This is a genomic window from Streptomyces sp. R33 (assembly GCF_041200175.1).
Lineage (GTDB): Bacteria > Actinomycetota > Actinomycetes > Streptomycetales > Streptomycetaceae > Streptomyces > Streptomyces katrae_B.
This window is the reverse complement of the sequence record NZ_CP165727.1, coordinates 1,006,920-1,064,590: the sequence shown is the minus strand read 5'-3', so window position 1 is coordinate 1,064,590 and position 57,671 is coordinate 1,006,920. Positions and strand designations below refer to the sequence as shown.

The window sequence follows — 57,671 nt, the reverse complement described above, 5'->3', positions numbered from 1 at the left end:
GTCGCTGGTGGGCGAACACCGCCGCGGCCATGGAGGGCTCTACGCCGGTGTGGCCCATGGCCGGGTCGACACCAGTCGGCTGCGGCTCGCGCTGGCGGCGGTTCCGCTGCCACGGGCAGCCGACGGCCAGCTGGTCCTGGCCATCGACATCACCTGCTGGCTGCGGCCTGACGCCCACACCTCGCCGGAGCGGATCCTGTGCCACACCTACGGTCGGGGCAAGGACCAGCACATCCCCGTTCCCGGCTGGCCGTACTCGATCATCTGCGCGCTGGAGCCCGGCCGCAGCTCATGGACCGCACCCCTGGACGCGCTCCGCCTGGCGCCCGGGGACGACACCGCCACCGTCACTGCCGGGCAGCTCCGCGAACTGGTTGAGCGGCTCATCACGGCGGGGCAGTGGCAGACCGGCGACCTGGACATCCTCGTCGTCGCGGATGCCGGATACGACGCACCCCGCCTGGCCCACCTGCTACGGGATCTGCCGGTCCAGGTCCTGGCACGGATGCGCTCGGACCGCGTCCTGCGCAGGGCCGCCCCGTCCCGGCAGCCACACACGATGGGGCGGCCGCCCCGGCACGGAGGAGAGTTCGTCTTCGGCCAGCCCGACACCTGGGGCACCCCGGACACCGAGACCGTCACCGACACACGCCTTTACGGCACCGCCACCGCCCGCTCCTGGGACCGGCTCCACCCCAAACTCACCCACCGCTCCTCCTGGGCCGCGGCGGACGGCACCCTCCCGATCATTGACGGGACTGTGGTCCGCCTGGACATCGACCGTCTGCCCAGCGGAGCAACCCCCAAGCCGGTCTGGTTGTGGTGGTCCGGCACCGACGCAAACCCCGCGGATGTCGACCGCCTCTGGCAGTCATATCTGCGGCGCTTCGACATCGAACACACCTTCCGCCTGTTCAAACAGAGCCTCGGCTGGACCTCCCCGAAGGTCCGCACTCCCGAGGCGGCGGATCGGTGGACCTGGCTGATCCTCGCCGCCTACACCCAACTCCGCCTCGCCCGCCCACTGGCAGCCGACCTCCGCCGGCCATGGGAGAAACCCGCATCGGCCGACCGCCTCACACCCGCCCGCGTCCGCCGCGACTTCCGGCACATCCGCACCAAGACCACCTGCCCGGCCAGAGCACCGAAACCCTCCCGTCCCGGCCCCGGCAGGCCACCCGGCCGCAAGAACAGCCAGCCCACACCCCGCCACGACGTGCACACAGTCCGCAAAACAGACGCCGCGAATCCGAAAACGAAGAAGTCCACGACTCCTCGCCCACGCCGCAAGGGTTAAAGATCAAGCTAGGGGGTGTCGTCAAAGTAGCGTCGTCCGCCCGTGAGGGCGGGGCCGGCGGGGTCTGGTGCGTGTGATCGCAAGGCGGAGGTGGGGGTCCCCCCGCCGAAGGCAGGGGGAGGAGGCGACGCTCGCGTCGTCGACCGACGACAACGCCGCGAGCGCGCGTGCCAGACCCCGCCGGCCTGGGGGCACCTCCCAGCGGTAGCTGGGGGAGGGGCTTTGACGACACCCCCTAGTCTTCTGAGTCTTGAGTTCTGTTCAGATGTGTAGGCTTGGCCTATGGCGCGGATGGGGCGGCCGAAGGCCGAGTTGACGCTGTCGGACGAGGAACGGGCCGCACTGGAGGGGTGGGTGCGGCGTCGTTCCACGCCGCAGGCGTGGGCTTTGAGGTGCCGGATCATCCTGGCCTGCGCCGAGGGCGTCTCGAACAAGGATGTGGCCGTCCGTCTCGGATCGACGCCTCATGCGGTCGGCCGTTGGCGGGCCCGTTTCGTGCAGTACCGGATCGCGGGCCTGGGAGACATGCCGCGTTCCGGCGGCCCCAGGTCGGTGACGGATGAGCAGGTGGCCGCAGTGGTCACCAGGACGTTGGAGTCCACGCCGACTAGTCTTCTGAGTCTTGAGTTCTGTTCAGATGTGTAGGCTTGGCCTATGGCGCGGATGGGGCGGCCGAAGGCCGAGTTGACGCTGTCGGACGAGGAACGGGCCGCACTGGAGGGGTGGGTGCGGCGTCGTTCCACGCCGCAGGCGTGGGCTTTGAGGTGCCGGATCATCCTGGCCTGCGCCGAGGGCGTCTCGAACAAGGATGTGGCCGTCCGTCTCGGATCGACGCCTCATGCGGTCGGCCGTTGGCGGGCCCGTTTCGTGCAGTACCGGATCGCGGGCCTGGGAGACATGCCGCGTTCCGGCGGCCCCAGGTCGGTGACGGATGAGCAGGTGGCCGCAGTGGTCACCAGGACGTTGGAGTCCACGCCGAAGAACGCAACGCACTGGTCGACGCGGTCGATGGCGAAGGAAATGGGCCTGTCCCAGTCCTCGGTCTCACGGATCTGGCGGGCGTTCGGCCTGCAGCCGCACCGGTCGGAGACGTTCAAGCTGTCGACCGATCCCTACTTCGTCGACAAGGTCCACGATGTCGTCGGCCTCTACCTGGACCCTCCCGAGCGGGCGCTGGTGTTCTGCGTGGATGAGAAATCGCAGATCCAGGCCCTGGACCGGTCCCAGCCAGTGCTGCCGATGATGCCAGGAGTCCCGGAGCGGTCAACGCACGACTACGTCCGCGCCGGCACGACCACCCTGTTCGCCGCACTCAACGTGGCCACCGGCAAGGTGATCGGCTCCCTGCACCGCCGGCATCGCGCCGAGGAGTTCAAGAAGTTCCTGGTCAAGCTCGACAAGGAAGTGCCTGCCGGTCTGGACGTCCACCTGATCTGCGACAACTACGCCACCCACAAGACGCCGGACATCAAGAAGTGGCTGCTCGGCCACCCCCGGTTCCACCTGCACTTCACGCCGACCGGGTCGTCCTGGCTGAACCTGGTGGAGCGATGGTTCGCCGAACTCACCAACAAGCAGATACGGCGAGGCGTCCACAAGTCCGTCCAGGCCCTCGAGAAGGACATCCGTGACTGGATCGCCGCTTGGAACACCGACCCCAAGCCCTACGTCTGGACCAAGACCGCAGACGAGATCCTCGAACGCCTCGCCAGCTATCTGAACAGAATTCCCGACTCAGAAGACTAGCGGGCGGTGCCGAAGTCCTGCGTCCAGTAGGAGTTCGGCTGCGCGAGGGCGACGCCGATCTCCTTGAAGGCACAGTTGAGGATGTTCTCCCGGTGCCCGGGGCTGTTCATCCAGCCGGTCATGACCTGCTCGGGCGTGTTGTAGCCGTAGGCGACGTTCTCGCCGTAGGTCGTCCACGTGTAGCCGGCGCGGGTGATGCGCTGGCCCGGGTCGGAACCGTCGGAGCCGGTGTGCGACATGTTGGCGTGCGCGGCCATGTCCTGGCTGTGCTTCAGCGCGGCATCCGTCAGCTTCGCATTGACGGTCAGCGCGGAGCACCCGACCTTGGCGCGCTCCTTGTTCACGAGGGCCACCACCTCGGCGGCCGGGCCGGAGGGCGCAGCGGTCGGGGTCGCCGGCTTCTGTGGTGTCACCGGCGCCGTCGGACGGGCCGGGGCCGGCTGCGCGGGCTTCGGCGCAGCGGGGGCGGTCGACGGCTCCGTGGGCTCCGTCGTCTGCGGAGCCTGCTCGGTCTGCTCGACCGGTACGGCCGGTGCCGTCTCGAGCGGGGCGTCCGCCGGACCCGCCTGGATCTGGAGCGACTCGCCGGGGGAGGGGGCGCGGTGGGAGGGGCGCATGCCGTGGTGCCGGCCGGCGGCCCTCGACGAGCCCGCCTCCTGGGTGTCCAGGCACGCCATGGCGGCCGTGGGGATGCCGACGATGCCGAGCGTGACGGCGGCGATGGCTATTTTCTTGTAGTGCGTCCGCTTTTTACGGTGCTTGTGCATGCGTGACCTCGCTTGGTTTCTGCGATGCGTCCTGCGCCTGAGCTGCTGGAGCGCCGGGGCCGGGCCGCCATTCTTAGAAGCCCCTGAACGGGCTGGCAAGTCTCTCCGCCGGCCCGCGCGGGACCTCCGTACAGCGGGCTTGAAATGGGCGGACAGTCGTGCTGGCCGTCCGGTCGGCCGACTGCGTGAGACGAAGACCGACCCTCAGACACGCCTGTGGCGTGGCGAGTTACCCCAGAACGCGCCGATCCGCAGAATGCCTATTTCGCCGAAGAGGGGAATGTCGATTCCAGTGGGACAAATATCGACATGTCGGGGAAGAGTGAGCGGACGTAATGCTTCCGTGATCCCTTGACGCGTAGTGATGCATGTCACTGTTTCGCGAGGAACCAGCGCCGGTGAACAGGCGTCCGCGGGGGTCCTGTGACGGCGCCGCCGGACGGCTCGCGGGGCCGTGGGGTGCCGGTCGATCCGTCGGCCGCGGCGCTCCGCATCCCCGGTCTGGGTCAACTCGTCCTGAAGTCAGCCCTGTTGTACAGCCGATCAAGGCTGAACCGTCCGTGTCGGGACCCTTGCTGTGCCGGCGAGGTTCGCGAATGATGCTCGCTGTGCGCCGGCCCCTCGGCCGGGATCCGCCCCGCCCCGAACCGACCGGCCCCGGAGGCCTGCTTTGCGGACGAGCCAGCACATCCGGAGATCATCCCTCGTCGTCGGCGCCGCCCTCGCGCTGGTCGTCGCCGCCGCCCAGACGGCCTTCGCGGCTCCGCCCCCGGCGCTTCCCGCCCAGGCCGAAGCCATCGAGCTGGCCTTCCAGCCGGCGTACGACTACGACACGGACGGCTGCTACCCGACGCCCGCCATAGGCCCGACCGGAGTCCTGAACGGCGGCCTCAGCCCCACCGGCGCCCTCAACGGCAGCTGCCGCGACGCCTCGGACCTCGCCAACACCAACGGTTACTCCCGCGCAGCCTGCAACAACGGCTGGTGCGCCGTCGTGTACGCGCTGTACTTCGAGAAGGACCAGGCCGTCCCCGGCATCAGCCTCGGCGGCCACCGCCACGACTGGGAACACGTGGTCGTGTGGATCCAGGGCGGCGAGGCGAAGTACGTCGCCACCTCCGCCCACGGCGACTTCGAGATCCACGCGCGCGACCGGATCCGCTGGGACGGCACGCACCCCAAGATCGTCTACCACAAGGACGGCATCGGCACGCACTGCTTCCGCGCGGCGAACACGAACGACGAACCGCCGGAGAACCACCGCGGCACCTGGCAGTTCCCCGCGCTCGTCGGCTGGTCGGGCTACCCGCCCACGCTCCGCGAGAAGCTCAGCCAGGCCGACTTCGGCAGTGCCCACTTCGGCCTGAAGGACGGCGCCTTCTCCTCCCACCTCGCGGAGGCCAAGCCGGCGGGCATCCCCTTCGACCCGTACCAATAGGCGGCGCACGCACCTGCGGAGTCGCGCCCCGTGCCGCCCCGGGCGTCAGCGGTAGCGGATCACCCGGACCCCCGACTCGTGGAACGCGTCCAGGCTCCGCAGTTCTTCGGCGGAGGCGTCGATGATGCCGACGTGGCCCGCCTCCGTGTGCAGCCCCGTCAAGAGCAGGCCGACGCTTTCGCGTCCTCGGGCGTCCCGCCGCCGGACCCACAGCAGGGCGCGCCCGCCGGGCGGCAGCGCGGCAACGGCCTGCACGGCATCGACGACGGTCGTGTGCTCGGAGACCTCCGTCACCGCACCCAGTTCCGCCATGGTGGAGGCCAGCCATTCGGCCTTCCCCGCAGGAGGCGTGGGACCGGTCGGCTCGCCCCGGTCCCAGGCGGCAAGGAATCCCCAGGGGTCGGAATTCGGCAGCAGGAACGGCTCCTGCGGCCCCTTGGGCACCACCACGGCGGAGTCGAGCATCGCCTGCCTCCAGTCCCCGCTCCGCAGCGCGGCCGAGGTCTGGCACGCGAACAGCCAGCCGCGGGCCGTCTCGTCCCCGGCGTCCGGCGACACCAGCTCGACGGGCTGGGTGTAGGTGCGGCGCAGCCACTCCTCGGCCTTGTGCCGGGCGGCCTCGAAGTCGTCGGCCCGCTCCGGGCCGCCGGGCCGTACCCGGGCGAAGACCAGTTCCAGCAGGCCGGCCGTGTCCAGGCGGGCCAGTCCGCCGGTCATCCCGTCGAGGAACACCACGGAACCGCCGTTGTTGTGCGCGTACAGCAGGTGGCCGCTCACCTCCGTCCCGCCGAGGGTACGGCGCACCCAGACCACGCCCTGGGTGTCCGGACCGGTCTGCTGCGCCCGCTCGATGACCTCGTCCCAGCTCGTGCACCGCAGTTGTTCGGCGCCGGGGAAGTAGCGCCGCAGCAGCAGTTCCCACCATCCCGGAGCCTCGTGCGCCGGCTGCCACGGCAACGGGCACGAGGGCGCCCCGGCGATCGCCGCCGCCATGGTGACCACGCATCCGCGGGAGTTCAGGCGTCGCGTCTGGGCCTCGGGGTCACGCTCCACGGGGTTCTGCGTGTAGGCCGCGGCGTCCCGCCACGGATCGTCGGCCGCCGGGTGGAACGGCGTGCCGAGGTCCTTGGGCACGACCAGCGAAGCGGCCAGCATCGGCGTGCGCGGGTATCCCGGCTGCGCGGTGGTCCGGCAGGCGAACAGCCAGGTCCCGGCGTCCTCGGCCACGGGCTCGATCGCGGCCAGCTCCACCAGGCCGTGATAGGTGGTGAGGAGCCACTCCAGGGCCATCTGCCACGGCTCAGCCTTCACCGTCCTGGCCAGGGCGGCGGTCGCCCAGCCGCCGTGCCGCACGTACGCGAAGTACTCGTCCAGGGGCAGGTGCGACGGCGGGAACCGCACGGCGGAGCCGTCCTTGGGCACGAGCACCACGCTCGTCAGCGGAGCGGCCGGCGACCCCGCCGCCCCGGCGGTCGGCCGGGCTTCGTACCGGATGATCCAGGTGAGCGGGTCCTCCCCGGACAGCTCCCGCTGCAGGACGATCGTCCGGGGTTCGTGGGAGTACGCCCGCTCGAGATGCGTCCGCGCCGCTTCCAGGGCTTCGTTCAACGTGAGCATTGCTGTTTCCTGACAGGGTTAGCGGTAGGGGACATGGGCGATCTCGCTGATGTTGGACGTCTCCAGTCTGGCGAGCGTTCCGGTCTGACCGTCCAAGAAGACCACTCCGTGCGGGGTGTTCACGGCACTGAAGACATGGCCCACCCCGCCGTGGCGGGAAATGGCGACCACGCTGCGCGAATCCGGACCCCGTTGTTCCAGGTCCTTGATGATGTCGTCGTAACTGTTGACGACCTTCTTCGCGTCCGGAGTCACCCCGAGCTCCTTGTAGGGGATGTCCCCGGGTCCGGTCTTGGGGGCGGCCGACACCTCGATCCCGTCCAGCCGTTTGTCGAGGGTGGCCACGTTGTGCGTGCAGTTGTACTCATAGCCCGGCATGCCCGTGTTGTTCATGTCCTTGAGCCACGGGTACTGGTCGTCGAGGAACTTCTGGGCCTGCTTCGCACCGACGGAGTCGGCGTGGATGGCCCCGCGTTCCGTGATGCCCTTCGCCGGTTGCGCCAGGTGCGACCACGCCGACGGCTTCGCGGCCACCGTCTCCGCGACCCGTACGCCCGCCCGCGCCCCTCCCAGGCCCTTGGTTCCGAGGAGCTCGGGCACCAGCCGGCCGAGGCCCTCGGACGGGTCGTCCTTGAAACTGTCGATCAGAGCCCCCGGAATCCGTTCCGGATGGGCGGCCGTCGACACGAGGCCGGCCAGCGTCATGTTGAGGTGCTGCGCGTACTCGGCGGGATGGGTCAGGTTGTACGGATCCATCGGGTTCAGGCCGCGGGCGAAGTTCAGCAGCCCCGCCGTTCCCTTGACCACCCCTCCGACGAAGTGGTTGAGCTCCACGGCCTCTGCGCCGTAGTAGTCGCCGATCCCCGCCAGCGCCCGCTCGGACGGGGGCGGCTCGGCCGGAGCGTGCGCCAGCGCTGCCGCCAGCGCCTTCTGCGCGTCGGCGGCCGCGTCGTTGCGCTGCCTGCGGGCCTCCTTCAGGATCTCGTGGGCCCGCGTGCCGTCGGCCTTCCCGGCGTCGACGGGCTCCACCGGCTTCTCGCCGGGGTCCTTGCCCGCATCCGCCGCCGCGGTGTAGGCCTTGACCTTGGACGTGTAGTCCTCGTGCGCTTCCCTGGCCTGTTTGACGGCCGCCTTGTAGAGGTCGATGGCCTGCTGTGCCTGCTGCTGCGCCCACTCCACCGTCCCGGCGTACCGGTTCATGGCGCCGGCCGCTGCCTCGCAGGCGTCGGCGGCGCGCAACCAGTCCGTCGGGTGCATCGCGAACTTCTCGCGGAACGTTTCGGCCGCCTGACCCTTCCAGTGCTCGGAGTCCAGCGCCTTCATCCCCTCGCCGACCCGGTCGAAGGCGGCCTTGAAGTCGGTGAGGTGCTTGGTCGATTCCCGGATCGCCGACGCCTTGCCGTGGATGAGCTCGTTCGCCTGCTCGGTCTGCCCGAGCTGCTGCTCGCTGATCGAGGCACCGAGGTCGGAGCCGACGTCGTCGCCCCAGTCCTCGACCTTGTCCGCCCAGTCGTGCGCCCCGACATAGTCCAGGGCGGCGCCTATGCCGTCGGTGGTCTTGTCGACACCCTCCCCGACGGCCTTCTTGGTCGCGTCCCAGCCGTCCTCGAGCTTTCCCAGACCCTTGTCGAGGAGACCACCCCAGTCCGTCATCGGCGCTCACCCTGAGGCTGCGGAGCCGGTCCGACCATGCGGTCGACCGCGCCGTCCACCTCGTCGCGCAACCCGGCTGCATCGACCAGCTGGTTCGACAACAGCACGTCGGAGGTGTTCACGTCCCGCACCGCGGTCTTCCAGGCCTCCTTGCTGTTCTGGGCGGCCCGGTCGAACGACTCCTGGCTGTAGTCGGCGTCCCGGATCTGCGTGTACGCGTTGTCGGAGAGCACCTCGCCCCAGTCCTTGTCGATGACGTCCTTCTCGGAGGCGTAGGGATTGCCCATCGCCGAGTTGGTGAGGACCTTGAAGCTGCCCTGGAGGTACTGGTCCTGCTCGTGCAGCACACCGGCGGAAAGGCCCACCTTCGCCGCGAAGGAGTTGCCCTGCTGCACCAGTGAGCGCACCCCCCACTCCCAGCGCTCGCAGAAGGTCTTGAAGGTCGACGTCAAGCCGTCGTGCCCGGTCTCCATACCCGACAGGGCGATGTCGGAGAAGCCCCGCCCCATGCTGGCGGAGCCGATCATTCCCAGTTCCTTCAGCTCGCCCAGAGTGTCCGTGATGCCCCGGGCGATCTGGCCCAGTGCCTGCTGCGAGACGTCGAGATCCGCCCCGTCCCCGCTCATCGCGCCACCTCACCGTCGAGTGCCGCCCTTTCGGGCACGAACCCGCTCAACGGCGGGAAGACCATGCCGTCGGGCCCCGCCACGTCCCACGCCACCCCGCAGGGAAAGTCCAGCGCGGGCACGACCTCGTCCAGGATCCGCGCCCCGACCACCCGCCGGTACGGCCATTCCTTCCCCTGCTCGCCGCGGGCCTGCGCGAACCGGGCCAACTGCTCGTCCCCGGAGAACGCGTAGATCCAGTCGAGCCCGCCGAACCGGCCTGTCCACAGCCCGTCACGCTCGTCCAGGGGCACGAGCAGTACCCGGCTGCGGAAGTCCGCCAGCCGCTCCAGCACCGCCTCCCGCGCCATCTCCAGGGTGTCGGCCGCCGTCTCGGGCGCGGAAGCGGGGGTGGGCACGGGGGCGACCGGCGGCTCCGGCTCCGGCCGTGACGGTGGCTGCGGTTTCGTCGCGGCGCGTTCGGCGGCTGTGCGCAGCCCGGCCCACTCCTCGTCGAAATCCACCTCAGAACTCCCCTCGCCGGGCAGCCCGAGCCGAAGCGGGCCCGGTCCTTCCCGCCTTGTCATGCGCAATACGTGATCAAGCCGAGAATACCCAGGGCGTGGCGGTATCCGGTCCTCACCCCTCCCTGCGGCGCCGCCGGACGGCGAAGACGATCGCGGCGATGACGAGCAGGACGATGAGCACGGTGCCGACGAGAGCGACGGTGCCCAACTTCTTGAAGAAGCTCTTCTTCTTGCCCTTCTTGCCCTTGTCCTTCTTCTTGTCGCCCTTCTTGTCGCCGTTGACGAGGCCGGCGGAGTGCACTGCCGAGTGCTGGACCTGTCCGGATGCCGCCCGGGCCGGTGCACCCTGGGAGGGAAGCTGCGCCTGCGCGGCGGCGACCGCGGCCGGACGGGCCGTCACCGGCGCGGCCTGAGCCTGCGCCTGGGGGCTCAGCAGCAGTCCGGCCAGCGCGAGTGCGGGTATGGTACGGGCGATCCTGCGACTGATCACTTGCTTCATCTCCTTGGCCCCATTGTTGTGTCCACGATCATCGCAGGCCGGTCGGCCGCCTCTTAAGGGACCCTTATACCCGGCGGGCGTCGGTCAGATGCAAGGGCTGGGGGTATGGGGTGGGCATGAAGATCAATCGTCCGGGGCAGCCGGAGGACCTTCCGGACGCAGGCGTGCTGTGGGCGCGCTGGGCCGCGTTCGCCGCGGCGACCTGGAATGCCGAGGAGGAGAAGGAGCGCTTCCGGAGCGGATATTGGCTCGGCGGCACCCACGGCGACAGCGGGTTGCACTACGACGACGGCGCTTGCAGCCGGTGGACGTTGGTCCGGGCCGATGGCGACCGTGCTGTTCTCTCCGGTCAGGACGATTCCAGCAAGGTCGGGCGGTACGAGCCGCCGATCGATCTCCTCGCGGGGGCGCCCGGGTGGGTGCACCGGGAACTCCGGCACGACCTTCTGGAGCAAGGGAGGATCGAGTGCGTCTACTGGTTCGAGGACGGTTCCTGGCAGCGCGCGCCGTACCCCGACGACCTTCACGACGACGGGCTCGACTGCGGGATCGGTCATCTGACGTCGCGTGACCACGCCGTCGAAGAGATCTGTGCACTGTTCGAGTTCGACGGCGACTGCGAAGGCGCCGTGGAGGCCTGCGAGCAGTTCCTCGAACACGCGGAGCGGGGCACGGTCACCGCCGAGGTCGTGCGCTCCTTCGCCGATGAGGTCTTCCGGATCCAGACGGAGTACGAACTGCTCTGGCCCGCTGCCCCGATCGTCCGGTCGGAGTCGGACCTCGCCGCGATGACGGCCCTGGTGCGCCGGAGCTGACCCGTGGCCGTTGTCGTCGGCCCGGGACGGGGCCGGCCGGAATCGAACCGGCGTCCTCGCGGTTTTGGAGACCGCGCGCGACGACCTCTGCGCTACGGCCCCGTCCGCGCCACATCGTACGAGGTCCGCCGGAGGCCCGGTCAGCCGCGCCAGATCTTCTCGTACGCCTCCTGGTACCCCTGGGGGTTCCAGGAGGTGGCCCCGCTGCTGTTCGCCGCCGTGGCGATGTGGACGGGAGCCACGTAGCCGCTGGCGGGCTGCCCGGCGAAGGCGCGGTTGAACTCGTCGACGATCTGCCAGCCCTGCTGCGAGAGCGGCTCCGGGACGGTGGCGGACTGGAACTGCTTGCTGTTGATGCGCCGGAACGCGGAGGGGTCGCCGTCGCCGGCGCCGATGTTGAAGGGCGGCCCGGCGCCGGGCCTGCCGGCGGCGCGGAAGGCCGGGGCGGCGTCGTCGAAGTACAGGTCGTTGATGGCGACGGAGTACGTCCAGTCCTTCGGGAAGCGGGACAGGAGCGAGGAGACCTCCTGGGGGGTGCGCCGGCCCGCGTCCGGGATCGGGATGTTCGCGTGCGCCAGGAGCTTCACGCCGGGGCACGCGGCGAGCCGCCGTTCGATCAGCCGGGACTTGGTACCGGCGAACGGGATCGAGTCGTCGGTGAAGACGACGACCCCGGCGTTGCCGTCGGACTGGGCGATGACCCAGTCCGCACTGGCCTTCGCCACCTCCTCCACCTTCGTGGTGACGTTGGTGAACAGCCTGGGACTCGTGCTGGGGCCGGGGGAGCTGACCGCGTGCCAGCCGATGAGCGGGATCCCCGCCTCCCCGGCCTGCGCCACCTGCTGTGAGGTCAGGCGGGGGTCGAAGCCGCCGATGACGATGCCCGAGGGCTTGAGGGTGACGGCCTGGCTGAGTGCCGCCTGGATGCCGGCCGGGGTGCCCTCCCCGTCGATCACCCGGACGTCCCAGCCGATGGCCTGCGCAGCCTCCTTGACGCCCTTCGCGACTCCGGCGACCCCGGGGTTGGTCATGGTCTGCGCGACGTACACGAGGGACTTGCCGGCGACCGCCCGGGGCCCGGTGGTCGGGCCGTTCCACGAGGTGTCCTTGCTCTCGGCCCGCTGGACGGCCGCCTTCGCCCCTTGGAGGACGGCCGGACAACCCGCGCCCGAGGAAGGGCCGGTGGCGTTCGGCATGCCGCTCTCGCAGCCGGCGACGGCGGTGGCTGCTGCTGCCAGCAGGGCTGCGGCCGCGAGGGCGGTCTTGCGGTTCGGGTACACGGTGCTCCTGACGCTGGTCTGCGCTGCGGTGTTCTCCGGGAGGATCAGGGGGCGCCCCCGCCGTCTTCCGCCGCCGCGGTCCGGCGTTGCGCGGGCGGCCCGCCGGTGGCCGTGGCGTCGGTACGCAGCCTGCGACGGGCCGAATAGCCGGCCAGCCCGACCGCGATGAGCAGAGTGCCGCCGTTGAACAGCGGGGTGGCCCAGAAATCGGCGCCGAGCTGGCCGATCCCGGCGAGGCCGACGGCGAGTACGGTCACGGCCACCAGCGTGCCCAGGGCGTTGGCGCGACCCGGCTTGATCGCGGTGGAGCCGAGCAGGACGCCGACGAACGCGGGCAGCAGGTAGTCCAGGCCGACACTCGGGTTGCCGATCTGCTGCTGCGCGGCGAGCAGGACACCGGCGAAGCCGACGACGGTGCCCGATCCGGCGAACGCGTAGACGCAGTACCGGTGCGTGGGGATGCCGATGATCTCGGCGGCGCGGGGGTTGGAGCCGATGACGTACAGGTACCGGCCGAACGGCAGCCGCTCCAGCACCACCCAGAGCACGACGACGAGGCCGAGTACGTAGAAGGCGGGCACCGGCAGCCCGAGGAACCGCGCGTCGTAGAGCCCGGTGAAGGCGGCCGGAAGGCCGTCGGGGCCGGGGACGATCCGGCTCCCGTCGGTGATCCAGCCGGTGACGGCGTACATCATGCTGCCGGTGCCGAGCGTGGCGATGAACGAGTCGATGCGGGCGAACTCGACGAGGACACCGTTCACGGCGCCGGCCAGGGTCCCCCCGAGGACGACCACGAGGCAGGCGAGCGGCCAGGGCCAGCCCCCGTCGATGATGAGGTACAGCACCAGGACGTGCGCCAGGCCCAGGCCGTAACCGATGGACAGGTCGAACTTGCCGCTCGCGATGGGGATCGTCGCACCGAGCGCGAGGACGGCCGGGATCGACTGGTTGGAGAGGATCGAGGAGACGTTGTCCCGCGTGGGGAAGGTAGCGGGCAGGACGAGGGAGAAGACGAGGAAGAGCAGGACGGTGAGGGCCAGGAGGCCGTAGGTGCCGATGAAGTGTCCGTGCAGGCGGCCGGCCCGGAATCGGCGCGGGGACGGGGAGGGCGCGGGGCTCACCGGCTCCCCGCGCTTCCGGTGATCGCGGGCAGGGCCGAGGCGGTGCGGGTGAGTTCGGTGACGCTCAGGGTCTCGCCCGCCAGCTCGGCCACCACGCTCCCGCGCCCGAACACGAGCGCGCGGTGGCACACGTCGGCGACCTCCTCGAAATCGGTGGAGATGAGCAGCACCGCCAGGCCGGCGGCCAGCGCCTCGTCGAGGAGCCGGTGGATCGAGGCCTTGGCGCCGACGTCCACGCCGGCCGTCGGCTCCTCGAGGATCAGCAGGCGCAGCTTCCCGCGGAGCCGGCGGCCGACCATCACCTTCTGCTGGTTGCCGCCGGACAGGGTGGCGATCGGCACCTCGCTGTCGCGGGGACGCACTTGGAACCGCTCGATCAGAGCGGCGGCCTCGGCGCGCTCGCGCCGCGGGGCGACCCAGTGCCAGGCCGGCACCCCGGTTGCCCGGGGATTGGCCAGGAAGTTCTCCCGTACCGTCAGTTCCGCGGCGCAGCCCTCCTCCTGCCGGTTGGCGGCCACGAAACCGACGCCGGCGCCGAGCGCGGCGGCGATCGTGCGCGGGCGGTACGGGCGGCCGTCGAGCAGTGCCCGGCCGCCGAGGAACGGCAGTGCGCCGGCGAGGGCGCGGCCCAGGTGCATGTGTCCGGCCCCGGTCAGCCCGACCATGGCGAGGATCTCGCCCTCGCGCAGCTCCAGACTGACGGGTCCGGTGCGTTCGGTGGTCACGCCGTCGAGGCTCAGTACGGGCGGGCGGACGGGCGCGGAGCGGGACGCCGGGGCGGAGGGGAACCCGGGGGCGGCCGCGGGAGGCGGCCCGCCGTCCGGTTCGGGGCCCACGATGTCGCGCACCAGACGCACGGGGCTGTACGGGGCGAGGGGCCCCTGGCTGACGAGCCGTCCGTCGCGCAGGACTGCGAAGGTGTCGGCGACCTCGTACACCTCGTCGAGGCGGTGGCTGACGTAGAGGATGCCGTGCCCCCGGTCGCGCAGGGCGTGCAGTACGTCGAAGAGGCGCGCGCAGTCCGCGGCGGGGAGGGTGGCGGTCGGCTCGTCCAGGACGAAGAGCTCCGCCTGCCGGGCCAGGGCGCGGGCGATCGCGACCAGTGAGCGTTCGGCGGGGGCGAGGTCGGCGATGCGGGCGTCGGCGTCCAGGTGTCCGGCGACGATCCGCAGGGCCTCGGCGCAGTTCCTCCGGGTCTCGCGCCAGGAGATCAGGCCGCGGCGGCGGGGGTATCCGGTCCCCAGGGCGATGTTCTCGGCGACGGTCATCCACTCGACCAGACCGAGGTCCTGGTGGATGAAGGACATGGTGCGGCGGGCCGCGTCGGAGCCGAGGGGGTGCCCGGCGACGGTCACCTCGCCCTCGTCGGCGCGGTGGACCCCGGCGAGCACCTTGATGAGCGTGGACTTCCCGGCACCGTTGGGGCCGAGGAGGGCCAGGACGCTGCCGCCGTGGACGTCGAGGCTGACCCCGTCCAGGGCGACGGTGCCGCCGAACCGTTTGGCGAGACCGCGTACGCGGACGAGGGGTGCTCCGCCGGAGCGCGAGGGCGGGCTCGTCGAGGTGACGGGAGTGTCATGCACGGACTTCTCCGGGGCCGCCTGGGGAGGTGCTTCCTGAAGCTGTGAGGACGTCGTCCCTGAAGGACATCGCTGTGAGACATCGGTGATGCTACTGCTGGCCATGGTCATATGGGCGACATGTCGCCTTCTGTGCCTCCGATGGTCGAGTGCCGAGAGGACCGAGGGGCGACGGTCAGGCCGCGTCCAGGGCGCATTCGGCCCAGATGACCTTGCCGTGCGTCGTGTAGCGGGTGCCCCAGGCATGGGCGAGCTGTGCGACGAGGAACAGCCCGCGTCCGCCCTCCTCCGTCGTGGCCGCCCGCCGCAGGTGCGGGGCGGTGCTGCTGCCGTCGGCGACCTCGCAGATCAGGGTGCGGTCGCGGACCAGGCGCACCTGGATGGGCTCGGTGCCGTAGCGGACCGCGTTGGTGACCAGCTCGCTGAGCATCAGCTCGGCGGCGAACGCGAGGTCGTCCAGCCCCCAGTCGGCCAGCTGGCGCGTGGCGGCGGCGCGGATGCCGGAGACGAGAGCCGGGTCCGCGGGCACGTCCCAGGTGGCGATCCGGTCGGCGGGCACGGTCCGGGTACGGGCGACGAGCAGGGCGATGTCGTCCGCGGGGTGTTCGGGTGCCACGGTGTCGATGACCGCCTGGCAGGTGTCCTCCGGCGTGCGGTCCGGGTGGGACAGGACGCGGCTCAACTGGTCGAGGGCGACGTCGAGGTCGCGATCGCGGTCCTCGACGAGCCCGTCGGTGTAGAGGACCAGCGTGCTCCCCTCGGGGAGCTGGATCTCGGCCGTCTCGAAGGGCAGACCGCCCAGCCCCAGCGGCGGTCCGGCCGGAAGATCGGCGAACGTCACGACGCCGCCGGGGTGGACCAGGGCGGGCGGGGGGTGGCCGGCGCGGGCCATGGTGCACAGCCGCGTGGTGGGGTCGTAGACGGCGTAGAGGCAGGTGGCGCCTACGATGCCGGTGCTGCCGGAGTCGTTCTCGCCGCCCTCCTCCCGGTCCAGCCGCACCAGGAGGTTGTCCAGGTGGGTGAGGAGCTCGTCCGGGGCGAGTTCCAGTTCGGCGAAGTTGCGTGCGGCGGTGCGCAGCCGGCCCATGGTGGCGGCCGCGTGCAGGCCGTGGCCCACGACGTCACCCACGAGCATGGCGACCCGGGTGCCGGAGAGGGGGATGACGTCGAACCAGTCGCCGCCCACCCCGGATTCGGCGGGCAGGTAGCGGTGCGCGACCTCGACGGCGCCCTGCTCGGGAACGCCTTGCGGGAGCAGGCTCTGCTGCAGGGCCAGGGCCAGGGTGTGCTCGCGGGTGTAGCGGCGGGCGTTGTCGATGCAGAGGGCGGCGCGGGCAGCGAGTTCCTGGGCCAGCCAGCTGTCGTCGTCCCCGAAGGGGGCGGGGTCCTGCGAGCGGTAGAAGCTGGCGACCCCCAGCAGGACGCCGCGGGCGAGCAGGGGGACGGAGACGAGGGAGTGCACGTTGTGGGCGAAGATCTGCCGGGCGTGCTCGGGTTCCTGGTCGATCCAGCCGACGGCATTGCGCAGGTCGGCCTCCAGTACCGCCTGCCCGCTGTCCAGACACCGCATGTGGGGAGTGCCGGCGCGCAGCTCCACCCGCTGTCCGACCGGGTAGAAGGGGCAGTCTTCGCGGATGCCGTGGACCACCGTGCGGTGCAGCTCGGTGCGCGGATCGGCGGACTCCTCGCCGCGCAGCACGGCCTCGGGCACGTCGATGGTGACGTAGTCGGCCAGGCGCGGAACCGCCATCTCGGCGAGCTCCCAGGCGGTGCGGGTCACGTCCAGCGTGGTGCCGATACGGGTGCTGGCCTCGGCCAGCAGCTCCAGGCGGCGGCGTGCCGCGACGGCGTACTTCCCCACTTCCGGCTCGCCCACCAGCACCAGCCCCCTGACCTTGCCGGAGGTGTGGCCGGCGGCGGCCGCAGGCGCGGGAGGAGCGAGGGGGCCGGGCGGCGGACCGGTGGGCGGTCCGCTGCGGGGCAGGAGGGAGAGGTGATGCACCGGCTGCGCATCGCCGGAGAGCACGGCCTCGACGACGACGCCCTCCACCCCGGAGCGGCTCACGAGCGGGCTGCTCATCAGGGTGACGCCGCGCCCGTGGGGCAGGGCCACCTCGACGGCGGCCCGCTGGGTCGAGGAGATGAGCTCGGTGGCCTTCTCCTTGAGGATCATCTGATCGCTCCGGTCGAGCCCGCTGTCGCCGAGTTCGTCCAGCCCGATCAGGTGTCCGTTCCCGGCGGCCGCGCCGGGCCGGACGAGGTGGCTGGCCTCGAGGTACGTCCGCAGCAGGGCGCGCTCGCGCTCCGAGTGCTGCTCCATCAGCCGCCGCTCGATGGTTTCGGCCGCCCGGCTGACCAGAGCGGGCAGCGCCGGGTCCTCGTAGCCGTGCGGGTACCCGAAGCACAGGACACCGACGACATGTCCGCTCAGCTGGTCGCGGATGGGGGTGGCGGAGCAGGCGTTCGACTGGGAGCGCTCGGCGAAGTGCTCGGCCCCGTAGACCTGGACGAGCCGGCGTTCGGCGAGCGCGAGTCCGATGCCGTTGGTGCCCGCGAACCGCTCGGCGAAGACGAAGCCGGGGACGCTCTGGATGGGCGGGAGGTCATGGGCCAGCGCGGGCTCCCCGAAGCGGCGCTGCAGCACCGTTCCGTTCCCGTCGGCGAGGGAGACGTTCATCTGGCTGCCCGTGAAACGCGACGCCAGCTGGTCGAGCACGGGCTCCGCCGCGCGGACGAGCCGGCTGTCCGGATCGAAATCGTCCCGGTAGGGAAGTTCGGTCTGGTCCGGTGACAGTCCCAGGGACCGGCAGCGCAGCCAGGAGTTCAGGATCGGGCTGCGTACCCCGCTCGCGACCGGCTCGCCCAGCAGGAACCGCTCACGGGAGCGTGCGGGGCCGATCTCGTCTCCCGTGACCCCCATACGCATCACTTCTCCTCACCGGGCCCTCGGCCTCGGCCGCACCGGAGCGCTTGCCCCGAATAAGTGTCTTTCGAGTATATTCCTCCCGGTTTATTCGGATCGTTGGGATCAGTTCGAATCAGAGGATCGCGACCGGATCGACGGGCGAGCCGGTCCCGCCCGGCACGTTCAGCGGCGTCACGACGATCATGAACTCGTGGCGCCCCGCCTCGGCGCAGGCGGCGGAGAGCACCTCGAGGTCCAGGTTGTCCAGCAGCGGCACCCCCATGGCCGCCACGGCGAGGGCGTGGACGGGGGAGTGCACGCCCTCGACCGGCGAGGGGCGCAGGTCGCTGTCCCCGTCGCCGCCGAGCAGGGCGATACCGCGCTCGGCCAGCAGCGGCACGGCGTCCACGTGCAGGCCCGCGCTCGCGGCGTCCGAGTCCCACGGGCCGATCTCCCGGCTGCGCCGGAAGCGGCCGGAGCGCAGCAGCACCGCGCAGCCGTCGTCGATCGTCACGCCCAGTGCCCGCTCCGCGGCGGCGACGTCCGGCGCGTGGACCGCATGCCCGGGCTCCAGCCAGTCGACCCCGAGGACGGCCGGCAGATCGAGGAGCACCCCCTTGGTGACGAGCGGGCCGAGCGCGGCCACCGAGCCGAAGCGCGCCCCCGCGGCGCCGAAGGCCTCGCGTGCCGGGCGGCCGTCGTAGAGCCGCCCCCCGTACGCGACGTGCGACAGGGCGTCCAGGTGGGTCACGGCCTTGCCGTGGTAGTCGACGCCGATGAAGTCCTTGTACGTGGCGGGTTCCGGGGACTCCACGTCACCGAGATCGGACATGTAGTGCAGGGCGGGCCTGCCGTTGTCCGGGCCGGGCCGGGTGTCCCAGGGCAGACCCAGCGGGACCGCCGTACCGGAGCGGACCAGGGCGGCGGCCCGCCGTACGTGGTCCGGGGTGACCCGGTTCCAGGCACCGCGGTCGGCCCGGGCCCAGCGGCCCCACGTGCGGACGGCCGCGAAGATCGCGTCGAACTCCTGACGGGGGACCCGGCGCTCGGGGCTGCTGCTCATCCGGACTCACCGCTCCAGGGCTCGGCGGGGCCCCGCCTCGGGGCGAGACCGGGGGACGGTCGCCCCGACGCCCGCACCGCATCACATGCCCGGCGGTCCCGGCCGCTACGCCTGAGAGGCCCCGCACGGGCGAAAGGTGGCGGCGAGCAGCTTCGACGGGGCACGCTGGACCCATGCGGGTGCCCTTCCGCTCACCTCCTCGACCGGGAGCGGGCGGCCATCACCAGGTCCTTTTCGTACTCGCGGAGTGTCTGCCCTTCGTGATCGCGCTCTCGGTGCTGACCATCGAATTCACGCCCGCTCACGTTCTGTACACCGGCCCCCTCCTGGTCGCCACGCCGGCGCTGGCCGCGGTGACGATGGGTCCCAAGGGCACCCTTGCGGCGGTGGCCCTGGCCGTGGCCGTGAGCGTGGTCACGGCCACCTACAACGGGGCGTGGGGCAGCCAGCAGGTCTACACGAACTTCCTGGCCCTGTTCCTGGTGTCGCTGGCGAGCGTGGCGACGAGCAGCACCGCCCGCAGGCGGCGCAAGAGCGAGCTCGACCAGGTCCGCCGCATCGCCGTGGCGGCGCAGGAGGCCGTGCTGCGGCCCGTCCCGGCCCGGCTGGGCCCCCTACGCGTGGCCGGCATGTACCTCGCGGCCGAGACGGGGGCGCAGATCGGAGGCGATCTGTACGAGGCCGTGCAGACGAAGTACGGGGTGCGCGTGATCGTCGGCGACGTCCGGGGCAAGGGGCTGCCGGCCGTTCGGGCCGCAGCGGCCGTGCTCGGCGCGTTCAGGGAGGCGGTGCACTACGAGGAGGAACTGGTGGACGTCATCCACCGCTGCGAGGCGGCACTGCTGCGCGATGCCGCCGTGCCGGGCGTGATCGACCCGGAAGCACTCGTGGAGGGTTTCGTCACCGCTCTCGTGGCCCAGGTGCCGGACGGGCCCGTCGTCGAGGTGGTCAACCGCGGCCATCCGCCTCCGCTGCTCCTGCGGGACGGAACGGCCTGCGCCCTGATGCCCACGAGGCCGCTGCCGCCGCTCGGACTGGCGGAGTTCATCACCGGTCCGCCCGGCAGGGCGGACCGCTATTCCTTCGCACCCGGCGACCGCCTGCTGATGTACACCGACGGCGTGATCGAAGCCCGCAACAGCGGCAACGACTTCTTCGCCCTGCCGGAGGCGATGGAGGCGGTGCACGCGACGCCCGACGGCGGTCCGCAGGAGTTCCTGGACCAGCTGCACCGGGGACTGCTCCGCCACACCCAGGATCGCCTGGCGGACGATGCGGCGATGTTCCTCGTCGATCGGTGACGATTCATCAGATCGCGCCCTGAAGGCAGGTGTTCGACCGGGCTCGAACCTCGCCGAAGCGGGCCGTAAACGCTCAGCCGCAAGATCACTGCATCGAGGTAATGGCGGTGGCTTCCCGGCCCGGTCCCCTGCTCCGGCGGCTAGTGTGCTCCCGGATCCGGATGGAATGCCCGGATATTCGCCCCCTTTTTCTTCTTTCACCGGTGACGTGTGCCCGCATGCCGTTCACCGCCCTTACGAAGGAGAGCCTGCCCGATGACCGTGGACACCAGCCCGGAGGCGCAGCTCGAGCCCCCGCAGACCAGCCTGGGCACGGCGGCCGCCCGCAACCTTGCCACCACGACCAAGTCCGCCCCGCAGATGCAGGAGATCACCTCCCGCTGGCTGCTGAAGATGCTCCCCTGGGTGGAGACCAAGGGCGGCACGTACCGGGTGAACCGGCGGCTGACCTACACCGTCGGCGACGGGCGCATCGACTTCGTCCAGGACGGCGCCCAGGTCCGGGTGATCCCCCGCGAACTCGGCGAACTCGCCATGCTGCGCGGCTTCGACGACATGGACGTGCTGACCGCGCTCGCCGGCCGGTGCGTCCAGCGTGACTTCCGCGCAGGTGAGGTGCTGGTCGAGCGCGGCACCCCCGCGAACGAGATCCACCTGATCGCCCACGGCCGGGTCAACCAGACCTCCGTCGGCAAGTACGGTGACGAGATCGCCGTCGCCGTGCTCGCCGACGGCGACCGGTTCGGCGAGCACGCCCTGCTGGACGGTGCCGGGGGCTGGGACTACACCGCAACCGCCGCCACGGCCGGCACCCTGCTCACCCTGTCCCGCTCGGACTTCGCCGCCATCCTCTCGTCGGCGCCGCACCTCCAGGCCCACGTCGAGCGGTTCGGCTCGCTCCCGCACCAGCGGCAGAACAAGCACGGCGAGGCCGAGATCGCGATGTCCGCCGGCCACACCGGCGAACCCGAGCTGCCCGGCACCTTCGTCGACTACGAGCCCCACCCGCGCGAGTACGAACTCTCCATCGCCCAGACGGTGCTGCGGGTCCACACGAGGGTCGCCGACCTCTACAACGAGCCGATGAACCAGACGGAGGAGCAGCTCAGGCTCACCATCGAGGCGCTGCGCGAGCGCCAGGAGCACGAGCTGGTCAACAACCGGGAGTTCGGCCTCCTCCACAACGCCGATTTCAAGCAGCGGATCCAGACCCACTCCGGCCCGCCCACCCCGGACGACCTCGACGAGCTGCTCTGCCGCCGCCGTGGTTCCAAGCTCTTCCTCGCCCACCCCAAGACCATCGCGGCGATCGGGCGTGAGTTCAACGCCCGCGGGCTCTACCCGGACCACGTCGACCTCGGCGGACAGCAGGTCCCGGCCTGGCGCGGAGTCCCGATCCTGCCCTGCAACAAGATCCCGATCAGCAGGGAGAACACCAGCTCGATCCTGGTGATGCGCACCGGCGAGGACAACCAGGGCGTCATCGGCCTGCGCCAGACCGGTCTGCCGGAGGAGTACGAGCCGGGCCTGTCGGTGCGCTTCATGGGCATCGACGAGAGGTCGATCATCTCCTACCTGGTCTCCACCTACTACTCCGCCGCCGTCCTGGTGCCCGACGCGCTCGGCGTCCTGGAGAACGTGCAGATCGCCCGCAGGCACGACTGAGGCACCTGCCCGGCAACGACAGCCACGACAGCCACGACAGCCACACCGGCCACGGCCCGGGCCTTCCCGGGCCGGCCGGGCATGCCCGGGATCCGGGACAGCCCAACCACCTCACCAAGGAGTCACGGATGCCCGATCCCGGGCCTTCCCCTCTGCAGTCGGGTCTCCCTGCAGCCGCGGCCCGCTTCGGGGCGCACGGTCACGGCCGCGGCATCGAAGCCGTCGGCTGCGTCCGGCCCGCCCTGTTCGCCCCGCCCGCCCAGGCCTCGGCCCCCGTCACCACGCCGAGCCCCGCCCTGGAGCGGGTCCTGCGCGGCCCCAGCGGGCTGGGCGCGGCCGGGCTGTCCCTGGCCCGGCGCGAGGAGCCGCCTGCGCCCGAGGAGGAGCCCCCGGCGGCGGGTCGTCCGGTCCCGGGTCTCTACTACCACCCGGTGCCGGAACCCGACCCCGTTCGGGTCGAGGAGCTCAGCCACAGGATCAAGGCGTGGGCGGTGGACGAGGTCGAGCTGTACCCCCCGGAGTGGGAGGACCAGTTCGACGGCTTCTCCGTGGGCCGTTACATGGTCGCCTGCCACCCCGACGCCCCCACCATCGACCACCTCATGCTCGCCACGCGGCTGATGGTCGCCGAGAACGTCGTCGACGACTGCTACTGCGAGGACCACGGGGGCTCGCCCGTCGGCCTCGGCGGACGCCTGCTGCTGGCGCACACCGCACTCGACCCCCTCCACACCACGACGGAGTACCAGCCGGAGTGGGCGGAGTCCCTCCACTCGGACGCGCCGCGGCGCGCCTACCGGTCGGCCATGGAGTACTTCGCCCAGGAGGCCACCGCCTCCCAGGCCGACCGGTTCCGGCACGACATGGCCCGTCTGCACCTGGGGTACCTCGCCGAGGCCGCCTGGGCCGAGACGGACTACGTCCCGCAGGTGTGGGAGTACCTGTCGATGCGCCAGTTCAACAACTTCCGCCCCTGCCCCACCATCACCGACACCGTCGGCGGCTACGAACTCCCGGCGGACCTGCATGCCCAGCCCGCCATGCAGCGGGTCATCGCGCTCGCCGGGAACGCGACCACCATCGTCAACGACCTGTACTCGTACACCAAGGAACTCGCCAGCCCCGGCCGGCACCTCAACCTGCCCGTGGTGATCGCCGAACGCGAGGGCTGCTCCGTCCGCGATGCCTATCTGAAGGCGGTCGAGGTCCACAACGACCTCATGCACGCGTTCGAGGCCGCGGCCGCCGACCTGGCCGCAGCCTGCCCCGTCCCGAGCGTGCTGCGCTTCCTTCGGGGCGTGGCCGCGTGGGTCGACGGCAACCACCACTGGCACCAGACCAATACCTACCGCTACAGCCTGCCCGACTTCTGGTAAGGATGGATTTATCTGTGACCAACACCGAGCTCACCATGTCCCCCGCCGCCACGTTCATCCCTTCCCCGGCGACGCCCTACCAGGGTGACATCGCCCGATACTGGGACCACGAGGCCCGGCCGGTGAACCTGCGTCTCGGCGACGTCGACGGTCTCTACCACCACCACTACGGCCTCGGTGACGTCGACCACGCAGCCCTCGGGGACACCGGCGACAGCGCGTACGAGAAGAAGCTGATCGCCGAGCTCCACCGGCTGGAGTCGGCGCAGGCCGACGTCCTGCTGGACCACCTCGGCCCCATCGGGCAGGGCGACACGCTCGTGGACGCAGGCTGCGGCCGCGGCGGATCGATGGTCATGGCCCACCAGCGGTTCGGATGCAAGGTCGAGGGCGTCACCCTCTCGGCCAAGCAGGCCGACTTCGCGAACCAGCGCGCCGGCGAACTCGGCATCGGGGACTCCGTCCGGGCCCGCGTCTGCAACATGCTCAGCACACCGTTCGAGACGGGCCAGGCCGCGGCCTCCTGGAACAACGAGTCGAGCATGTACGTCGACCTGCACGACCTGTTCGCCGAACACTCCCGGATCCTCGCCGTCGGCGGCCGGTACGTGACCATCACCGGCTGCTGGAACCCCCGTTACGGCCAGCCCTCGAAGTGGGTCTCCCAGATCAACGCGCACTTCGAGTGCAACATCCACTCGCGCCGGCAGTACATGCGGGCCATGGCCGACAACCGTCTCGTACCGCAGGCCGTCATCGACCTGACGCCCGCGACCCTGCCCTACTGGGAGCTGCGGGCCACGTCCTCCCTGGTCACCGGGATCGAAGAGGCGTTCATCAACTCGTACAAGGACGGCTCGTTCCAGTACGTCCTGATCGCGGCCGACCGCGTCTGATCCGAGCAGAGACCGCAAGGGCGGCCGGGCCCGTGACCCACGGGCCCGGCTTTTGCGTATGTCACGCAGGCCGGTGCGGCGCCGCCGCAGGCGGATCGGCCGAGGCGAGCAGGCTCAGTACGGTGGCCTCCATGGCGTGCCGCGCCTCCTCGGGGTCGAGCCCGGTGGAACGCCAGTGGTGCCAGGCGCCCCACGTGGTCACCGCGTCGAGTCCGTGGACCAGGTCCGTACGCCGCCGGCCCGACAGCAGGTCGAGTTCCTCCGCCAGTACGGCCTCCATGCGCCGGCGGGCATCGGCGAAGGCCTCCTCGGTCACCTGACGGATGCGCTCCGAGGGATGGTCCATGCGGATCATCGCCAGCCGCGCCGGGGTGATCCATTCGAGGATCCGCGCCCGCTGTTCGACCAGGGCCGCCACGCGGGCGGCGCGCGGCCCCTCGGTGGGCAACGGCCTTATCTGCTCGGCGAGTTGTTCCAGCCGCCGGGTGATGGCGGTGTCCACGAGCTGGGCCATGTCGTCGAAATGGTGGAACACGGACCGCCGTGAGACCCCCGCGGACTGGGCCACCCGGTCTGCGGGGAAGTCCGTCATGCCTTCGTCGAGGAGCGCCAGCAGCGCAGCGGCGATCTTTTCGCGGGTCTGCCGGCCGCGCTCGGTCCGTCCGTCCGGGGTGTCCTGCTCGGGATGCCGTGCCACCTGGGGCTCCTCTCTCCGATTGACATTATTGCACTCCGAGTGCAACGGTAAATGTGCACTCGGAGTGCAATTTCATTCGTGGAGGGAAGCGCAGCACGATGTTCCTTGCCCTGGGCCGCTGGTGTGCCCGCAGACCGAGACGGATCCTCGCCGTCTGGGCGGCCGTGACGCTCGCCGTCGCCGCCGTCGTGATGCTCCACGGCCGGGTCACCAGCGAGGCGGTGGTCATCCCCGGCAGCGACAGCCAGGCGGCCCGGGACGCCGCGGACTCCTTCCACGGGCCCGTCTCCGGCAACCAGCCGCTCGTCCTGCACACGGCTCCGGACGGGCCGGTGCTCACCTCCGCCGCCGCGCAGCAGGCGGTCGAGGCGGCGGCCGGGGACGTGGCCCGGGTGGACCACGTGGTGAGTGCCGCCGCGCCGTACGGGCCTTCGGGCCGGGCGGCCATGAGCCCGGACGGCCACACCGCCTACATATCGGTGGGGCTGGACGTGACCGGGCGCGACATCACCCCGCAGATCAGCGAGGCCGTACTGGCGGCCACCGGGCCCGCCCGGCAGGCCGGCATCGAGGTCACGGCCGGCGGTGACCTCGCGGCCGCCGCCGACAAGGGGTCCACCGCCCACAGCGAGCTGATCGGTCTCGCGGCGGCCGCGGTCATCCTGTTCCTCGGTCTGCGCAGGGTCCTCGCAGCCGGCCTTCCCCTGCTGGTCGGGGTGGTGGGGCTGGTGATCTCGCTCTCGGCGATCGGGCTGGTCGGGCACGTCCTCGACATGCCCTCGGCGGGCGCCACGATCGCGGCGATGATCGGCCTCGGTGTCGGCATCGACTACACCCTCTTCTGCCTGACGCGCTTCCGCGAGCTCCTGACCGAGGGGCACGGGGTGGTGGACGCCGCCGGGTACACCACGGCGAGCGCGGGCAAGGCCGCCGCCTTCGCCGGCTGCGCGGTGGCGGCCGCACTGGCGGGTCTGGCGCTCGGCGGGCTGCCGCTGCTGTACGCGCTGGCGCTCGCACCGGCCATCGCCGTACTCGTCGCGGTCCTCGCAGCCCTGACCCTGCTGCCGGCCCTGCTCGCGCTGCTCGGCCACCGGCTGGGCCGGAAGGCGGACCACCGGCCCGCCCCGGCGAAGCCCGCCGCCCCGGCCGGGGAGGCCGAAACGACCGGGACCGTCCGTGCGGCCGACCCCGCCGGCGCGCGCTGGCAGCGGTTCGCCGCACATGTGGCCGGCCGACCCTGGCTCTACCTGCTCGCGAGCCTGGTCCTGGTGGGCGTGCTGGCCGCGCCGGCCGCCGGGTTGACGTTCGGCCAGCTCGACGCGGGGGACAAGGCGGCCGGTACGTCGAGCCGTACCGCGTACGAGCAGCTGGCCCAGGCGTTCGGGCCGGGCGTGAACGGCCCCCTCCAGGTGACCGAGACCCTGCCCACGGCGGCCGACGGACCTGCCGACCGCCGTGTCGCGACGGTCACCGAAACCCTCGGGCAGACCCCCGGCGTGGCCGCCGTGAGCCCGGCCCGGCTCGGCCCGGACGGCCGTACCGTCCTCTGGCAGGTCACCCCCACCACCGGCCCCGGCGATCCGGCCACCGTCGCGCTCGTGGACCGGCTGCGGGGCACCGCCCTGCATGGGGCCACCGCCGGCACCGGGGCCGCCACCCACGTCGGCGGGCCGACGGCCGCGCAGGCCGACCTGAACGCGCGGCTCGCCGCCCGGATGCCGGCGATCATCGCCACCGTCGTGCTCGTCGCCGGCCTGCTGCTCCTCCTTGCCTTCCGCGCACCGGTGGTCGCGGCCAAGGCGGCTGCGATGAACCTGATCTCGGTCGCCGCCTCGTACGGCGTACTGACCGCCGTGTTCCAGTGGGGCTGGGGCGCGGGCCTGCTCGGCCTCGACGGCCCGGTGCCGATACCGGGATACGTCCCGCTGCTGATGTTCGCGGTGCTGTTCGGGCTCTCCATGGACTACGAGGTGTTCCTCCTGAGCGCCGTACGCGCGTCCTACCTCCGGCACCGGGACAACACGCGTGCGGTCGTCGACGGACTGGCCGGCACCGCCCGGATCATCACCTCGGCAGCGATGATCATGGTCTGTGTGTTCCTCAGCTACCTGCTCTCCGAGGACCCCGTGGTGAAGATGTTCGGCATCGGACTGGCCACGGCCGTGGCCCTGGACGCCACCGTCGTCCGCGGACTGCTCGTCCCGACCAGCATGGTGCTGCTCGGCGAGCGCAACTGGTGGCTCCCCGCCGGGCTCGACCGCATCCTCCCCCGGGTGGACATCGAGGGCACCCCGACACCCCCCGTACGCGACCTGCCCCCGGCCGTCGCCCCCGCCACGGTTCCGCCCACCGCATCCACCGCCGCGCCCGGCCCCGACCGGCTTCCCGCTCCCTGAGGTACGCACCCATGCCCCTGAAGTCCCCGTACGTCCCGACCACCCCGAAGAGCCGGACCGTACGTACGGCTCCGCCACGACGGCGGGCCCGGCGCGCCGTCGCCGTGGCCGTGCTGGCGGGCACCCTGCTGATCACGGCCGACGCCGTGGCCCGCCAGGTGGGCGAGGAGAGGTTCGCCGACCGGATCGCCGCCCGCCAGGGCCGCAGCCTGGCGTCGCCGGAGGTCACCATCGAGGGCGCCCCCTTCCTGCTCGCCGCCGCCAGGGGCACGTACCCCGAGGTGCGCGTCAAGGCGGACGCCCGCACCGGCGACGGCATCCCGGTTAAGGCCGCGGTGGACCTCCACGAGGTGTCCGAGCACGCCGGCCGCTATGCGGCGGAGTCGTTGGACGCCGCGTTCACGGCCCCGTTCGCCTCGCTCGGCTCCCGCGGCGACCGCAGCGTCCGGCTCTCCGATGCGGGCGACGGCCGGGTGCGGATCGAGGCCGGCGTCGTGGGCATGCCGCTGGTCATCACGGCCGAACTCCGCCTCGACGCCGGGGCCGTCACCCTGAGCGCGGACAGCGCATCCCTGGCCGGCCACCCCATCGACCCGGCCGCCCCCGCCATCGCCAGGGCACTGTCGGAGCGCAGCCGGGAGATCCCGTCTCTCCCGATGGGCCTGGAGCCCACCGCCGTATCGGTGGGCCCCGGCGGGGTGACCGTGCACGCCCGCGCACCACGCACGGACCTCACCTGACGCGACCGGCCGGGCTGCGGCCCCAGGCGGTGAGCATTCCGGGGGACAGCGCGGCGCAGTCCGGGGAGTCGAGATACCGGATCGCCTCGTCGACCGTCGCGTCGTCGACGAGTCCCGTGGCCACGATCGACTCCCGGGCCCGGTCCCATGTCCCGGCCCAGAAGCGGCTGATGGGGCTCTGGGGAACCAGGGGTGGCACCCGTATCTCGGCGGCGACGGACACGAGGCCCGCATCGCGCAGGTGCTGCGGGTAGTCCGGGACCCACGAGATGTCGGTGCCGATGGTGTCCCGCAGCCCTTGCCACATGGCCTGCACGACTCGGGTGTAGGGGGTCGGCGGCGCGGTACGGGTGGTCAGGTCGACGGCGTCGCCGAGGACCAGCACCCCGTCCTCGGCCAGCAGGCCGGCGAGCCGGGTGATCAGGCTCCGCCACGACGGCAGGTGCATCAGGACGAAGCGGGCGTGGACGAGCTGGAAACGCCGGCCGGGGTCGAACTCCGGCCCGCTGATGTCGGCCTCCAGGAGGTCGAGCCCCGGCGGGGGACGGGTGCTGAGGAAACGCACGTCGCGGTCGACCGCGAGTACGTTCCGCACCCCGGCCTCCTCGATCAGCCGCCGGGCGATCGTGCCGGTGCCGGCCCCCACCTCGAGGCAGTTCCAGCCCGGCCCGGCCCCCAGGGCCCGCAGGCGGTCCATCGTCATGTCGTCGTACGCGAGCGCCCCGAGGTCGATGCGATCGTCCTCGCCGGCCTGTTCGGGCCGGAACACGGTCTCGCCGTAGCGGCCGTGCCCGTCACCTGTGCCCATGTCGGTCACCACCTCTGCGCCGCCGTGGACACCGGTCGCCGCCGCGGCGCGCGCCCTGCCATTATCGCCGGGGTGCCCCGGCCGCGCCCGGCGTGAAGTCATCGCGCGTCGGTGGGTCCGCGCCCTCGCGGGTGCAGGTCAGCGCGGCCGCGCGGGCGGCCAGGGAGAGGGCCGCGGCCACGCGCCGGTCGGGGTGTGGGCAGGCCGTGGCCTCGCGGAGCGCCGTACGGGCGCGCGCGGCGTCGGGCGGGCCGGCCGAGGCCAGCAGGCCGGTGTGGAGCAGCCCGCTGACCAGGCCCGCCATGAAGGCGTCGCCCGCGCCCACGGTGTCGGCCACCTCGACGGGAGTTGCCGGTACATCGCAGCGGCCCTCGCGCCAGAAGGCCCGCGCACCCGAACCGCCCAGGGTCAGCACCACCAGCGCCGGCCCGTCGCCGGCCGCCCAGCGCCGGGCCGTCTCCTCGGGGGACCGCCCGGGGTAGAGCCAGCCGAGGTCCTCCTCGGCGGCCTTCACCACGTCGCTCAGCGCGACGAACCGCTCGGCGCGCTCCCGCTCCCGGTCGGCCCCCGCGAGCAGCGCGGGCCTGATGTTCGGGTCGTACGAGACCGTGGCGCGCGCCCGGCCGGCCTCGACGGCGGTGAACACCCGGTCCGCGCCCGGCGCGAGGGCCGTCGCGATCGAACCGGTGTGGAGGTGGGCCGGTGCCGGGCCGGCCGAGGAGCCGAGCGCGGCGGGCGGCAGCTCCCAGGTGATGTCGAACGCGTAGTGCGCGGTGCCCGCGGCGTCCAGGCGGGCGGTGGCCGACGACGTCGGGTCGTCGGTGAAGGACCCGGGGGTGAGCACCACGCCGCTGCCGCGCAGGTGGGCGTGCAGGTCGCGGCCCGGCCGGTCGCGGCCGAGGCGGGTGGCGAGCCGGACGGGGTGGCCCAGCCTGGCCAGACCCAGGGCCACGTTGGCCGGGCTGCCGCCCGGCCGGGCGCGCCGGGTCCCGTCCTCACGGGTCAGGATGTCGGTGATCGCCTCGCCGATGACGAGGGTCGGGGCGGGCGGGGCGAGTTCCGCCCTCACGGGGTCACCAGGATCTTGCGGCCCTGCCCGGCCCGGAACCGCTGGAGGGCGGACGCGTAGTCGGTGAGCGGCAGCCGGTCGCTGATGAACACGTCCGGGTCGAGGACGCCCGCGCCGAAGAGCTCGGCGGCCCGCTCGTAGCTGTGCAGGACCGCCATCGAACCGGTGATGGTGATCTCCCGGTTGTAGATGCGGTACGGCTCGATCGTGGCGCGGGCGGCGTGGTCGGCCACCCCGAACTGGAGGTACGTACCGCCCCGGGCCACCCGGCCGAGGCCGTCCTGGATGGCCCGTTCGCTGCCGGTGGCGTCGATGACGAGGTCCCAGCCGCGGGGCCGGTCCATCTCGTCCGGGGAGTCGGCGGCGTGGGAGCAGCCGAGGGTGCGGGCGGTCGCCAGGCGGGCGGGGTTGATGTCGACGATGTCGACGACGACGGCGCCGGTGCGTTTGGCGAGCTCCAGCATCATCAGGCCCATCGTGCCCGAGCCGTAGATCAGGACGCTGCTGGCGAGTTGCGCGCGCAGGACGTCGTAGCCGCGTACCGCGCAGGACAGCGGTTCGATCAGGGCGGCGTCCTCGGGGCGGACGTGGTCGGGCAGTTTGACGCAGTTGGCCGCGGGCGCGACGGCGAACTCGGCCGCGGCTCCCGGGGCGGTGACACCGATCGCCGCGTAGCGCTCGCACAGGTTGTTGCGCCCGATGCGGCAGTAGTGGCAGGCGTTGCAGTACAGCGACGGGTCGACCGCGACCCGGTCGCCGAGGGCCAGCCCGGTCACCCCGTGGCCGTAGGCGACGACGGTACCGGCGAACTCGTGGCCCGGTACGAGGGGCAGGCTGGGTGCGAACTCGCCCTGGAGGATGTGCAGATCGGTTCCGCACAAGCCGCACGCGGCGACCTGGACGACCACCTCCCCGGCCCCCGGCTTCGGGTCGTCGACGGTCTCGATCGTCACGACGCCGGGGGCGCTGATGACGGCTGCCTTCATTTGACTGCTCCAAGGGAGAGGCCCTGGACGAGCTTGTCCTGGGCGGCGAACCCGGCGACGAGGACCGGCAGCGAGATGCACACGGCGGCGGCGCACACCTTCGCCAGGAAGAGCCCCTGGCTGGTGACGAACCCGGTGAGGAAGACGGGTGCGGTACCGGCCACGACCCCGGTCAGGACGCGGGCGAAGAGAAGCTCGTTCCAGCTGAAGATGAACGAGATGAGCGCGGTGGCGGCGATGCCGGGAGCGGCGACGGGCGCCACGATCCGCACCAGGGTGGTCGGCAGCCCGGCGCCGTCGATGGAGGCCGCCTCCAGGATCTCCTTGGGCACCTCGGCCAGGAAGGAGCGCATCATCCAGACGGCGATCGGCAGGTTCATCGAGGTGTAGAGGATGACCAGGAGCCAGATGTTGTCCAGCATCCCGGTGTTCCGGGCGATGAGGTACAGCGGCAGCAGTCCGGCCACGACGGGGAGCATCTTCGTCGAGAGGAAGAAGAACAGCACATCGGTCCACTTCCGGACCGGCCTGATGGACAGGGCGCACGCGGCGGGCAGGGCCAGCGCCAGGACCAGCAGGGTCGACACGACGCTCGCCGTGGCCGAGTTGATCAGCGGCGGCCACGGGCTCGTCCCCGTACTCGCCCCGAAGAACTCCCGGTAGCCGTCCAGGGTGAGCGCGGCGCCCACGCCGGGCGGGTTGGTCGCGGCGTCCTGCTCGCTGTGCAGAGAGGTGAGGACCATCCACCCGAAGGGGAGGAAGAACAGCAGCCCGCAGAGCCAGGCCAGCAGGCCCCCGATGCTGCGGCGGACGAGGGCGGTCACAGCGCCTCCTCGCGGAACAGGGACGAGACGGTACGCAGGGCGAAGGTGGCGATGACCATGGAGCACAGGACGACGAGGACGCCCTCGGCGGAGGCCTGGCCGTAGTCGTGGGCCTGGTAGAAGGTCTGGTAGACGGTGTAGGGGAGGTTGGCGGTGCCGAGGCCGCCGGAGGTGAGGGTGAAGACGGCGTCGAAGTTCTGGACGACGTAGATGCTGCCGAGCAGGGCGGCCAGCTCCAGGTAGCGGCGCAGGTGCGGGAACGTGAGGTGGCGGAAGACCTGCCAGCTGCCGGCCCCGTCCACGTGCGCGGCTTCGACGATGTCGGGTGGCCGGCTCTGCAGCCCCGCGAGCAGGATCAGCATCATGAACGGCGTCCACTGCCAGATCAGCGACACCTCCACCGCGACCAGCGGGAGGCTGGACATCCAGTCGGGCTGCGGGGCGGCGTCGCTGCCGAACAGGCTCCAGATCCAGGTGAGCGAAGCGTTGATCAGCCCGTACGAGGCGTTGTAGAGCGCGTGTTTCCAGAGCAGGGCGGACGCGGCCGGGACGACGAGGAAGGGCGCGATGAGCAGGGTGCGGACGATGCCGCGGCCGAGGAAGCTCCGGTCGAGGAGCAGCGCCAGCCCGAGGCCGAGGAGGAGGCTGGTGAGCACCACCGCCGAGGTGAGGACGACGGTGGTGACGAGCGAGGACCTCAGCGCGGGATCGGTCAGGGCGTCGCGGTAGTTGGCGAGGCCGCCGAAGCCGCGGTCGTCCGGCGCCAGGGCGTTCCAGCGCATGAACGAGATGACCAGGGTGGCGACGAACGGCAGCTGCGTCACCGCGATCAGGAAGACCAGGGCCGGCAGCAGCGGGGCGCGCCGGGCCCAGGTGCCGCGGGGGTGTGATCGGCCGGGGCGGCCGGCCCGGTGCAGGGCCCCGCGCAGGGCGGTGCGAGGGGGTTCGGCTGTCAGAGGGGCGGTCATGGTGGCCTCCGTCCTGTCGCTCAGTTGCCCGCGTACTTCTTGGCGACGGCCTCGGCCCGGGTCTGGCCGGCCTTGAGGGCTTCGGCGACGCCGGTACGGCCCGCGATGGCGGAGCTGATCTGCTGGGAGACCTCGGTGCCGAGGTCGGTGAATTCGGGGATGCCGACGAACTGGATGCCCGGCGCGGGCCGCGGCTGGACGCCGGGGTCGGCGGGGTCGGCAGTGGTCAGCGCGGACTTGGTGGCGTCGGCGAAGGCGGAGGCGGAGGCCACGTACTGCGGGTTGGCGTACGTGGAGGTGCGCTTGCCGGCCGGGAGCCGGGACCAGCCGAGCTGCTCGCCGACGAGGTTCTCGTACTCCTTGCTCGACGCCCAGGAGACGAACTTCCAGGCGTCGTCCTGGTGTTTGCCGGCCTTCTGCAGGCCCCAGGCCCAGGTGTAGAGCCAGCCGGAGCTCTTCGTCCGCTCGACGGGGGCGGGCGCGTAGCCGACCTTGCCCGCCACGGGGGAGGCCTTGTCCTCCAAGGGGCCGGCGGCGGAGGTCGCGTCGTACCACATGGCGACCTTGCCCTGTTCCATCTCGTTGAGGCACTCGGTGAACCCGGCCTGGGGGGCGCCGGCTTCGCCGTGTGCGCGGACCAGGTCGACGTAGAACGTGACGGCCTCGGCGAACTCGGGGCTGTCGAGCCGCGGCTTCCAGTCCTTGTCGAACCAGGTGCCGCCCATGGTGTTCACGACAGTCGTCAGCGGGGCCATCACCTCACCCCAGCCCGGCAGACCGCGCAGGCAGATCCCCTTCAGGCCGGGACGGGCCCCGTCGGCCTTCGCCGCCAGCTCGGCGACCTGGGTCCAGGTGGGGTTCGCGGGCATGGTCAGGTTCTTCTCGGCGAAGACGTCCTTGCGGTACATGAGGAACGAGGACTCGCCGTAGAACGGTTCCGCGTAGATCTCGCCGGAGGCGGTGAGGGACTGCCGGATCGGGGGCAGGATGTCGCCCTGGTCGAAGGCGGGGTCGGCCTCGGCGCGGGCGGTGAGCGGGGAGAGCCAGCCGTTCTTGGCGTAGATCGGGGTCTCGTAGTTGCTGATGGTGGCGACGTCGTACTGGCCGGCCTGGCTGGCGAAGTCCTGGCTGATCTTGTCCCGTACGTCGTTCTCGGGCAGCGCGGTGAAGTTGACCTTGATGCCGGTCGCCTTGGTGAAGTGGTCGGCAGTGAGCTTCTGGAGGTCCACCATCTGCGGGTTGTTGACCATCAGCACGTTGATGGAACGGGCCCCGGATCCGCCGGCGGTCGCGCCTGCGCCGGAGCACGCGGCGAGTACGGCGAGGCCGAGTCCGACGGCACCCGCGCGGGCGGCGGCTGCTGCCCTTCTGGTCATCATGGTGGATCCCCTTCGCGGTAGTGGTTTTCGGACACGCCGAAGACACGCGCGGCGTGCGGGAGGCACTCGTCGGCGCCGGGCCGGAATCGGGTCGGAGTCGGATCAGACGCGGATGACCTGCGGGCCGAGGAGCGTGTACCGGTGGGCCTCGGCGGCGGACAGCCCGGTGTCGGTGATGATCGTCTCGAAGTCGGACACCTTGGCGAAGCGGCAGAAGCTGCTCGCCCCGAACTTGCCGTGATGTCCCATGAAGATCCGCCTGCGGGAGACCTCCAGAGCCTTCGCCTTGACGTCGGCCACGACCGGATCGGGGGTGGTGAGGCCGGAGTCCCGGGAGATTCCGTTCGAGCCCAGGTACGCCAGGTCGATGACGAAGCCCGACAGCATCGCACAGGCCCAGGAGCCCACGGTGGCCAGCGTCCGGGCGCGGACCCGGCCGCCCAGGAGCAGGATGGTGTGGGGCGAGTCGGCCACCGCCGCGGCCGTCGACAGCGAAGCGGTGACCAGGGTGAGCGGTCGGTCGGTGGGCAGCAGTGTCGCGAGCAGCTGGGGGGTGTACCCCTCGTCGATGAAGACGGTCTCCGCTCCGCCGAGCAGTTTGGCGCCCTGCGCGGCGATCCGGCGCTTGTTCTCGACGTGGAGCGTGACCCGCTGCGCCAGGTTCGTCTCGAAGCCGGCGCTCTCGACGGGATACGCGCCGCCGTGCGTGCGGCGGACCAGGCCCCGGCGCTCCAGTTCGCTCAGGTCCCGGCGGATCGTCTCCGGCGCCACCCCGAAGTCGGCCGCGACACCCGCGACCTCGAGTCGCCCCTGCTGCCGTGCCAGGGTGAGCAGCCGCTGGTGACGTTCCTCTGACCGCATCGGACGTACCTGCCCTTCCCTCGCCCGTTCGGGCACCGGCGGCCCGAACGGGCCTGCCAAAGATTTATACCGCCGGGCGCGGGCTGGGTACCGGCCTGTTCCGGGCAGGAGATGGCCTGGATGTGCCCGTTCCGCAAACCGGTCAACGGCACGTCAGAGCCGTTCAGCCGGTCATTCCGGGCGCCGGGGGTGCCCGTTCGGCGGCCTGTGCGTGCCGGGTCGGGAGCGGGCCGCCCCGCGTTGTGGTCGAAACCCACCGGGCGCCAATCGGGTCGGCGAAACCCGCCGTTCGGGCACGCGGTACGGCCGCCAGGTCGTGCGGATCACCTCTGAACTGGGGATTCGCCCCCGTCCGGGCGGTCGGACTCGGGCGCGATCCGCTCGACAACGGGCCCGGTCCGGCCGCCCGTTCGGGGCTACAACATCATCAGAGATCAGAAACGGCAGCTGCCGACTGCCGGTGCCGGACCGGAGGGAACCGTCTTGAACGACTTGCCGATACCGACCCCGCAGGCATCGGAGAACCGTTCCGGGGAGCCTGCCGACGAATTTCTGAGAGCGCTCTACGACACGTACGGACACGTGCTGATGCGCTTCGCGGACCGGCTGCTCGGCGGCGACTGGCACCGGGCCGAGGACGTGTTCCAGGAAGCGGCCATCCGTGCCTGGCAGCACGCCGCCGAACTCGACCCCGACACCGGGGCGCTGCGCCCCTGGCTGTTCACCGTGGTCCGCAACCTGGTGATCGACGGCTACCGGGCCCGCCGGACGCGCCCGCCGGAGGCCGACGACGAGGGCCTCGGCAGGCTGCCCGTAACGGACGGAGTGGACCGGGCCCTCACCACGCACGTCGTGTTCGACGCCATGCGCGACCTCGCGCCGTTCCAGCGGGAGGTGCTGCTGCACATGTACTACGTGGGACGCAGCGTGAGCCAGACCGCGAAGGTGCTGGGCGTGCCGCCCGGCACGGTCAAATCGCGTACGCACTACGCGATGCGCGCCCTCCGGGAAGGACTGAGCAGCCGGGGGCTGCGAGGGCCCGTCAGCGCTGATCGATTCGGCTGATGTCCCCACCGTCATCGGATCGTTGAAATACCCTCTTGCCGTGGACCAGCTCACCGCCGAAGACCCGCCGCGCATGGGCCCGTACCGATTGATCGCCCGGCTGGGCGCGGGCGGCATGGGCCTGGTCTATCTGGGCCGCTCCGAGGGCGGCCGTACCGTAGCCGTGAAAGTCGTGCAGGCCGAGTACGCCGGGCACCCCGAGTTCCGCAAGCGCTTCGCCCGCGAAGTGGCCGCCGCGCGCAGGGTGGGCGGGAGTTGTACGGCGGCCGTGCTCGATGCCGATCCCGAGGCCGCCACCCCCTGGGTGGCCACGCAGTACATCCCGGGGCCCGACCTGCACGCCGTGGTCGCCAAGCACTTCGGGCCGCTGCCCGAGTACTCGGTGCACACCCTCGCCAATCGCCTCGCCCTCGCCCTCCAGGCCGTGCACGGGGCGGGCCTGATCCATCGCGACCTCAAGCCGTCCAACGTCCTCGTCACCGTCGACGGCCCCCGCGTCATCGACTTCGGCATCGCACGGGCGATGGACAGCCTCGCCGAGGACCACAGCCTGCACACCCGTACCGGCATGCTGATCGGTTCCCCCGGCTTCATGTCGCCGGAACAGGTCCGCGGCCTCGAACTCACCCCGGCCAGCGACGTCTTCTGCCTGGGTGCGGTTCTCGTCTACGCCGCCACCGGGCGGTTCCTCTTCGGCGCCACCGACACCGGGCTCAACGCCCACCTCTTCCGGGTCGCCGAGGAGGAGGCCGACCTGACCGGCGTACCGGAGACACTGGTCGACCTCGTACGCGCATGCCTGCACAAGGACCCGGCCCGCCGGCCCACCCCCCAGGAGGTGGCCGAGCGCACGGCGACGGACCAGGCCGCGGAGTGGCTTCCGGGTGCGGTCCTGGCCCAACTCGGTCGCCACGCTGCCGAGTTGCTGGACTTCGCTCCGCCTGTGCCCGTTCCGGCACCCGCCGGGACGGCCGCGGCGGTCCCCGGACCGCTGCCTCCCCCGCCGCCCGAGTACGCCCCTACGGCCCCCGGACACTTCGACCCGGCGCAGGGATTCGGACCGCCCCCGGGCCCGCCCCCGAGCGCCTGGACCGTACCTCCGCCCCCGGCCGCCCTCCCGGACCCGCAGGCACCGCACCCCAGGCGCCGGCGGGGCCTGGTGGTGATCGCCCTGGCGCAGCTGATGGTGCTGCTCCAGGCGGCGAGCTTCGGCACGGCGCTGCCGGGCATCCAAGCCGAGCTGCACATCTCCGGCGAGGGCTTCGGGCCGATCGTCAACGCGTATTTCACCGCCTTCGCCGCGGTGCTGCTGATCGGCGGGCATCTCGCGGACCTGGTGGGACGCAAACAGACCATGATCGTCGGCCTGCTCGGGTGCGCCGCTGCCTCCGCGCTCGGCGGATCGGCCGGCGAGCACGGCACGCTGGTCTGGGCCCGCGCCCTGCAGGGCGTCTTCGGGGCGCTGGTGACGGCGTCCGCGCTCTCCCTGGTCGCCACCGGCTCCACCGACCCGAAGGAGCGCGGCAGGGCCTTCGGGATCTACACCGCGGTCGCCGGCGGCGGTTGGCCTCTCGGGGTGGCCGTGGGCGGCTGGCTCCTCGAGTTCCTGTCCTGGCGCTGGGCCCTGTACGCAGCCATCCCCGTCGCCGTGATCGCCCTGATCGGCGCACTCAACCTGCAGCCGGACCGCCCGGGCCGCACCGGCGGCCACTTCGACGCGCTCGGCGTGCTGCTCGGCTCCGGCGGGGTCGCCGCGCTCGTCCACGGTCTCGGCGAGGCCCAGACGGAGGGCTGGACCACCCCCCTGGTCCTGGTCCTGGTCGTGGGTGGCGTCCTCCTGCTCGTGGCCTTCGTCTGGTGGCAGACCGCGACATCGAGCCCGGTCCTGCCGCCGTACGTCTTCAAGGACCCGGACCGTGCCGGCAGCATCCTCAGCATGACCCTGGCCGGGGTCGGCACCCTCGCCCTGTACCCGGCCTTGGCGTACTACCTTCAGGACATCTGCGGCTACGCGCCCGGCATGGCCGGGCTGGCAGGGCTGCCCATGGTCGCCGCCCTCGTCATCGGCTCCACCCAGGTCTCCGCCCGGCTGCTGCCCCGCACTGCGCCGCGCGTCCTGATCGTGGCGGGCCTGGCGCTCACGGCCGTCGGGCTGCTCCTGCTCACCGGCCTCGGTGTCGAAGGCTCCTACGCGACCGGGATCCTGCCCGGCACGCTCCTCGCCGGCTTCGGCACCGGTCTGGCCTTCGTGCCGATCTACGCGATCGCGACCGGCCGGGTCGCGGCCGAAGACTCGGGGGGAGCCGCGGGAGCGATCACAACGGCCCAGGAGGTGGGCGCGGCGATCGGCGGGGCACTGCTCAGCGTCCTGCTCTCCGGCCAAGGCGACACACTGCTGGGCGCATATTCCGCATCCCTCTGGTGGGCGGCCGGAATCGTGCTGCTCGCGGGCCTGTTCGCCGCCGTGATGATCAGGGTCCGGGCGCCGAGCGACCCCCGGGACGAAGGCCGTCCGCCGCTGTGATCCTCCAGCGGCGGACGGGCGTTCGCCCGGTCGTCAGACTCCCAGGGCTCGGCGCAGGCCGAGCCGGTCGGTGCCCAGCTTGGTGAAGACCGCCGACAGCAGCTCCGAGACCGCCTGAGTGTCGGTGTTCATCCTCGCCGCGATCGCCGTGTTGTCGAGCCCGAGGGCGGCATGCCCGGCCGCCGTGTTCTCGGCGACCGTCAAGGTGTCCTGCTCGAACGTGTGCAGACGGCGGGGGCGCAGCCCGGCCGACGCGAGCTGGGAACGGGCACGGCGTGCCAGGGCATCGGCGCCGCATGCAGCAGCCGTTTCCATGCCCCGGTAGAGCTGCTGCGCCGCCCGGTGCGGGTCGCCGAGCGTGTGCAGCGCCGTGCCGTGGTCGACGAGCGCATGGGCGAGTTCGCAGGCGGCCGGGGACTGTTCGAGGTGGTCCACCGCCTCCTGCAGCAAAACGGCCGCCTGAGCCGGATCCGTGGTCGCCGCCGACACCCGCAGGGCGTGGCCGATCACGCTCGACGTGCCGAACGCCCGCGCCCGGGACACCGCTTCGGCCGCCGTGGCCCGCGCGAGCTCGGGCTCGCGGGCCACCTGAGCCAGCGCCAGATCGAGTTGCCACGGGCTCCAGGACGGATTGCGGGTGCCGCGCAGATCCAGGCGCTTGCCCGCCGCGGCCAGGTGCTGCACCGCCTCGTCCACCCTGCCCTGGGCCAGGAGGAGCTTGCCGAACACGGCCTGGGGGTCGGGGTAGACGACCGCCTGGGGAAGCCGTCCCCCAGCTTGTACGTGTCGGCGACCCGCTGCGCCTCCTCGGTGTTCCCACGGGCGAGCAGCGTCTCGATGAGGGTTCCGATCGCGTACCACTGCGCCGGGGTCCCGTGTCCGATGCGGTCCGCGATCTGCAGGCCGTTGCGTACGAAGTCCTCGGCCTCGGCGAGGCGCCCGCGCCGGAAGCGGACGTACCCGAGCAGGGTGTACACGAACGACAGGTGCGCGCCGCGCCAGCCCTTCGCCTCGAACTCGACGATGCCGGTGTTGAACAGGTCCTCGGCGCGGCCCGGCTGGTCGCAGTACATGAGGGTGACGGCGACGGAGGCCGGCACCTCGAACCCGAAGTCCTGGTCGGTCCAGCTCATGCCGCCGTCCAGTGCCTGTTCCGCGTACTCCAGGGCCGTGGCGGCGGGTTCGCCGCGCATGGCGGCGTCCCAGGCCCGCAGGCCCAGGATGTGCCGCTCGGCGAGGCCGCGGCCGGTGAGCCGCTTGGCGAACTGGGCGAGGAGCCGGGAGCGGGCGGGCGAGTTCTCCTCGTCGACCCGGACCGAGTTCCACTTGAACTGCTCGGCCTGCATGCGCAGCCGGGTGCGGGAGCTCGTGGCGCGCTTGGCCTCCTCCGAGAGGAGGTCGGAGGCGTCCGCCAGCTGGCCGGTGTGGGCGAGGGCCTGGGCGAGCCGGTACGTGATCGCCTCGCGCAGGCTCTGTTCGGCCTTGGGCTCTTCCAGCGCGGCCCTGAGCTGGTTGATGGTCGTCGCCGGATCGTGCAGGAGGTTGGCGGAGCCGAGTTCGAACAGCACCTCGGCCCGGTCCTCGACGTCCGGCGGCTCGCGCAGCGCCCGGGCCAGATAGCGCCGTGCGGCATCGGGCGCGCCCGCGGAGAAGCTGTCGCGTGCGGCTTGGCGCAGCTGCTGTACCACCCAGGGATCGCCGTCGGGGTGCATCTCGAGCAGGTGGCGGGCCGCGGCGGCGGCGCCCTGCCCGTCGTCGACGAGGGCCTGCGCGGCCATGCCGTGCATGGCGACGCGGACACTGGGCGGGATCGACCGGTAGACGGCGGTGGCGATCAGAGGATGGAAGAACTCCACGACCTCCTTGCGCCGCAGGCTGGTGAGGACGGTCAGGATGCGGGCGCTGCGCAGTTGGTCGATGGCCTCGCCGACCTGGGCCTCACCGAGGGCCGCCACGCTGCCGACGATGCTGGTCGGGACCGCGGTGCCGAGCACCGCGGCGGCCCAGGCGAGCCGGACGGTGGACGGTCCGAGCTGCTCGAGGCGGGCGATCAGGCCGCTGCCCTTGACGGCGGAGGCCAGATCGCGCAGCTCGGGGATGCTGTCCTGGTGCGGCTTCAGCTCGCGGTCGCGGCCCTTCATGGCCAGCTCGACGACCTCGAAGGGGTTTCCGCCGGTGATCGCCCAGCACTCCCGGCAGAACACGTCGTCGGCGCTCTGGCCGAGGGCGTCGCGCACTATGCGGGCGACCGCGCTCGTGGTGAGGGGAGCCAGCTCGTGCGGACGCGTTCCCTGGCGCCCCATCAGGGCGCGCAGGGCGCCGGCGCCGGCGGGGATCTCGTCCGGCCTGCAGGCCACCATGATCAGCATGGCCAGTTCCTCGGCCCGCGCCGTGAAAGCGGTCAGCCACGCCAGGGACTCGGCGTCCGCCCAGTGCGCATCGTCGAGGACCAGGACCACGGGGGCGCTGCGCACCGTCAGATGGGTGACGACCCAGTCCAAGCCGTCGCGCACGCCTTGCGGGTCGGGCGCGGTGGGGACTTCCGGGGCGGCGGTCAGGCCGAGCGCCGGGGCGACGATGTTGTACCAGGTGCCGAGGACCTCGTGCCGTTCGGCCTCGGTCATGGCGGCGAACGCCGGCTGGATGAGCTGCCGCATCACGTGGAACGGCACCTGCTTCTCCTGCTCGCCGCCGCGGGCGAACAGTACGGTGCAGTTGCGCTCGGCGGCGTGCCGGCGGGCCTCGGCGAGCAGCGTGGTCTTGCCGATGCCGGCCGACCCCGCGAAGGTCAGCACACCCCCGCGGCGGGCGGCGGGACCGGTGTCCGTGATGCCGCAGAGATCGTCCACCGCGCGGTGGATCGCGAGAATCTCGGACTCCCGTTCGAGCAGGGGCTGGGACGCCCACCCTCGCGGTTCCGTGACATGTGACATTCCTGCCCCCTCCTGCGCGTGCGGCCGAGTGTACGACCCAGGGGACGAGGAATTGCTGCTTAAGCACATTATTGCGGGATCACGTCACTCGTACGGGAGCGACGCTGTATCCTCCGCTGACGTCACGAGCGGTGTGACGTCAGCGGATCGGTGGACTCGCCGTGAAATGAACAGGATCGAGCGTTCCCCGTCAATGGCGTGAAACAGGGATCATGGGGAGTTCGCTGGGCTGGGGTATTCCTGCCGGGAGTTCACGCACCGTCACACCCGGGGCGGGGACCAGCTTCCACCGGGAGGCCACGGTCGCCACGGCGGTCAGGATCTCCGCCACGGCGAACGCATCGCCGATGCACTTGTGCTGGCCCGCCCCGAACGGGATGAACCGGTGGGGCCGCGGCTTTTCCTCGCCGTCTTCCTGCCAGCGGTCCGGATCGAAGGCCGTGGGATCGCGGAACAGCGCCGGGTCCCGGTGCAACGCGTACGGGCTGTAGGCCAGTTCCGCACCGGCCGGGATGGAGACACCGCCCAGCGTGAGGGGCTCCAGCGACCGCCGGGTGAAGAGCAGCGGGGAGTGCAGGCGCAGCGCCTCCTGGAACACGTTGTTCGTATACGTCAGCCGGGGCAGGTCGTCGGGGCGGACGGGGCGCGGACCCACCACCGCGTCGACCTCGGCGTGGAGGCGCTTCTCCACCTGCGGGTGCCGGCCGAGTTCATGGAAGATCCAGGCCAGGGTGGTGGCCGGGGTCTCAGTCCCCGCGAACATGATCGCGATGACTTCGTCCCGTACCTGCTCGGCGCTCATCGTCGCGCCCGTCTCGGCGTCCACGCTCGACAGCAGCAGGGAGAGGAGGTCGTGCCGGTCCTCCTGCTCGGCGCCGTACTGCGCGATCATCCGGTCGATGACGCGGCGCAGGCGGGCGGCCGCCGTGTCGAACCGCCGGTTGGGCGGGATGGGCAGCCGGTCCAGGGACTTGGGCATGACCACACGCAGCAGCATGCCCTCCAGGACGATGGGCAGCGAGCGGTGCACCTCCGCGATCGCGGCCCCGCTCAGGCCTCCCGAGAAGGTCATCTCGGCGACCGAGGACAGGGCGTACCGGCGCGTCTCCGTGAGCATCGAGACCTCGCGGCCCGGCGTCCACGAGGCGCACATCGCCTCCGCCGCCCGGCCCATCACCTCGGCGTAGCCGGCGATGTGGTTGCGGTGGAAGGCCGGTTGCACCATGCGTCGCTGTTTGCGGTGGAAGTCTCCGTCGGTCGTCACGATGCCGTTGCCGAACATCGGACGGAGCCGCTCGAAGATCCTGCCGCGGCCGAACTGCTGGGCCTGCTGGACCAGTACGGCGTGGACGTGGTCCGGGCTCGTGAGCACGTGGACGGGCCAGGTGCCGATGTCGAGGCGGACGATGTCACCGTGCTCGCGCAGCGATTCGAGGAACGCGATCGGCTGCCGCCACAGGGGGATCGCGTGGCCCAGGAGCGGTAACCGTCCCGGGGCCGCGGGGGCGTGGACCACCGGGCCGGGATGTTCCGCGTGGGTCATGGACCGACTCCCTGTCATGCCACCGAGACCAGGTCCGGGCGGATGTAGGCAGACTCCAGCCCGGCTGCGAACCGCTCGTCGCTGTACCGTGTGCACTCGTAACGCTGCCACAGATCCGTGCCGATCATCCAGTCCTCGTAGCTCCGCACGCACCGGGTCACCGCAGCACGTACGGCCGGGTCCATCTCCCCCTGGGTGTCCATGACTTGAAACAGACGCCGTTCCGCGGCCACGTAGTCCTCTATGCGGACCTGGATGCGGTCCCAGGCCGCCTGGACGGCGTCCGGGAGGGAGCATCCCTCCCACGAGGAGATGAGCGACACGAGGTTGTTGTTGTCCCCGCAGGCGTGCTCCTTCGGCAGGGAGAAGACGTCGTTGCCCCACGAGATGATGTCGACGGCGCTCTCGACGACCGCCTGGAAGGCAGGGAGGTCGTGGATGCGCTGCGGCACCTCGATTCCCAGCCCGGCCTCGACCATGTCCATCATCGGCAGCAACTGGGAACTGTGCCGGCGCATCAGGACGTAGTCCTGGATCGAAGGACGCCCCCCGGCCCCCCGATTGCCCGCCTCCTGGTCCAACGAGCGCAGCATCAGCGGGACATGGGTCCGGTATCGGGCCGCGGTTCCCGGGGACATCCCGGCGAGGATCCGGTCGCACAGGTCGACGAATCCGTTCACCAAGGGATTGCGACGCGATGACGCCCTGTTGGTCCTGCCCGTGTCCAGATACTCGGTGATGGCATCGGTGACGGGCCGCCAGGCTGCAAGTTCACCCGTCCTGATGAGATGGTCGTGCTGATCGTCGAGGACGAACGACCAGGCCATCCACTCGGCGAGCAGGACGATGGTGTCGTACGGCACCTCGCCGCTCACCCGCCCCGCAAGGTGCCCGCAGCCGATGCCGGCGAACTGCTCCGCGGCATCGGTGACGAGCTCGTGGCGCAACGCCCACGACGTGGCCTCGGCGTTGGCCCGCGCGGCCAGTGGATGCTTGGAGTTCCCGAACGGGAGATGGAAATCGGGAACAGGGAATGGGTCGAGCCGGGCCATTGATCCCCCCACGGAAGAGTCGGATTCGCCAATACCCGCTCAATGTACGATCGTGATGGCACGTGCGATTTCAGAGCAGCCTGCTGTTGCGGTGCCGTCACGGCTCCACAACCGCGACTGTTCGGAATGAACCGGTCGCCAAATGACCAGATCCCGCCCACACACGACTACATCAGGCCACCCGTGAACTAATTAACTCGCAGGGCGCAGCGCACTGTCAATGTAGGAAGTGGGGAGATGCTGAATTGTCCGTGAAATTACCGAAGGAATATTCACGGCAGATGTGCGGGGGGCATAGTCGCCGCCGAGCGCCGGTTCGCGCGAGGGGCGTGGGGGACTCCCCGGACGGGACCCGGTCGACGCACGACCCGACCCGGAGCTGCTCATGGACCTCTTCCGGCCACTGATGACGAGCACGGGCGCGCAGGCGCGGGGAGCGCAGGTGCGCAGCGTGGGGCGGCTGCTGCGCACGGGGCGCGCGACCTCCTTCGTGACCGGACCTTGCCACATCCGGCGGACGTGAACTCCGCCGGGATCAACGGCCTTTGCTGCGGCCGAGACGGCCCGGCGGTGCCAAGTCGACGCACCGTGCAGCGGGTTGCAGGATGGCCGAAGACCGCCGTGCACGTACTGCACGCTCCCTACACTGCGGAGGGACGCGGCCGTCCGGGAAAGGGCGGGAAACATGATCGAGCACCATGCGGCATCCCCGGGGGACGGCCGGGAGGACGATGTTCTGGGCCCTTACCTGGAGGTCCTGCGAGCACGTCTCGACGGGGAGCGGTTCGAGGTGCTCATCAGGGCCGTCCAGGCCACCTGTGCACTGCTGGCCGACGGACGGGAGGCCGTCCTCGAGGTGCCGGGCGAGACCGACCTCGCCCCCGATCTGCAGCGCGAATACCTGTCCCTCATGGCGGTCATGATCACGGGCCACCTCGACCACCGTCTCGTCGAACTGGCCGCCCCCGACGGTGGCAAGGGCTGGGCGGTCGTGGACAACACCCGCCCCCACCGGCAGCACGCGCCGGCGGTGTCCTTACCGCCCTGCGATGCGGCCGAGCAGGCCTGGATCGCCAAGGAACTCGACGGCATCGCCCGCGCCACCGACGACACGGGCAGCGCGCACGGCAGCTGACCTCCGCAGCCTGGACCGGGCATGAGGCGTGAGCGTTCCGAGGGCGGCAGCCGCGGTTCGCGCCGTCGGGTCAGCCGCGCAGCCGTTCGTGCAGGAAGGCGGTGACATCCGTCCGGGCCTTCAAGGCGGGGTGGTCCGCCGGGGTTTCGCGGACCTCCAGGGTCAGCACGGCATGGGCCAGGCGGCCGAAGCCGTCGTCGTTGCCCGGGGCGGAGCTGAGCCGGATGACCTTGAAGGCGTCCCCGAGCCGGGAGCGCAGGGTGTCGAAGCGCTCCTGGGGGGCCATCCAGTCGCCACTGAAGCGGAGCCCCATGACGCAGAGGCCGTTGTTGCGGGTGCGGTCGACGACGCGCTGGAGCTCGTCCTCGCAGACTCCGGCGTCCGCGCGCCGCGCGGCGGTCAGGGCGATCGGGGCCGAGGGCTGGCTCATGACAGGGGCCAGAACGGAGTCGTCCACGGCGGCGGCCAGGGCGAAACCGCCCGTGAAGCAGAGGCCGATGACTCCGACCCCTGCGGCAGGCGTACGGGCCGCGAGGTCGCGGGCGAGGGCCCGGAGGTAGTCGGCGACGGGCCGGTGGGCGTTCGTGGCGAAGGCCCGGAACTCCGCGGAGACGCAGATGCGGGCGAAGACGGCCGCGGTCCGGGCGACGGAGACGGGCTTGCCCGGCGTACCGAACAACGACGGCATCACGACGGTGAACCCCTCTCCCACCAGGTGCTCGGCGAGGCCGAGCACCTCGGGGGTGATGCCGGGCAGCTCCGGCAGGAGCACCACACCGGGGCCCTCGCCCTTCTCGAAGCAGTCGTACGTGAGTCCCTCGGCGGAGAAGGGGGCCCGGCGCCATCCGGCGAGGGTGGCGGTCGGTGCGGTGCCTGTCATCGCTCCTGCTTTCGGTCGGCGGCGAGGGTGGTCGGGTCCTGGCGTCGGCAGCCGACTGTACGCCGCGTCCATGCCAAGCATCGCGCCGGGCGTCAACCGGGAGGAGGCGGACTCATCCTCCCGGGCGCGGCCAACCCCGTCGGGTGAACCGGACACCTGCCGGATCCGCCGACGGCCGCGTGGGCAGGGCCCGCGAAGGGGCCCGGGCCGGGGGCCGTACGTGGGCTGACACGCTGAAACGAGCGTCCGGCCGCGCGGAAAGGGCCACATTCGGTGCCACCATTCCCCCGCACACAGCGGGCAAGGCTGCGAAGCCGCTGCACACGGATGAGAGGTAGGAAAGTGGCGCCTCAGGTGGTCGACGAAACGGCTCAGCGTCTCCCCGCGCGGAAGGGCCCGGATCCCGCCGCCCAGAGCGCGGCCCCGGCCGTACCCGCTCAGGCCGCCCCCGAACCGGCCCCGGCCCCGTTCCCGGACCCGGAGCGGATCGACCCCGAGCTCCTCATCGCCGCGTCGGTCCTGCTCGCGGACGCGGCCCTGACGGCCAAGCAGTCCGGCGCGGAGCTCACCGGAGCCCTGTCCAGCTGGCGGTTCGGGCGGGAGGCGCTGCGGCGCCCCGGCTGGGCGCTCGGTACGGCCGCCTCCTGCGCCCGGGCGCTGACCGCCTCCACCGGACTCGGGTTCGGGGCCAACGGCGGCCTGATCGGCGAACTCGTGCGGATGGCCGGCAGCATGACGTACCGCCGCCCCGCCAAGGTGGCCATGGCCGTGGACGCCTTCGCCCTGCGGATCAAGGCTGCCGCGGCCGATCACCCGGGCCTCGCCTCCCCGGCCGCACGCCGCCTCACCGACGCCATGGTGGCCGGGAACCGGCTCGAGGCACTGCGGGCGATGTACGCGCTGATCGAGCTGCTGGGCGTGACCCGCGCCCTGACCACGGTGAGCCCCGTGATCATGGAGCTGATGGCCCTGCTCGGCCTGCTCGACGAGAACCCGGTCAACGACGACTTCTCCTGGGTGACGCTCGCCGGCGGCGTGCCGACCACCGATCCCTTCCTCGGGCTGCCGAGTTCGGTCCTCAAGTTCCTCAACCCCGGGCCCGGCCGCGCCGAACGCACCGAGCCGGACCCGATCCTCGCGAAGGTGCTCGCCACCTCCCGCAACGACATCGTCAGCTACGTGGGCGACATCGGAGCCCTCGGCAACCACGGCCTGGTGCTGCTGCGCCGCGTCGCGTGCGCCGACGGCGCCGTACGGTACGTGCTCCTGCTGCCCGGCACGAGCTTCGGGCTGCTGAGCAACAGCACCCCGCAGGACCTCGTCGGCGCGTTCGACGGACTGCTGCGCACCGACACGACGTACACCCGTGCCGCGAAGAAGCTGCTGCGGCGGGCGGGGTTGCCCACCGGCGCGGAGCTCATGATCATCGGGCACAGCCTGGGCGGGATGACCGCCATGAACCTCGCGAGCGACGTGGAGGTCTCCTCCACCTACCGGGTCACGCACGTGGTCGCGATCGGCTCCCCGATCGACAGCAAGCGGCCCGCCGACCACACCACCCAGGTGATCAGCCTCGTCAACAAGCACGACGTGATCCCGGGGCTGGACGGGCGCGGACCGGCCTCACCCAACGACATCCCCGACAGCTGGGTCGAACTGGCCTGGCTGGACGAGTCGTACGACTACCCGCTGTCGCACGCCCCGCAGGCCTACTCCGACGCGCTGCGCGGGGAGTTCGCGCATCACCGGGACCAGGTCAACAAGCTGATCGGCGCATACGACGGCGAAGTCGTCGGCAATCAGCCCTACATGCTGCGCGACAAGTGACCCACGAGGGAGACCGACCGATGACCACTGCCGACAGCCCGGCCACCACGTCGCGACGTCCCGCGACGGCCTGGCCCCTGGAGAACGCCGTGTTCAGCGCGGCGATGCTCGCCCAGCGCCTGCCGTGGGCGGATGCCCCGGCCCGCGCCCTCGGGCTGGACATGCTGACCCGGGACGGCGTGACGCGCGCGCTGCTGGCCTTCCTGCGGCGCACCCGCTCCGGCCGCCCGGTACAACTGCGCACCCCCTTCGGGCCGTTCCTCCTGCCGCTGGCCGCTGCCGACGCCGCGGGCCTGCTCGCGGCGGCGGACGAGGCGGGGGCCCTCGCGCCCGCGGTCGGCCTCACGGCCGGCGGGCAGCGGTACGGTCTCTCGCCGCACGTGCCGCTGCCCCGGGACGCGGCGGTTCCGGCCGGCGAGCTGGGCGCCCTGCTGGCCGAGTACGTGGACCGGGCGATCTCGGCCCGGCGCGGGGACGGCACGCTGGAGTGGCACGACTGGCAGCGCGGCATGCAGCGGCTGGCCCGGCGCGTGGTCGCGGGCGCCGCAGCCGTCGAGGACACGCTGCTCAGCGAGGTGCTCGCGGCGGCCACGGCGGCTGCGGACAGCAGGTCGTACGAGGGCCGGGCCGAGGCGCTGCGGCGCCGCCTGGCACCGTACCTCGCCGACCCGGACCCCGCCTCGACGGCGGGCCGGATGACGGCGCGGGGCGCGGGCCGCGAGGGCACCGAGCCGGAGGCCGCCGGACCGGCCGTCGCGCACGCACTCGCGCTGGTGTCCGAGGCCGCCGCCGGGACCGTGCTCCAGGCGCTGGCCCTGCTCGCGGTGGGCGCCGCCGCCTCCCCGGAGGCCGCCGTGGGCGAGGCGCTCCGCCGCTGGCCGCCGGTCGCCGCGGCGGTGTACCCCGTACGGGCCGACTTCGTGTGGCAGGACCTGGCGGTCGAGGCCGGGACCGAGGTCCTGCGGGTGCCCGGCTGGCTGCGCGGCCTGGACGGCGAGGGCCGCCCGGAGCCGGGGCCGTCGGGGCCGTCGGCGAGGGCGCTGCCTTCGGGGATGCCGCCGCTGTGCGGGGCACCGACCGGATGCGCGGCTTCGCGGTTCGCCGCGCTCGTCGCCGAGCAGATCGTACGGGCCGTCACGGAGGCGGCCCGCCCGGTGGTGATCACCCCGCAGATCACCGCGGACCGGCTGCCGGACACGCTCGATCCGCGGACCCTGGTCGTGGCGCTCGAGGACCTCGCCGCCCGGCCGGGCGACGGGCGCGTGACGGTCGGCATGCCGACGGCGGTGCCGGTCTCGGCGTTCGGATACGCCCCGGCGGCGTACGGCGCCCTGGCGCACGCCAGCGCCGACCGGCTGGAGCGGCACGCGGAGAGCCTCGCGGCCTGTGCCGGGAACAGCGGCTGGAGCACCGACGAGGAGGGGGAGCGGTTCCGCATGGTCCTGCTGGGCCACGCCGAACGGTGCGCGACGGCGGCCGACGGGGTACGGCGGGCAGCCAAGCGGCTGACGGACTGAGACGACGGACTGAGACGAACGGCGCACCCTCCGCGCGCCCGGCCCGCCGACCTCGTGCACGCTTCGGCAGTCATCCCCGGGCGGTGGCCGAGGGCGGACGGGCCGGTCCCAGGAGGCGGGCGCTACCAGAACGGCGTGTCCCGCCTGCGCCGCTCCCGGTCCACCAAGGCCTGCACGGCAGCCTGGGACTCGGCGCACAGCAGGCGGGCCGCGGCCGAGCGGGCGGCGTAGGACTCGGGCCGCCGCGGCGCGGGGATCGGCTCGCCGATGGTCACGAGCCACTTCGAGGGCAGCGGGAACAGCGGGGTGACCGGGAAGTAGGGAAGGCCGAAGAGGCGTGCCAGGGCCGGGATTTCGCCGAGCCGGGGGCAGGCCTCCTCGGCGCCGATGACGGACACCGGCACGACGGGTGCGCCGGCCCGGACCGCGGAGAGCGCGAACCCGGGGCTGAAGGGACGGAGCTGGTAGCGCTTGCGAAAGGGCTTTTCCAGACCGGTCATTCCTTCGGGAAACACCCCGACGAGTTCCCCGGCGGTCAGGTGTTCCCATCCCAGCGTCGGATCGAGCGGAATGGCGCCCTTCTTGCGGGCGTACGAACCGATGACAGGGAACCGGAATACGAGATGAGCCGCGGGTACGTGCAGCCGCCGGCTGAGGCCGCGCGTGAGAACTTTCTGGAGAACGAAGCCGTCGAGCCCCCAGGCGCCCGAGTGGTTGGCGACGATGACGGCCGGTCCTTCAGCCGGAATGTTCTCCAGCCCTGCGACTTCCAGCCGGAACCAGTCGTCGACGAGCCAGTCGAGGAAGCGGTCCCAGGTGCTCTCCCCGGCCTCGCCGAGCAGCCGCTTCACGTACCTGAGTTCTGCACCGGCCACCTCGATCACATCGGCCATGCTTTCCGACACGAATGATCACCACTCTCACGTTTGGAATCATCAACAGGCGTAGCGGGGAGGGACTTTGAGTAAATGCCCTGACGTGGTACCTATTTGAGCACGATAGGGACCTTCCTCCGTCACCCTGCTGCTATGGCACCGATATCGCAAATGAGAGCCTCCGTGACTGCTTCCGTTACTGCTTCCGTGACCACTTCCGCCCCGGAATCCGTCCTCGACGCGCTCAGTGAACTGCTCATCGAGAGGCTCGAAATTCCGTCCGACGAGGTACGGGCGAGCGCGCCCATGCGTGACCTGCTGACCGATTCGCTCATGATCGTCGAGATGGCCGTCGCCGTTCACGACACGCTGGGCATCACGGTCGGGGAGGAGGAGCTGCGCGACGCCACGCTCGCGGAGTTCGCAGCATTCGTCGCTGCCCGGCGCACGGACGGCTGATCCGGCGCCGCGCGGCTGCTGCCGGGGCGGGCGGCTTTGCGGCCGGGCCCGCACGCCCCTGACCGCGCCGGGGAGCGGTCCCGGGCCCCCGGAGCGACCATGGGGGTGTGGAGGCCGGATGAACGAGCAGACGCCGATCGAGGATCTGATCAGCGGCGCCGCCCAGGATGCCGGCGGGTGGCTCGGTTCGCTGACCGTCGCGCAGCTGGCCACCAGCGCGGACGGCACCATCGTGCGCTGGAACCGCGCGGCTCAGGAACTGCTCGGCTACACCCCGCCGCAGATCGTCGGCCGGCACATCGCCGACCTGCTCCACCCCGGAGCCGACCGCAGCCTCGGCCGTGCCCTGTGGGAGACCGCCGTGACCGGGCGCGGGGTGATGGGCACCGTGACCGCCTGGCACCGGGACGGGCACCCGCTGGAGGTGGAGATCTGGGCCGGCCCGGTGCCCGGACGGCGCCACGGCGCCTCCTCGGTCCTGGTCTTCGCCGCCGATGCCCACGCGGCCCGCCGGATCCGGGGATCGTCGGCGGTCTGGGACGGGCTGTTCGCCCGCTCGCCCGTCGGCATCGCCATCCTCGACACGCAACTGCGATTCCTCCAGGTCAACCCGGCCCTGGAGGCGATGAACGGCCTCTCGGAGTCCTCCCACGTGGGACGCCGCCTCGCACAGGTCCTGCCCGAGGTGAACGCCGAGGACATGGAGGACGCGATGCGGCTGGTCCTGGCCACCGGGGAGCCGGTGCTGGACCGCCGCCGCACGGGCCGTACCCCGGCCGACCCGGTCCACGACCGGGTGTGGTCGTGCTCGTACGTCCGGGTGGAGGACCCGGGCGGCCGCCCGATCGGCGTGATCGCCTCGCTGCTCGACATCACCGAGCAGCAGCACGACCACCTCGAGGCCGAGGCCGGCCGCCGCAGGCTGGCCCTGCTCAGCGAGGCCAGCGTCCGCATCGGCGCCAGCCTCGAGCTGGAGCGCACCGCGCAGGAGCTGGCCGACCTCGCCGTACCGCAGCTCGCCGACGCCGCCACCGTGGACGTACTGGACACCCTCGCCCGCGGCGACGAGCCCGGCCCGGGACTGGCCGGGGGCGTGGCCATGCGGCGCCTGGGCAAGGCCCCGCTGACCGGCTCTGCCGTGATCGGCATCCTCGCCCCCCTGGGCAGGACCCTCGTCTTCCCGGCGGCCGCCCCCTACACCCAGGCCCTCGCCGCCCGCCGGCCCTTCCTGATCGCCCACCTCGACGAGCAGGTCGTCGCCTCCGCCGCCCGTCACACGAGCCGGCCCGCACAGCTCCTGCCCGTCGGAGTGCACTCGTTCATGATGGCGCCGCTGATCGCCCGGGACCTCGTCCTCGGCGTCGCCACCTTCTACCGGACCAGCCCCGTCGGCCCCTTCGGGCCCGACGACGTCACCCTCGCGGGCGAGCTCGCCGCCCGCGCCGCCATCAGCATCGACAACGCGCGCCTCTACCACCGCGAACACGAGACCGCCGTCATCCTGCAGCGCAGCATGCTGCCCCAGCACATCACCCCGCCGCCCGGCATCGAGGTCGCCCACCGCTATCTGCCGGCCAGCGACGTCAACGAGATCGGCGGCGACTGGTACGACGTCCTGCACCTCCCCGGGGGCAAGGCCGCCCTCCTCATCGGGGACGTCATGGGCCACGGCATCACGGCCGCGGCGGTCATGGGACGGCTCTCCGCCAGTGTGCGCGCCCTCGCCCGGCTCGACCTCGCCCCCGAGGCCCTGATGCACCAGCTGGAAGCGACCCTGGACGATCTCGCCGAGCCGATGATCGCCACCTTCCTGTACGCCGTGGCCGATCCGGAGACCGGCCGCTGCCGGATCACCCGCGCCGGGCATCCGCCGCCCGCAGCCGTGGAGCCCGACGGCACGGTCCACCTCCTCGACCTGCCGCCCGGCACCCCGCTGGGGGTCGGCGGTACCACCTTCACCACGACCGACCTCACCCTCGCGCCGGGCAGCCTCCTCGTCCTGTACACCGACGGCCTCGTCGAAGCCCGCGGCAGCGACATCGACGAGCGCCTGACCGAACTCACCCGCCTGCTCGCCGAACCGCACGGCTCGCTGGACCACCTGTGCGATTCGCTGATCACCCACCTGGTCCCGGCGTCGGCGGACGACGACATCGCCCTGCTCATCGCCCGCGTCGGCACCGACCCCCACACGCCCCCGCCACCGGCCGGGGCATGAGCCGCACCCGGCACCCGCCCGGTCCGGGCAGGATGGGCGGATGGAATTCACCGAACTGGAGCGGCGCGCCCGCGCGCTCGCGGCGTCGGGCACCCGCCGGATCCTCGGCATCGCCGGGCCGCCCGGAGCCGGCAAGTCGACCCTGGCGGCCCGCCTCGCGCAGGTGCTCGGCCCCGAACTGGCCGTGGTCGTACCGATGGACGGGTTCCACCTCGCCCAAGCCGAACTGGAACGGCTGGGCCGGGCCGACCGCAAGGGAGCGCCGGACACCTTCGACGCCGCCGGGTACGCGGCGCTGCTGAGGCGGCTGCGCACACCCGAGTCCGCAGCCGTCTACGCTCCGGCTTTCGACCGCTCGCTGGAGGAGCCGGTCGCGGGGAGCATCCCGGTGGACCCGGCGGTGCACCTGGTGATCACCGAGGGCAACTACCTGCTGTACGAGGCGGGGGAGTGGGCGGCGGTACGGGCGCTCCTCGACGAGGTCTGGTTCCTCGCCCCCGACGACACCGTGCGGGTCCGGCGGCTGGTCGACCGTCACGTCCGCCACGGGAAGGCTCCGGCCCACGCGCAGGAGTGGGTGACGCGCTCGGACGAGGCGAACGCCCGGCTGATCGCCGCGGGCCGGACGCGGGCCGACCTGGTGGTGGAGTAGGGGCGTACGCGGCGGCAAGGGGGGCGCGCAGCGGAGCAGACGCGCCATTTCCCGAAAGATTTCCGTCGACAGCCGTGCACATTCGGGCGTCTTTTCCGATGGGGTGGTGTTGGGGGAGCAGCCGGTGGGGCCGGCTGCTGGATGTGGGGGGGCAGGCATGCCCGTTCCGTTCATTTCACCGGAAGGCTTCCCGCCGACGTGAATCCTGTCCAGACCGTGACTCCCGTGCTGATACTCGTCGCTTTCGAGGCCCTCAGGAGACACCCACGCCACCCGGGTGCGAGGACCCGGGCCGCGACCGCTCGTACCGGCGATGACCGGCATCCCTGGAGGAGCGCATGAGTGAGGGCGAGTTCGACCCGTCCGGGGACCGGGCGGTCTCCAGCGAGCTGGCCGGCGTCCTGCCGGTGGAGTTCAGCGCGTTCCACTCCCAGCACCACCGCGCCTACCTGCGCTACGCACACCTGCAGCTGGGCTCCCGCGAGGACGCCGAGGACGTCGTCGACGACGTGTTCACGTTCCTGCTGAAGGTGTGGCGCCAGGCGCTCAAGGAGGCGAGCCTGCACGGATTCGCCTGGGCGGTGCTGCGGGAACACGTCGCGCGCAGGCTGGCGGTCCTGGGCCGGCCGGCGGCGATGGTGGAAACGGCCTGGTTCGCCGCCCTGCGCCGCGCCTCCCGGCAGCGCATGGAACTGCTGGAGTCCAAGCTCGGCCTGTACGCGGCGATCGCGTGCCTGCCCGAGCGGCACTACGACGTGGTGCTGCTGGCCTTCCTGCTGGGGTACGACAGCGGAACCGTCGGCCGGATGATGGGGATCTCCCCCGCGACGGTGCGTTCCCACATTCGAGGCGCAAGCCGAATCCTGTCCCAGAAACTCGGGGCGGACTGGGCTCCCGGAGAGGAGAAGGGCCAGTGAGCGACATGACGGCCGACCGCGACGCCGTGCCGGGGGAGGAGCTCGCGGCGGCACTGGGGCGGGCCCAGGTGCTGATGGAGGAGTACGCCGGCTACGACGAGGACGCCGCCCGGCGGCGCATCGCCCGCCGCATCGCGGCGGACCGGGCCCGATCGGCGACCGGCGCCACCGGCCGGGGCGCCGTTCCGGCACCGGCCCCCCTCGCCGGACCGGCGCCCCTGCCCGCGCTGGTGCCCACCCCGGCGGACGACCTCGTACTGGACGCCGCCTGCCACGCACGGGCCGCAAGACTCCTGGACGACCTGGCCTGGTCCCTGGCGGAGAGCCGCTCCTTCGCCGAACTCGCCCTGGCCGCCGGAACCTGGCCCCACGGGGCGGAACCGGCGCTGCTGTTCGGCTGCCTCCTGCACCTGGCCGACCGGATGGAGGGCGCACAGTTCTGGTTCCAGTACGCGGCAGGAGCCGGCTCGCAGACCGCGGCCCGCCTGCTCCACCTCCACCACCTCGCACGCGCCGAGGTGGCCACCGCCCGGCACTGGAAGGCGCTGGCCGAGGTGCTGCCGCCGGACGAGGGTCTGCCGCACCTGCCGGAGGTCCCGGAGAACCTGGAGGAGGCCCTCGGCGCCTCGGTCATCTGGACCTCGCCGCCGATCACCACCCAGGACCTCACCGCCCTGACGGCGGTACGGGGCCACGGCGGGCGGCCCCCGTACCGGCTCCCCGCCCGGCTGCGCCGGGCCGTGACCGCCTGCAGCTGGAGTGACGACCACGATCTGGGCGAGGTGTTCCTCCTCGGACCGCAGGTGGCCGTGGCGGTGGCCCAGCACGCACGCCTGAACCTCCTGCACCTGACGGACGAGGCGAACGCCTGGGCGCTCGAGGCCCTCAGGCAGCCGCAGCCGGCCCCGGCCGCCCGCAGCGGCGCCGAAGCGCGGCTCGCTCCGGTCGCGATGGAGACCGTCCACCGGGCGCTGCGCGTCCTGGAGGTCGTGGGCCGCTACTCGGGGGGCGTGAGCCTCGCGCAGATCGCCCGTGAGACGCGGTTGCCGCAGCTGGTGCTGGCCCGGGTGATGGAGCAGCTGGTACGGGCGAACCTGGCCGCCCCGGCCGGCCCCGGCGCGTACATCGCCGGCCGCGCGCTCTTACTGACCGAGACGGCGTCCGGCGACGGGCGCGGACATCTGCAGGAGACCCTCGCCTGGGTACGGGACGCGGTCGGCGCCGCCGTCTACGTGGCCCGCTACACCGACGGTGAGGTGTGCATCACCCAGTACGCCGACGGTCCGGCGACACCGCTCGTGGAGGAGTGGGTCGACTTCCGGGCCGCCGCCCATGCCTCGGCCGTCGGCAAGGCCCTGCTGGCCCAGCTCGCTCCCGACGGCCGCAAGGACCACCTCTCCCGGCACCGGGCGGAGCGGTTCACCGCCCACACCCTCACCCGTCAGGAGGACCTCTTCCGGCAGCTCGACGGCCGCCGGCCGGGCACCCCCCTGCTGGACCTGCAGGAGTACGCCCTCGGCACGGTCTGCGCGGCCGTCCCGATCACCTCGGGCCCCAACGCCGAATGCCTGGCCCTGTCCATCCCGGCTCCGGACCCGCACCGCCTGGTGCAGGCCGCCCGGATCCTGCAGAGCGAGGCCGCGGCCGTCCTGCTCGCGCTCATCGTCGCGGGCACCGGCCCGGGCGCACCCCGGACGGCGCCGCCGCAGCAGGAGGAAGGAGCGGGCGAGCCGGGCGGCCTCCTCATCACGACCGTCTAGCCGGCCGTCCGGGATATCGGACGGGAACGGGCGGGAACGGGCGGGAACGGGCGGGAACCGCCGCGGGATCCGCGGTGGCCCCCGCCCGACCCGTATGCCGCAGGCCCCGTACCGCTGCGTCACCCGACCGCGCCGCCCCGCTGGCACGCGGGCCCGGCGGGCGGCTTGCTGGAGCCATGACACAGGGAGCATCGGGGACGACCCGGGAACAGAACCTGAGCACTCCCAAGGCCGCAGGCCTGGCCGGGGTCGTCTTCGCCGTCCTGCTCGCCGCGGCGATGGTGCTCGCACGGCTCGCGCTGCCCGAAGGGGGCGGCGGCGACCAGGTGCAGATCGCCCCGGGCAGGCGGGGGGAGCTGCAATGGGCGCTGGAGCTCGTCCCGTTCGCCGGGATCGCCTTCCTCTGGTTCATGGGCGCGCTGCGCCAGCACACCGGGGACGCCGAGGACCGGTTCATCGCCACCGTCTTCCTGGGCAGCGGACTGGTCTTCGTCGCCTGCCTCTTCACTGCCGTCGCGGCCGCCGGGACCGTGCTCGACGCCGAGGATCCCAACGGCTTCGGCCGGCACTTCGCGTACACGCTGCTCACGACGTACGGGATGCGGATGGCCGCCGTCTTCGTCCTGGCGACCTCGACCATCGGACGCAAGCTCGGAGTCTTCCCCAGGCCGCTCGTCATGGTCGGCACCCTGGTCGGGCTGCTCCTGCTGGTGGTCGGCTCCAGCCTGCCCTGGAGCGAGCTCGTCTTCCCGGGCTGGGCCCTGCTCCTGAGCCTGTACATCCTGCGCACCGCACGGCGGACCCCGTGACACCTGCCAGGCCGTCACCCCAATGGCCTTGCCGGACGGGCCCTCCCGGTCCGCGCGCCGCACGCTGGCCGGGAGTCGGAGGGGCCAACGAAAGGACTGGACCTTGCTGAGGCTTGTCGTCGATCTCAACCGGTGCCAGGGATACGCGCAGTGCGCCTTCCTCGCACCCGACGTCTTCGCGATGCACGGAGACGAGGGCCTGCTCTACGACCCGCAGGCGGAGGACGCATACCGCGAGCGGGTGGCCCAGGCGGTCGCCGCCTGTCCCGTCCAGGCCATCCTCGTCGACGAACTGGACATGGCCGCGGCCGCCCCCGGCGCCGGCGGCGGGGAGGCATCCGATGGCTGACGCAGCTCTGGATCGCCTCAAGGCGGACGGCCGGATCGTCGTCGTCGGAGCCTCGCTCGCCGGTCTGCGCGGTGCCGAGACCCTGCGCGACAAGGGCTTCAAGGGCTCGCTGACCATGATCGGCGACGAGCCGTACGAACCGTACGACCGCCCGCCCCTGTCGAAGCAGGCCCTCCTCGGCAAGGGCGCGGCGGAGCGCACCGCGCTGCCCCGCCGTCGGGAGATCGACGCGCAGTGGCGCCTCGGCGTGGCGGCCAGCGGCCTGGACATGGCGGCC

Annotated in this window: 46 protein-coding genes, 1 tRNA gene and 2 pseudogenes (2 of these 49 cut by a window edge); 24 read left to right on the top strand and 25 right to left on the bottom strand. The window is 72.0% G+C overall.

Annotated features, from left to right (window positions below):
* The 3 genes from AB5J51_RS05340 to AB5J51_RS05330 all read left to right on the top strand — a co-directional run.
* Nucleotides 1-1,297, top strand: partial view of an NF041680 family putative transposase gene (locus AB5J51_RS05340; protein WP_369776996.1) — the 3' portion only. It extends 161 nt beyond the left edge of the window; 1,297 of the gene's 1,458 nt are visible here — the last part of the coding sequence; its start codon lies beyond the left edge, outside the window; it ends in the stop codon at nt 1,295-1,297.
* A 282-nt stretch (nt 1,298-1,579) separates the two neighbouring features.
* Nucleotides 1,580-1,942, top strand: a complete 363-nt coding sequence (locus AB5J51_RS05335) for a transposase (protein WP_369776995.1) — start codon at nt 1,580-1,582, stop codon at nt 1,940-1,942.
* A gap of 18 nt (nt 1,943-1,960) precedes the next feature.
* Nucleotides 1,961-3,043: an IS630 family transposase gene (locus tag AB5J51_RS05330; RefSeq protein WP_369780221.1), complete on the top strand. Its 1,083-nt coding sequence runs from the start codon at nt 1,961-1,963 to the stop codon at nt 3,041-3,043.
* On the opposite strand, the gene AB5J51_RS05325 is transcribed toward AB5J51_RS05330, so the two are convergent.
* On the bottom strand, nt 3,040-3,810 hold the full coding sequence (locus AB5J51_RS05325; RefSeq protein WP_053789143.1) for a CAP domain-containing protein: 771 nt from the start codon (nt 3,808-3,810) through the stop codon (nt 3,040-3,042). The genes AB5J51_RS05330 and AB5J51_RS05325 overlap by 4 nt on opposite strands.
* A gap of 670 nt (nt 3,811-4,480) precedes the next feature.
* On the opposite strand from AB5J51_RS05325, the gene AB5J51_RS05320 reads away from it, so the two are divergent.
* On the top strand, nt 4,481-5,248 hold the full coding sequence (locus tag AB5J51_RS05320; RefSeq protein ID WP_369776994.1) for an NPP1 family protein: 768 nt from the start codon (nt 4,481-4,483) through the stop codon (nt 5,246-5,248).
* Between the two features lie 45 nt (nt 5,249-5,293).
* On the opposite strand, the gene AB5J51_RS05315 is transcribed toward AB5J51_RS05320, so the two are convergent.
* From AB5J51_RS05315 to AB5J51_RS05295, 5 genes are all read right to left on the bottom strand, one after another.
* Nucleotides 5,294-6,865, bottom strand: coding sequence for a YrhB domain-containing protein (locus AB5J51_RS05315; protein ID WP_369776993.1), 1,572 nt, complete (start codon nt 6,863-6,865; stop codon nt 5,294-5,296).
* Nucleotides 6,866-6,883: 18 nt separating this feature from the next.
* Nucleotides 6,884-8,518, bottom strand: coding sequence for a putative T7SS-secreted protein (locus AB5J51_RS05310; RefSeq protein WP_136223903.1), 1,635 nt, complete (start codon nt 8,516-8,518; stop codon nt 6,884-6,886).
* Nucleotides 8,515-9,144, bottom strand: coding sequence for a hypothetical protein (locus AB5J51_RS05305; RefSeq protein ID WP_136223904.1), 630 nt, complete (start codon nt 9,142-9,144; stop codon nt 8,515-8,517). Before AB5J51_RS05305 ends, AB5J51_RS05310 begins: the two co-directional genes overlap by 4 nt.
* Nucleotides 9,141-9,647: a hypothetical protein gene (locus tag AB5J51_RS05300; RefSeq protein WP_168724208.1), complete on the bottom strand. Its 507-nt coding sequence runs from the start codon at nt 9,645-9,647 to the stop codon at nt 9,141-9,143. The genes AB5J51_RS05305 and AB5J51_RS05300 overlap by 4 nt, the downstream gene beginning before the upstream one ends.
* 115 nt (nt 9,648-9,762) lie before the next feature.
* Nucleotides 9,763-10,140, bottom strand: a complete 378-nt coding sequence (locus AB5J51_RS05295) for a hypothetical protein (RefSeq protein ID WP_136223905.1) — start codon at nt 10,138-10,140, stop codon at nt 9,763-9,765.
* A 125-nt stretch (nt 10,141-10,265) separates the two neighbouring features.
* Between AB5J51_RS05295 and AB5J51_RS05290 the strand changes: the two genes are divergently transcribed.
* A complete protein-coding gene (locus AB5J51_RS05290; RefSeq protein WP_369776992.1) occupies nt 10,266-10,964 on the top strand; it encodes a hypothetical protein in 699 nt (232 codons plus the stop codon).
* A 27-nt stretch (nt 10,965-10,991) separates the two neighbouring features.
* Here AB5J51_RS05290 and AB5J51_RS05285 read toward each other — a convergent pair.
* From AB5J51_RS05285 to AB5J51_RS05260, 6 genes are all read right to left on the bottom strand, one after another.
* Nucleotides 10,992-11,066, bottom strand: a tRNA-Trp gene (locus AB5J51_RS05285).
* A 38-nt stretch (nt 11,067-11,104) separates the two neighbouring features.
* On the bottom strand, nt 11,105-12,160 hold the full coding sequence (locus tag AB5J51_RS05280) for a substrate-binding domain-containing protein (protein WP_369780220.1): 1,056 nt from the start codon (nt 12,158-12,160) through the stop codon (nt 11,105-11,107).
* Nucleotides 12,161-12,288: 128 nt separating this feature from the next.
* The gene (locus AB5J51_RS05275) at nt 12,289-13,365 is read right to left on the bottom strand and encodes an ABC transporter permease (protein WP_369776991.1); all 1,077 of its coding nucleotides are present in this window, start codon (nt 13,363-13,365) and stop codon (nt 12,289-12,291) included.
* Nucleotides 13,362-14,948, bottom strand: a complete 1,587-nt coding sequence (locus tag AB5J51_RS05270; protein WP_369776990.1) for a sugar ABC transporter ATP-binding protein — start codon at nt 14,946-14,948, stop codon at nt 13,362-13,364. The genes AB5J51_RS05275 and AB5J51_RS05270 overlap by 4 nt, the downstream gene beginning before the upstream one ends.
* A gap of 172 nt (nt 14,949-15,120) precedes the next feature.
* Complete coding sequence (locus AB5J51_RS05265) at nt 15,121-17,865, bottom strand: SpoIIE family protein phosphatase (protein ID WP_369776989.1); 2,745 nt, start codon at nt 17,863-17,865, stop codon at nt 15,121-15,123.
* Between the two features lie 118 nt (nt 17,866-17,983).
* On the bottom strand, nt 17,984-18,913 hold the full coding sequence (locus AB5J51_RS05260) for a cyclase family protein (protein ID WP_053789154.1): 930 nt from the start codon (nt 18,911-18,913) through the stop codon (nt 17,984-17,986).
* 173 nt (nt 18,914-19,086) lie between these two features.
* Here AB5J51_RS05260 and AB5J51_RS05255 point away from each other — a divergent pair, with 173 nt between their 5' ends.
* The 4 genes and pseudogenes from AB5J51_RS05255 to AB5J51_RS05240 all read left to right on the top strand — a co-directional run bounded on the left by AB5J51_RS05255 (nt 19,087) and on the right by AB5J51_RS05240 (nt 24,151).
* On the top strand, nt 19,087-20,214 hold the full coding sequence (locus AB5J51_RS05255) for a PP2C family protein-serine/threonine phosphatase (protein WP_369776988.1): 1,128 nt from the start codon (nt 19,087-19,089) through the stop codon (nt 20,212-20,214).
* Nucleotides 20,215-20,469: 255 nt separating this feature from the next.
* Entirely contained in the window at nt 20,470-21,879 is a 1,410-nt protein-coding gene (locus AB5J51_RS05250; protein ID WP_053789156.1) for a family 2B encapsulin nanocompartment shell protein, read from the top strand.
* Nucleotides 21,880-21,960: 81 nt separating this feature from the next.
* Nucleotides 21,961-23,255: pseudogene (locus AB5J51_RS05245) on the top strand (family 2 encapsulin nanocompartment cargo protein terpene cyclase).
* 14 nt (nt 23,256-23,269) lie between these two features.
* Complete coding sequence (locus tag AB5J51_RS05240; RefSeq protein ID WP_369776987.1) at nt 23,270-24,151, top strand: geranyl diphosphate 2-C-methyltransferase; 882 nt, start codon at nt 23,270-23,272, stop codon at nt 24,149-24,151.
* Between the two features lie 61 nt (nt 24,152-24,212).
* On the opposite strand, the gene AB5J51_RS05235 is transcribed toward AB5J51_RS05240, so the two are convergent.
* A complete protein-coding gene (locus AB5J51_RS05235) occupies nt 24,213-24,848 on the bottom strand; it encodes a TetR/AcrR family transcriptional regulator (protein WP_369776986.1) in 636 nt (211 codons plus the stop codon).
* A 98-nt stretch (nt 24,849-24,946) separates the two neighbouring features.
* On the opposite strand from AB5J51_RS05235, the gene AB5J51_RS05230 reads away from it, so the two are divergent.
* Nucleotides 24,947-27,244 carry an MMPL family transporter gene (locus AB5J51_RS05230; protein WP_369776985.1) on the top strand — a complete coding sequence of 766 codons (2,298 nt, stop codon included), beginning with the start codon at nt 24,947-24,949 and terminating at the stop codon, nt 27,242-27,244.
* A gap of 11 nt (nt 27,245-27,255) precedes the next feature.
* Nucleotides 27,256-27,984 carry a DUF2993 domain-containing protein gene (locus AB5J51_RS05225; protein WP_369776984.1) on the top strand — a complete coding sequence of 243 codons (729 nt, stop codon included), beginning with the start codon at nt 27,256-27,258 and terminating at the stop codon, nt 27,982-27,984.
* Here the strand turns inward: AB5J51_RS05225 and AB5J51_RS05220 are convergent.
* The 7 genes from AB5J51_RS05220 to AB5J51_RS05190 all read right to left on the bottom strand — a co-directional run bounded on the left by AB5J51_RS05220 (nt 27,977) and on the right by AB5J51_RS05190 (nt 34,879).
* A complete protein-coding gene (locus AB5J51_RS05220) occupies nt 27,977-28,792 on the bottom strand; it encodes a trans-aconitate 2-methyltransferase (RefSeq protein ID WP_053789161.1) in 816 nt (271 codons plus the stop codon). The genes AB5J51_RS05225 and AB5J51_RS05220 overlap by 8 nt on opposite strands.
* A gap of 61 nt (nt 28,793-28,853) precedes the next feature.
* Nucleotides 28,854-29,861: a carbohydrate kinase gene (locus AB5J51_RS05215; RefSeq protein WP_369776983.1), complete on the bottom strand. Its 1,008-nt coding sequence runs from the start codon at nt 29,859-29,861 to the stop codon at nt 28,854-28,856.
* Nucleotides 29,858-30,847: a zinc-dependent alcohol dehydrogenase family protein gene (locus AB5J51_RS05210; protein WP_369776982.1), complete on the bottom strand. Its 990-nt coding sequence runs from the start codon at nt 30,845-30,847 to the stop codon at nt 29,858-29,860. The genes AB5J51_RS05215 and AB5J51_RS05210 overlap by 4 nt, the downstream gene beginning before the upstream one ends.
* Nucleotides 30,844-31,671 carry a carbohydrate ABC transporter permease gene (locus AB5J51_RS05205; RefSeq protein ID WP_369776981.1) on the bottom strand — a complete coding sequence of 276 codons (828 nt, stop codon included), beginning with the start codon at nt 31,669-31,671 and terminating at the stop codon, nt 30,844-30,846. Before AB5J51_RS05205 ends, AB5J51_RS05210 begins: the two co-directional genes overlap by 4 nt.
* Nucleotides 31,668-32,639: a carbohydrate ABC transporter permease gene (locus AB5J51_RS05200; protein ID WP_369776980.1), complete on the bottom strand. Its 972-nt coding sequence runs from the start codon at nt 32,637-32,639 to the stop codon at nt 31,668-31,670. Before AB5J51_RS05200 ends, AB5J51_RS05205 begins: the two co-directional genes overlap by 4 nt.
* A gap of 20 nt (nt 32,640-32,659) precedes the next feature.
* Nucleotides 32,660-34,015: a sugar ABC transporter substrate-binding protein gene (locus AB5J51_RS05195; protein WP_369780219.1), complete on the bottom strand. Its 1,356-nt coding sequence runs from the start codon at nt 34,013-34,015 to the stop codon at nt 32,660-32,662.
* Between the two features lie 105 nt (nt 34,016-34,120).
* Nucleotides 34,121-34,879: a DeoR/GlpR family DNA-binding transcription regulator gene (locus tag AB5J51_RS05190; protein ID WP_136223917.1), complete on the bottom strand. Its 759-nt coding sequence runs from the start codon at nt 34,877-34,879 to the stop codon at nt 34,121-34,123.
* 483 nt (nt 34,880-35,362) lie between these two features.
* On the opposite strand from AB5J51_RS05190, the gene AB5J51_RS05185 reads away from it, so the two are divergent.
* Both AB5J51_RS05185 and AB5J51_RS05180 read left to right on the top strand, forming a co-directional pair.
* Nucleotides 35,363-35,944, top strand: a complete 582-nt coding sequence (locus tag AB5J51_RS05185; protein ID WP_133895858.1) for a sigma-70 family RNA polymerase sigma factor — start codon at nt 35,363-35,365, stop codon at nt 35,942-35,944.
* A 40-nt stretch (nt 35,945-35,984) separates the two neighbouring features.
* Complete coding sequence (locus AB5J51_RS05180) at nt 35,985-38,468, top strand: MDR family MFS transporter (protein WP_369776979.1); 2,484 nt, start codon at nt 35,985-35,987, stop codon at nt 38,466-38,468.
* A gap of 33 nt (nt 38,469-38,501) precedes the next feature.
* Here AB5J51_RS05180 and AB5J51_RS05175 read toward each other — a convergent pair.
* The 3 genes and pseudogenes from AB5J51_RS05175 to AB5J51_RS05165 form a co-directional block, all read right to left on the bottom strand.
* Nucleotides 38,502-41,401, bottom strand: a pseudogene (locus tag AB5J51_RS05175) (AAA family ATPase).
* A gap of 190 nt (nt 41,402-41,591) precedes the next feature.
* Nucleotides 41,592-42,944: a cytochrome P450 gene (locus tag AB5J51_RS05170; protein ID WP_369776978.1), complete on the bottom strand. Its 1,353-nt coding sequence runs from the start codon at nt 42,942-42,944 to the stop codon at nt 41,592-41,594.
* 14 nt (nt 42,945-42,958) lie between these two features.
* Entirely contained in the window at nt 42,959-43,996 is a 1,038-nt protein-coding gene (locus AB5J51_RS05165; protein WP_136223920.1) for a terpene synthase family protein, read from the bottom strand.
* A gap of 685 nt (nt 43,997-44,681) precedes the next feature.
* Between AB5J51_RS05165 and AB5J51_RS05160 the strand changes: the two genes are divergently transcribed.
* Complete coding sequence (locus tag AB5J51_RS05160; RefSeq protein ID WP_136223921.1) at nt 44,682-45,131, top strand: hypothetical protein; 450 nt, start codon at nt 44,682-44,684, stop codon at nt 45,129-45,131.
* 70 nt (nt 45,132-45,201) lie between these two features.
* Here AB5J51_RS05160 and AB5J51_RS05155 read toward each other — a convergent pair whose 3' ends face one another.
* Nucleotides 45,202-46,011 carry a dienelactone hydrolase family protein gene (locus tag AB5J51_RS05155; RefSeq protein ID WP_369776977.1) on the bottom strand — a complete coding sequence of 270 codons (810 nt, stop codon included), beginning with the start codon at nt 46,009-46,011 and terminating at the stop codon, nt 45,202-45,204.
* A 342-nt stretch (nt 46,012-46,353) separates the two neighbouring features.
* Between AB5J51_RS05155 and AB5J51_RS05150 the strand changes: the two genes are divergently transcribed.
* Together AB5J51_RS05150 and AB5J51_RS05145 are read left to right on the top strand one after the other, a co-directional pair.
* Nucleotides 46,354-47,838 carry a hypothetical protein gene (locus AB5J51_RS05150; protein WP_369776976.1) on the top strand — a complete coding sequence of 495 codons (1,485 nt, stop codon included), beginning with the start codon at nt 46,354-46,356 and terminating at the stop codon, nt 47,836-47,838.
* Nucleotides 47,839-47,858: 20 nt separating this feature from the next.
* A complete protein-coding gene (locus tag AB5J51_RS05145) occupies nt 47,859-49,355 on the top strand; it encodes a hypothetical protein (RefSeq protein WP_133895850.1) in 1,497 nt (498 codons plus the stop codon).
* 122 nt (nt 49,356-49,477) lie between these two features.
* Here the strand turns inward: AB5J51_RS05145 and AB5J51_RS05140 are convergent, their stop codons facing one another.
* Nucleotides 49,478-50,260, bottom strand: a complete 783-nt coding sequence (locus AB5J51_RS05140; RefSeq protein WP_369776975.1) for a lysophospholipid acyltransferase family protein — start codon at nt 50,258-50,260, stop codon at nt 49,478-49,480.
* A 177-nt stretch (nt 50,261-50,437) separates the two neighbouring features.
* On the opposite strand from AB5J51_RS05140, the gene AB5J51_RS05135 reads away from it, so the two are divergent.
* From AB5J51_RS05135 to AB5J51_RS05100, 8 genes are all read left to right on the top strand, one after another.
* Nucleotides 50,438-50,689, top strand: coding sequence for an acyl carrier protein (locus AB5J51_RS05135; protein WP_168724209.1), 252 nt, complete (start codon nt 50,438-50,440; stop codon nt 50,687-50,689).
* Nucleotides 50,690-50,807: 118 nt separating this feature from the next.
* The gene (locus tag AB5J51_RS05130) at nt 50,808-52,907 is read left to right on the top strand and encodes a SpoIIE family protein phosphatase (protein WP_053789177.1); all 2,100 of its coding nucleotides are present in this window, start codon (nt 50,808-50,810) and stop codon (nt 52,905-52,907) included.
* Nucleotides 52,908-52,947: 40 nt separating this feature from the next.
* Nucleotides 52,948-53,559, top strand: coding sequence for a nucleoside/nucleotide kinase family protein (locus AB5J51_RS05125; protein ID WP_136223928.1), 612 nt, complete (start codon nt 52,948-52,950; stop codon nt 53,557-53,559).
* Between the two features lie 338 nt (nt 53,560-53,897).
* Complete coding sequence (locus AB5J51_RS05120; protein WP_240805242.1) at nt 53,898-54,476, top strand: RNA polymerase sigma factor; 579 nt, start codon at nt 53,898-53,900, stop codon at nt 54,474-54,476.
* Nucleotides 54,477-55,426: 950 nt separating this feature from the next.
* Entirely contained in the window at nt 55,427-56,236 is an 810-nt protein-coding gene (locus AB5J51_RS05115; protein ID WP_369780218.1) for an IclR family transcriptional regulator, read from the top strand.
* 176 nt (nt 56,237-56,412) lie between these two features.
* Entirely contained in the window at nt 56,413-57,045 is a 633-nt protein-coding gene (locus tag AB5J51_RS05110) for a hypothetical protein (protein ID WP_369776974.1), read from the top strand.
* A gap of 106 nt (nt 57,046-57,151) precedes the next feature.
* Nucleotides 57,152-57,394 (top strand): ferredoxin, encoded by a 243-nt coding sequence (locus AB5J51_RS05105; RefSeq protein ID WP_053789359.1) that lies wholly within the window; start codon nt 57,152-57,154, stop codon nt 57,392-57,394.
* Nucleotides 57,387-57,671: the beginning of an NAD(P)/FAD-dependent oxidoreductase gene (locus tag AB5J51_RS05100; RefSeq protein ID WP_053789181.1), read on the top strand. 1,107 nt of this gene lie beyond the right edge of the window; only the first 285 of its 1,392 coding nucleotides appear in the window; its start codon is at nt 57,387-57,389; its stop codon lies beyond the right edge, outside the window. The genes AB5J51_RS05105 and AB5J51_RS05100 overlap by 8 nt, the downstream gene beginning before the upstream one ends.

Excerpts from the sequence above, each read along its gene's own strand:
- AB5J51_RS05170 (WP_369776978.1), bottom strand. The coding sequence starts at position 42,944 with ATGACCCACGCGGAACATCCCGGCCCGGTGGTCCACGCCCCCGCGGCC.
- AB5J51_RS05265 (WP_369776989.1), bottom strand. The coding sequence starts at position 17,865 with ATGGGGGTCACGGGAGACGAGATCGGCCCCGCACGCTCCCGTGAGCGG.
- AB5J51_RS05315 (WP_369776993.1), bottom strand. The coding sequence starts at position 6,865 with ATGCTCACGTTGAACGAAGCCCTGGAAGCGGCGCGGACGCATCTCGAG.
- AB5J51_RS05225 (WP_369776984.1), top strand. The coding sequence starts at position 27,256 with ATGCCCCTGAAGTCCCCGTACGTCCCGACCACCCCGAAGAGCCGGACC.
- AB5J51_RS05255 (WP_369776988.1), top strand. The coding sequence starts at position 19,087 with ATGCGGGTGCCCTTCCGCTCACCTCCTCGACCGGGAGCGGGCGGCCAT.
- AB5J51_RS05110 (WP_369776974.1), top strand. The coding sequence starts at position 56,413 with ATGACACAGGGAGCATCGGGGACGACCCGGGAACAGAACCTGAGCACT.
- AB5J51_RS05250 (WP_053789156.1), top strand. The coding sequence starts at position 20,470 with ATGACCGTGGACACCAGCCCGGAGGCGCAGCTCGAGCCCCCGCAGACC.
- AB5J51_RS05125 (WP_136223928.1), top strand. The coding sequence starts at position 52,948 with ATGGAATTCACCGAACTGGAGCGGCGCGCCCGCGCGCTCGCGGCGTCG.
- AB5J51_RS05210 (WP_369776982.1), bottom strand. The coding sequence starts at position 30,847 with ATGAAGGCAGCCGTCATCAGCGCCCCCGGCGTCGTGACGATCGAGACC.
- AB5J51_RS05130 (WP_053789177.1), top strand. The coding sequence starts at position 50,808 with ATGAACGAGCAGACGCCGATCGAGGATCTGATCAGCGGCGCCGCCCAG.
- AB5J51_RS05120 (WP_240805242.1), top strand. The coding sequence starts at position 53,898 with ATGAGTGAGGGCGAGTTCGACCCGTCCGGGGACCGGGCGGTCTCCAGC.
- AB5J51_RS05310 (WP_136223903.1), bottom strand. The coding sequence starts at position 8,518 with ATGACGGACTGGGGTGGTCTCCTCGACAAGGGTCTGGGAAAGCTCGAG.
- AB5J51_RS05190 (WP_136223917.1), bottom strand. The coding sequence starts at position 34,879 with ATGCGGTCAGAGGAACGTCACCAGCGGCTGCTCACCCTGGCACGGCAG.
- AB5J51_RS05220 (WP_053789161.1), bottom strand. The coding sequence starts at position 28,792 with ATGGGCACAGGTGACGGGCACGGCCGCTACGGCGAGACCGTGTTCCGG.
- AB5J51_RS05145 (WP_133895850.1), top strand. The coding sequence starts at position 47,859 with ATGACCACTGCCGACAGCCCGGCCACCACGTCGCGACGTCCCGCGACG.
- AB5J51_RS05290 (WP_369776992.1), top strand. The coding sequence starts at position 10,266 with ATGAAGATCAATCGTCCGGGGCAGCCGGAGGACCTTCCGGACGCAGGC.
- AB5J51_RS05330 (WP_369780221.1), top strand. The coding sequence starts at position 1,961 with ATGGGGCGGCCGAAGGCCGAGTTGACGCTGTCGGACGAGGAACGGGCC.
- AB5J51_RS05195 (WP_369780219.1), bottom strand. The coding sequence starts at position 34,015 with ATGACCAGAAGGGCAGCAGCCGCCGCCCGCGCGGGTGCCGTCGGACTC.
- AB5J51_RS05280 (WP_369780220.1), bottom strand. The coding sequence starts at position 12,160 with ATGCCGAACGCCACCGGCCCTTCCTCGGGCGCGGGTTGTCCGGCCGTC.
- AB5J51_RS05155 (WP_369776977.1), bottom strand. The coding sequence starts at position 46,011 with ATGACAGGCACCGCACCGACCGCCACCCTCGCCGGATGGCGCCGGGCC.
- AB5J51_RS05260 (WP_053789154.1), bottom strand. The coding sequence starts at position 18,913 with ATGAGCAGCAGCCCCGAGCGCCGGGTCCCCCGTCAGGAGTTCGACGCG.
- AB5J51_RS05335 (WP_369776995.1), top strand. The coding sequence starts at position 1,580 with ATGGCGCGGATGGGGCGGCCGAAGGCCGAGTTGACGCTGTCGGACGAG.
- AB5J51_RS05325 (WP_053789143.1), bottom strand. The coding sequence starts at position 3,810 with ATGCACAAGCACCGTAAAAAGCGGACGCACTACAAGAAAATAGCCATC.
- AB5J51_RS05165 (WP_136223920.1), bottom strand. The coding sequence starts at position 43,996 with ATGGCCCGGCTCGACCCATTCCCTGTTCCCGATTTCCATCTCCCGTTC.
- AB5J51_RS05305 (WP_136223904.1), bottom strand. The coding sequence starts at position 9,144 with ATGAGCGGGGACGGGGCGGATCTCGACGTCTCGCAGCAGGCACTGGGC.
- AB5J51_RS05200 (WP_369776980.1), bottom strand. The coding sequence starts at position 32,639 with ATGACCGCCCCTCTGACAGCCGAACCCCCTCGCACCGCCCTGCGCGGG.
- AB5J51_RS05230 (WP_369776985.1), top strand. The coding sequence starts at position 24,947 with ATGTTCCTTGCCCTGGGCCGCTGGTGTGCCCGCAGACCGAGACGGATC.
- AB5J51_RS05115 (WP_369780218.1), top strand. The coding sequence starts at position 55,427 with ATGGAGACCGTCCACCGGGCGCTGCGCGTCCTGGAGGTCGTGGGCCGC.
- AB5J51_RS05160 (WP_136223921.1), top strand. The coding sequence starts at position 44,682 with ATGATCGAGCACCATGCGGCATCCCCGGGGGACGGCCGGGAGGACGAT.